The sequence below is a fragment of the Photorhabdus akhurstii genome (assembly GCF_018448925.1).
Classification (GTDB): Bacteria; Pseudomonadota; Gammaproteobacteria; order Enterobacterales; family Enterobacteriaceae; genus Photorhabdus; species Photorhabdus akhurstii.
The window spans coordinates 1-57,671 of record NZ_RCWE01000025.1 but is presented as its reverse complement, the minus strand read 5'-3'; the positions used below and the strand labels follow the sequence as shown (position 1 = coordinate 57,671).

Annotated in this window: 45 protein-coding genes and 3 pseudogenes (1 of these 48 running past the window's edge); 14 read left to right on the top strand and 34 right to left on the bottom strand. The window is 39.7% G+C overall.

Annotated features, from left to right (window positions below; all coding sequences use genetic code 11):
* From surE to EAE93_RS19525, 6 genes are all read left to right on the top strand, one after another.
* Nucleotides 1-522 carry the 3' portion of a 5'/3'-nucleotidase SurE gene (gene surE, locus EAE93_RS19550; RefSeq protein ID WP_214040376.1) on the top strand. 243 nt of this gene lie to the left of the window's left edge, so only the last 522 of its 765 coding nucleotides appear in the window; the start codon falls outside the window, past its left edge; its stop codon occupies nt 520-522.
* Entirely contained in the window at nt 516-1,142 is a 627-nt protein-coding gene (locus tag EAE93_RS19545) for a protein-L-isoaspartate(D-aspartate) O-methyltransferase (RefSeq protein WP_036778033.1), read from the top strand. Before surE ends, EAE93_RS19545 begins: the two co-directional genes overlap by 7 nt.
* Nucleotides 1,143-1,311: 169 nt before the next feature.
* A complete protein-coding gene (gene nlpD / locus EAE93_RS19540; RefSeq protein WP_181147853.1) occupies nt 1,312-2,289 on the top strand; it encodes a murein hydrolase activator NlpD in 978 nt (325 codons plus the stop codon).
* Between the two features lie 51 nt (nt 2,290-2,340).
* A complete protein-coding gene (gene rpoS / locus EAE93_RS19535; protein WP_036808449.1) occupies nt 2,341-3,339 on the top strand; it encodes an RNA polymerase sigma factor RpoS in 999 nt (332 codons plus the stop codon).
* 470 nt (nt 3,340-3,809) lie between these two features.
* A complete protein-coding gene (locus tag EAE93_RS19530; protein WP_036778064.1) occupies nt 3,810-4,088 on the top strand; it encodes a type II toxin-antitoxin system RelE/ParE family toxin in 279 nt (92 codons plus the stop codon).
* Nucleotides 4,088-4,375: a HigA family addiction module antitoxin gene (locus EAE93_RS19525; protein ID WP_214040375.1), complete on the top strand. Its 288-nt coding sequence runs from the start codon at nt 4,088-4,090 to the stop codon at nt 4,373-4,375. The genes EAE93_RS19530 and EAE93_RS19525 overlap by 1 nt, the downstream gene beginning before the upstream one ends.
* A gap of 96 nt (nt 4,376-4,471) precedes the next feature.
* Here EAE93_RS19525 and miaE read toward each other — a convergent pair whose 3' ends face one another.
* The 11 genes from miaE to EAE93_RS19470 all read right to left on the bottom strand — a co-directional run bounded on the left by miaE (nt 4,472) and on the right by EAE93_RS19470 (nt 22,264).
* Complete coding sequence (miaE, locus tag EAE93_RS19520) at nt 4,472-5,233, bottom strand: tRNA isopentenyl-2-thiomethyl-A-37 hydroxylase MiaE (protein WP_105398949.1); 762 nt, start codon at nt 5,231-5,233, stop codon at nt 4,472-4,474.
* Between the two features lie 4 nt (nt 5,234-5,237).
* The gene (gene mutS, locus EAE93_RS19515) at nt 5,238-7,793 is read right to left on the bottom strand and encodes a DNA mismatch repair protein MutS (RefSeq protein ID WP_214040374.1); all 2,556 of its coding nucleotides are present in this window, start codon (nt 7,791-7,793) and stop codon (nt 5,238-5,240) included.
* A 535-nt stretch (nt 7,794-8,328) separates the two neighbouring features.
* Complete coding sequence (locus tag EAE93_RS19510; RefSeq protein WP_036808434.1) at nt 8,329-8,784, bottom strand: type II toxin-antitoxin system PemK/MazF family toxin; 456 nt, start codon at nt 8,782-8,784, stop codon at nt 8,329-8,331.
* A gap of 739 nt (nt 8,785-9,523) precedes the next feature.
* Nucleotides 9,524-10,654 carry a PLL family lectin gene (locus EAE93_RS19505; protein ID WP_110086396.1) on the bottom strand — a complete coding sequence of 377 codons (1,131 nt, stop codon included), beginning with the start codon at nt 10,652-10,654 and terminating at the stop codon, nt 9,524-9,526.
* Nucleotides 10,655-11,302: 648 nt separating this feature from the next.
* The gene (locus EAE93_RS19500; RefSeq protein WP_214040373.1) at nt 11,303-12,418 is read right to left on the bottom strand and encodes a PLL family lectin; all 1,116 of its coding nucleotides are present in this window, start codon (nt 12,416-12,418) and stop codon (nt 11,303-11,305) included.
* A gap of 678 nt (nt 12,419-13,096) precedes the next feature.
* Entirely contained in the window at nt 13,097-14,203 is a 1,107-nt protein-coding gene (locus EAE93_RS19495) for a PLL family lectin (protein WP_214040372.1), read from the bottom strand.
* Nucleotides 14,204-14,868: 665 nt separating this feature from the next.
* Nucleotides 14,869-15,993 (bottom strand): PLL family lectin, encoded by a 1,125-nt coding sequence (locus tag EAE93_RS19490; protein WP_214040371.1) that lies wholly within the window; start codon nt 15,991-15,993, stop codon nt 14,869-14,871.
* 486 nt (nt 15,994-16,479) lie between these two features.
* Nucleotides 16,480-17,595: a PLL family lectin gene (locus EAE93_RS19485; RefSeq protein ID WP_214040370.1), complete on the bottom strand. Its 1,116-nt coding sequence runs from the start codon at nt 17,593-17,595 to the stop codon at nt 16,480-16,482.
* Between the two features lie 477 nt (nt 17,596-18,072).
* On the bottom strand, nt 18,073-20,676 hold the full coding sequence (locus EAE93_RS19480; protein WP_214040369.1) for a TonB-dependent receptor: 2,604 nt from the start codon (nt 20,674-20,676) through the stop codon (nt 18,073-18,075).
* Nucleotides 20,677-20,762: 86 nt separating this feature from the next.
* Nucleotides 20,763-21,776, bottom strand: coding sequence for a FecR domain-containing protein (locus EAE93_RS19475; protein WP_214040368.1), 1,014 nt, complete (start codon nt 21,774-21,776; stop codon nt 20,763-20,765).
* The gene (locus EAE93_RS19470; protein ID WP_036778003.1) at nt 21,755-22,264 is read right to left on the bottom strand and encodes a sigma-70 family RNA polymerase sigma factor; all 510 of its coding nucleotides are present in this window, start codon (nt 22,262-22,264) and stop codon (nt 21,755-21,757) included. The genes EAE93_RS19475 and EAE93_RS19470 overlap by 22 nt, the downstream gene beginning before the upstream one ends.
* Before the next feature lie 482 nt (nt 22,265-22,746).
* Between EAE93_RS19470 and EAE93_RS19465 the strand changes: the two genes are divergently transcribed.
* Nucleotides 22,747-23,778: a hypothetical protein gene (locus EAE93_RS19465; protein ID WP_040154315.1), complete on the top strand. Its 1,032-nt coding sequence runs from the start codon at nt 22,747-22,749 to the stop codon at nt 23,776-23,778.
* 396 nt (nt 23,779-24,174) lie between these two features.
* On the opposite strand, the gene EAE93_RS19460 is transcribed toward EAE93_RS19465, so the two are convergent.
* Nucleotides 24,175-25,392, bottom strand: coding sequence for an AAA family ATPase (locus tag EAE93_RS19460; RefSeq protein ID WP_415186302.1), 1,218 nt, complete (start codon nt 25,390-25,392; stop codon nt 24,175-24,177).
* A 127-nt stretch (nt 25,393-25,519) separates the two neighbouring features.
* Nucleotides 25,520-26,506, bottom strand: a complete 987-nt coding sequence (locus EAE93_RS19455; protein WP_235319394.1) for a reverse transcriptase domain-containing protein — start codon at nt 26,504-26,506, stop codon at nt 25,520-25,522.
* A 1,491-nt stretch (nt 26,507-27,997) separates the two neighbouring features.
* Between EAE93_RS19455 and cas3 the strand changes: the two genes are divergently transcribed.
* The 7 genes from cas3 (at nt 27,998) to EAE93_RS19420 (ending at nt 36,449) form a co-directional block, all read left to right on the top strand.
* Nucleotides 27,998-30,715, top strand: coding sequence for a CRISPR-associated helicase Cas3' (gene cas3, locus EAE93_RS19450; RefSeq protein WP_214040367.1), 2,718 nt, complete (start codon nt 27,998-28,000; stop codon nt 30,713-30,715).
* A gap of 14 nt (nt 30,716-30,729) precedes the next feature.
* Nucleotides 30,730-32,334, top strand: a complete 1,605-nt coding sequence (gene casA / locus EAE93_RS19445; RefSeq protein ID WP_214040366.1) for a type I-E CRISPR-associated protein Cse1/CasA — start codon at nt 30,730-30,732, stop codon at nt 32,332-32,334.
* The gene (casB, locus tag EAE93_RS19440) at nt 32,334-32,915 is read left to right on the top strand and encodes a type I-E CRISPR-associated protein Cse2/CasB (protein WP_036777992.1); all 582 of its coding nucleotides are present in this window, start codon (nt 32,334-32,336) and stop codon (nt 32,913-32,915) included. Before casA ends, casB begins: the two co-directional genes overlap by 1 nt.
* 20 nt (nt 32,916-32,935) lie before the next feature.
* A complete protein-coding gene (cas7e, locus tag EAE93_RS19435; protein WP_036808406.1) occupies nt 32,936-33,970 on the top strand; it encodes a type I-E CRISPR-associated protein Cas7/Cse4/CasC in 1,035 nt (344 codons plus the stop codon).
* A 10-nt stretch (nt 33,971-33,980) separates the two neighbouring features.
* Entirely contained in the window at nt 33,981-34,727 is a 747-nt protein-coding gene (gene cas5e / locus EAE93_RS19430) for a type I-E CRISPR-associated protein Cas5/CasD (RefSeq protein WP_036808403.1), read from the top strand.
* Complete coding sequence (gene cas6e, locus EAE93_RS19425; RefSeq protein ID WP_036808400.1) at nt 34,714-35,388, top strand: type I-E CRISPR-associated protein Cas6/Cse3/CasE; 675 nt, start codon at nt 34,714-34,716, stop codon at nt 35,386-35,388. Before cas5e ends, cas6e begins: the two co-directional genes overlap by 14 nt.
* Before the next feature lie 923 nt (nt 35,389-36,311).
* Nucleotides 36,312-36,449 (top strand): hypothetical protein, encoded by a 138-nt coding sequence (locus EAE93_RS19420; protein ID WP_181147851.1) that lies wholly within the window; start codon nt 36,312-36,314, stop codon nt 36,447-36,449.
* 163 nt (nt 36,450-36,612) lie between these two features.
* Here EAE93_RS19420 and EAE93_RS19415 read toward each other — a convergent pair whose 3' ends face one another.
* The 21 genes and pseudogenes from EAE93_RS19415 to EAE93_RS19315 all read right to left on the bottom strand — a co-directional run.
* Nucleotides 36,613-37,872, bottom strand: coding sequence for a pyridoxal-dependent decarboxylase, exosortase A system-associated (locus tag EAE93_RS19415; RefSeq protein WP_214040365.1), 1,260 nt, complete (start codon nt 37,870-37,872; stop codon nt 36,613-36,615).
* Between the two features lie 170 nt (nt 37,873-38,042).
* Nucleotides 38,043-38,981: a ketoacyl-ACP synthase III family protein gene (locus EAE93_RS19410; protein ID WP_214040364.1), complete on the bottom strand. Its 939-nt coding sequence runs from the start codon at nt 38,979-38,981 to the stop codon at nt 38,043-38,045.
* A 5-nt stretch (nt 38,982-38,986) separates the two neighbouring features.
* Nucleotides 38,987-39,901 (bottom strand): transglutaminase-like domain-containing protein, encoded by a 915-nt coding sequence (locus tag EAE93_RS19405; protein ID WP_214040363.1) that lies wholly within the window; start codon nt 39,899-39,901, stop codon nt 38,987-38,989.
* Complete coding sequence (locus EAE93_RS19400; protein ID WP_214040362.1) at nt 39,894-40,826, bottom strand: alpha/beta hydrolase family protein; 933 nt, start codon at nt 40,824-40,826, stop codon at nt 39,894-39,896. Before EAE93_RS19400 ends, EAE93_RS19405 begins: the two co-directional genes overlap by 8 nt.
* Before the next feature lie 354 nt (nt 40,827-41,180).
* On the bottom strand, nt 41,181-42,746 hold the full coding sequence (locus EAE93_RS19395) for an AMP-binding protein (protein ID WP_214040361.1): 1,566 nt from the start codon (nt 42,744-42,746) through the stop codon (nt 41,181-41,183).
* Nucleotides 42,743-43,690: a ketoacyl-ACP synthase III family protein gene (locus EAE93_RS19390; RefSeq protein ID WP_036777972.1), complete on the bottom strand. Its 948-nt coding sequence runs from the start codon at nt 43,688-43,690 to the stop codon at nt 42,743-42,745. The genes EAE93_RS19395 and EAE93_RS19390 overlap by 4 nt, the downstream gene beginning before the upstream one ends.
* Nucleotides 43,687-46,728, bottom strand: a complete 3,042-nt coding sequence (locus tag EAE93_RS19385; RefSeq protein ID WP_214040360.1) for an efflux RND transporter permease subunit — start codon at nt 46,726-46,728, stop codon at nt 43,687-43,689. The genes EAE93_RS19390 and EAE93_RS19385 overlap by 4 nt, the downstream gene beginning before the upstream one ends.
* Nucleotides 46,725-47,798: an efflux RND transporter periplasmic adaptor subunit gene (locus tag EAE93_RS19380; RefSeq protein ID WP_214040359.1), complete on the bottom strand. Its 1,074-nt coding sequence runs from the start codon at nt 47,796-47,798 to the stop codon at nt 46,725-46,727. Before EAE93_RS19380 ends, EAE93_RS19385 begins: the two co-directional genes overlap by 4 nt.
* Complete coding sequence (locus tag EAE93_RS19375; RefSeq protein ID WP_214040358.1) at nt 47,795-49,372, bottom strand: class I adenylate-forming enzyme family protein; 1,578 nt, start codon at nt 49,370-49,372, stop codon at nt 47,795-47,797. The genes EAE93_RS19380 and EAE93_RS19375 overlap by 4 nt, the downstream gene beginning before the upstream one ends.
* 25 nt (nt 49,373-49,397) lie before the next feature.
* On the bottom strand, nt 49,398-49,967 hold the full coding sequence (locus EAE93_RS19370; protein WP_332009454.1) for an MATE family efflux transporter: 570 nt from the start codon (nt 49,965-49,967) through the stop codon (nt 49,398-49,400).
* Nucleotides 49,968-50,063: 96 nt separating this feature from the next.
* Nucleotides 50,064-50,492 carry an IS200/IS605 family transposase gene (gene tnpA, locus EAE93_RS19365; RefSeq protein WP_214040357.1) on the bottom strand — a complete coding sequence of 143 codons (429 nt, stop codon included), beginning with the start codon at nt 50,490-50,492 and terminating at the stop codon, nt 50,064-50,066.
* A gap of 60 nt (nt 50,493-50,552) precedes the next feature.
* Nucleotides 50,553-51,356, bottom strand: coding sequence for a hypothetical protein (locus tag EAE93_RS19360; RefSeq protein WP_214040356.1), 804 nt, complete (start codon nt 51,354-51,356; stop codon nt 50,553-50,555).
* A 34-nt stretch (nt 51,357-51,390) separates the two neighbouring features.
* Entirely contained in the window at nt 51,391-52,470 is a 1,080-nt protein-coding gene (locus EAE93_RS19355; protein ID WP_214040355.1) for an acyl-CoA dehydrogenase family protein, read from the bottom strand.
* Nucleotides 52,463-53,137 carry a hypothetical protein gene (locus EAE93_RS19350; RefSeq protein ID WP_214040354.1) on the bottom strand — a complete coding sequence of 225 codons (675 nt, stop codon included), beginning with the start codon at nt 53,135-53,137 and terminating at the stop codon, nt 52,463-52,465. The genes EAE93_RS19355 and EAE93_RS19350 overlap by 8 nt, the downstream gene beginning before the upstream one ends.
* Nucleotides 53,138-53,147: 10 nt before the next feature.
* On the bottom strand, nt 53,148-53,993 hold the full coding sequence (locus EAE93_RS19345) for a hypothetical protein (RefSeq protein ID WP_250151106.1): 846 nt from the start codon (nt 53,991-53,993) through the stop codon (nt 53,148-53,150).
* Nucleotides 53,994-54,027: 34 nt separating this feature from the next.
* Nucleotides 54,028-54,291, bottom strand: coding sequence for an acyl carrier protein (locus EAE93_RS19340; protein WP_214040352.1), 264 nt, complete (start codon nt 54,289-54,291; stop codon nt 54,028-54,030).
* A gap of 535 nt (nt 54,292-54,826) precedes the next feature.
* Entirely contained in the window at nt 54,827-55,795 is a 969-nt protein-coding gene (locus tag EAE93_RS19335; protein WP_214040351.1) for an IS30 family transposase, read from the bottom strand.
* Between the two features lie 417 nt (nt 55,796-56,212).
* Nucleotides 56,213-56,330: pseudogene (locus EAE93_RS25655) on the bottom strand (type VI secretion protein); the annotation flags it as partial.
* Nucleotides 56,327-56,490 (bottom strand): annotated as a pseudogene (locus EAE93_RS24765) (IS4/Tn5 family transposase DNA-binding protein); the annotation flags it as partial. The pseudogenes EAE93_RS25655 and EAE93_RS24765, both read right to left, overlap by 4 nt.
* Before the next feature lie 128 nt (nt 56,491-56,618).
* On the bottom strand, nt 56,619-57,410 hold the full coding sequence (locus tag EAE93_RS19320; protein ID WP_040154325.1) for a DUF4123 domain-containing protein: 792 nt from the start codon (nt 57,408-57,410) through the stop codon (nt 56,619-56,621).
* A pseudogene (locus EAE93_RS19315) lies at nt 57,407-57,671 on the bottom strand (type VI secretion system tip protein VgrG); the annotation flags it as partial. The gene EAE93_RS19320 and the pseudogene EAE93_RS19315, both read right to left, overlap by 4 nt.

Here is a 57,671-nt window from a genome sequence, read left to right as displayed (position 1 = left end):
CTTCCTCGTCCTGAGATTGTTGTTTCTGGTATTAATCGCGGTCCTAACCTTGGAGATGATGTGATTTATTCGGGAACGGTTGCGGCTGCAATGGAAGGACGCCATCTAGGGTTGCCGGCATTGGCTATTTCACTGAATGGTGAATTGCATTACCAAACAGCGGCAGAAATCACCTGTCGTTTGCTACAAATGTTACAAACAACGCCTTTGAGAGCGGGTAATATTCTGAATGTGAATGTACCTGATCTGCCACTTGAGCAAATTAAAGGTTTTCGGGTAACTCGTTGTGGTAGCCGCCATGCCGCGGAAGAAGTTTATTCTATGCAAGATCCGAAAGGCAACATGCTTTACTGGTTGGGGCCGCCGGGAGATAAACATGATGCTGGCCCTGAAACAGATTTTGCGGCGGTGGAACAAGGATATGTCTCTATTACGCCATTACAGGTAGATCTGACTGCGTATAAAGCGCAGGCGTTAGTAAGAGATTGGTTAGCTAAAGCTGAGGTTGATGGAGAATGCTGAGTCGGGCAATGAAAAATTTGCTGACACAATTACGCCAGCAGGGAATAAAAGATGAACGTTTACTGGCCGCTATTTCCGCCGTGCCGAGAGAGCGTTTTGTCGATGAAGCACTGGCACATAAAGCGTATGAAAATACAGCTTTGCCTATTGGTCATGGGCAAACGATTTCTCAGCCTTATATTGTCGCCCGTATGACTGAACTGCTTCAATTAACACCTGATGCTAAGGTTTTGGAAATTGGTACCGGCTCTGGTTATCAGACGGCAATATTAGCGCATTTGGTCAAACATGTTTTCTCGGTAGAACGAATCAAGGGTTTACAGTGGCAGGCTAAACGGCGGTTGAAACAACTTGATTTGCATAATGTTTCAACCCGTCATGGGGATGGTTGGCAAGGATGGCCGTCGCGTGGGCTATTTGATGCTATTATTGTGACCGCAGCGCCTCCGTATATCCCACAAGAATTGATGCTTCAGCTTACGGATGGGGGAGTTATGGTTTTACCGGTAGGTGAGCGTACACAAATTCTTAAATCCGTGAAACGTCATGGCAATGGTTTTCATAGTGAAGTGATCGAAGCTGTACGCTTTGTGCCCCTTGTGCAAGGGGAACTGGCTTAAGTTCATAGTCTGTTGCAACTATTTCTCAATTAATGGTTATATTTGCTTTAATAAGCGAAATTACTTTCGTTTTGGGATTTTTGCGGTTATGTATAACCTTTAGAAATTATTAATTTTTACGCTTATCTTTGCCGTTATGGGGGAAGGAAATATGAATTCGGGAAGCCCAATGAAAAAAATACAGCGGATTGTAACGTGTTTCTTGATGGGAGTCTGGTTAGTCGGTTGTACAAATACGCCAACCCGTCCTGCGCCTATCACCAGTATTGATCAAAAACAAAGCAGAGGGAGTCATCATCCGGTAATATATTCTGGCAATTCTGCTATATCTACGCCGATGCCATCTTCACCTTCATCAATGGGGGGGGCTGATAGTAATTCGCAGGAGAGAATTGTTTATAACCGTGATTATGACAGTATTCCTAAGGGCAGCTATAACGGCAGCACTTATACAGTCAAACATGGTGATACTCTGTTTTATATCGCTTGGATCACCGGTAATGATTTTCGTGATCTTGCGAGCAAAAATAATATTTCAGAACCTTACAGTCTGACGGTGGGGCAGACTTTGAGGACCAGTAATAGCGGGATGTTAACCGCTCATAACCATAATCAAATGCAAACGGCCCTGGTTGATTCTCAATCAACTAATGCGTATCCTGCAAATTCCGGGATACAAAAGAGTGTAAAAATGTTGCCAAGGGCAACTACGTCAACAGTAAACAATACGTATTTAGAATCACCGACGACAACCGCGAGCAGTGGAAACAGTGTTGTTAGCAGTTGGATGTGGCCGGCTGAAGGTAAAATGATTGAAAGTTTCTCTGATACCCAAGGGGGTAACAAAGGGATTGATATCGCAGGCAGCAGGGGCCAGTCAGTATTTGCAACAGCGGGTGGTCGAGTTGTCTACGCCGGAAACGCCTTACGTGGATATGGAAATCTGATAATTATAAAACATAACGATGACTACCTGAGTGCCTATGCTCATAACGATACGATGCTGGTTCGTGAGCAACAAGACATCAAGGCGGGGCAAAAAATTGCCACTATGGGTAGCACGGGTACCAGTTCTGTAAGATTACACTTTGAAATTCGTTACAAGGGAAAATCCGTAAACCCGCTGCGTTATCTTCCGCAGCGATAAACTGGGCAGAATGCTGAATTCTGCCTGCATTATCATGGGTAGGGGCAGCTTATGAGCCAAAATACGCTGAAAGTTAACGAGTTGTATGATGATGCGGATTTAGATGAAAGTGGTATTGAAGCTGACGACTTCGATGAGAAATTATTGAAGAACGATGAGGATGATCTAACTGATTTTGAGAATGATTTAGATGTATTGCAGGGCATGAACCAGCGGGTTCTTGATGCAACACAACTTTATCTTGGCGAGATTGGTTTTTCTCCTTTGCTGACGGCGGAAGAAGAGGTTTTTTTCGCAAGGCGGGCATTACGTGGTGATGTTTTGGCCCGCCAGAGAATGATCGAAAGTAACTTGCGATTGGTTGTTAAAATTTCTCGTCGTTACAGTAACAGAGGCTTAGCTCTTCTTGATTTGATTGAAGAAGGTAATCTTGGCCTTATCCGTGCTGTTGAAAAATTTGACCCGGAGCGCGGGTTCAGGTTTTCTACCTATGCAACATGGTGGATTCGGCAAACCATTGAGCGGGCGATTATGAATCAAACCCGTACTATTAGGTTGCCAATCCATATTGTTAAAGAACTCAACGTCTACTTGCGTACAGCAAGAGAACTTGCCCATAAATTGGATCATGAACCTAGCCCAGAAGAGATAGCGGAGCAACTGGATAAACCGGTTGATGATGTAAGCCGAATGTTGCGATTGAATGAACGTATCATTTCGGTTGATACCCCTATTAGCAGTGATTCTGATAAAGCGTTATTGGATGTTTTATCGGATGAGAATGAAAGCGGGCCGGAGGGAACAACACAGGAAGACGATATGAAAAAGAGTATCGTCAAATGGCTGTTTGAGTTGAATTCGAAGCAACGTGAAGTATTAGCGCGTCGTTTTGGTCTTTTGGGATATGAGGCTGAAACGCTGGAAGATGTGGGCAAAGAGATTGGTTTGACAAGGGAAAGAGTGCGTCAGATCCAGGTCGAAGGTTTGCGACGTCTGAAAGATATTATGCAAACTCAAGGTTTGAATATTGAAGCGTTATTCCGTACTTAATTGTTGAGTAGTTTAACTACTTGGGTTCTGAAGAGCTGTTGTTCCTGTTTTTGCATTGTTGATGCTTGGTATTATCAGGTTCTTCAGTACCCGGTAGGATTTCCCTAATTTTGTCTTAGATGATGATAGTAAATTTTAATCAAAGATTTCTGATATTTAAATTACGGTGGTCGACTAATTTAGGGCACTTCATTATCCTCTTCCAAATAGTTTGCCTTTTCAAGGGGACAAGTTCATAGTTATCGCTGGATAGTTCTACTCTTATTTTCGTTTGAATATAATTGATATTAATACACCACATTATATCCGGCCTCTCGGGATTAAATTCATTTCGTCTGTTTATTGCCAGCATAATTCCATCTAAGCCACGGATGGCTTTTAAAGTCTCACTGTGACTTGTAAAGGTGTTGCGTATAGTGCGGCGGCTGAGTATGATAATTGTACCGAGCAGCACTGTTCAGCGGACGGATATGATTAAGAGTTTTAAACATAAAGGGTTGAAAAAGTTTTTTGAAACAGGTTCTACAGCCGGTATTAATGCTATGCAAGCTCCAAAAATTGCTACTCGTCTTGAGGTGTTGAATAGAGCTGTAAAAATTGAAGATGTAGATATCCCAGGCTTTTTTTTACACCCACTTACAGGAAACCGGAATGGTGTGTGGTCTATTACTGTGACAGGGAATTGGCGAATCACCTTTGAGTTGTATGATGGTGATGTCTACATTGTGAACTATGAGGATTACCACTAATGGCTATGATGTATAACCCCCCGCATCCCGGAATATTAGTTAAAGAGGCTATGGAGGCTCTGAATTTGAGCGCCAGAGGCTTGGCTAAGGCACTGGGTGTAGCACCATCAACTGTGCAACGCTTGGTTGTTGGCAAGTCTGATGTTTCGCCAGAAATGGCACTGAAATTGTCTGTCGTTATTGGCAGTTCACCTCAAGTTTGGATGGGAATGCAGGTGGACTATGATTTATGGCAGGCAAAACAGCATATCGATGTGTCTCATCTTCATCGATTGCAAATAGCTTGATTGACATATTTCAATGTCCCTGATTCTGAATCATCTCAATTGTTTTGTCGTTGGTCTGAAAGGTGAGTATTAGCTCACCTTTTTTTAATCAGTATCTCAAATTACAGGGATGCCACTGTGGAATTTAAAATCGCTATCTGGATTTTGAATCAATTCAGCTTCAACACGGCCAAAATAGTTTACCCGTTCGGTAATATCTTCATTAGCAACAGATTGCGCTAGTGAAAGATAGTCCTGGTAGTGACGTGCTTCAGAGCGCAGCAGCGAGATATAAAATTTACTCAGATCTTCATCCAAATGAGGGGCTAGTTTGGCGAAACGTTCACAAGAACGCGCCTCAATATAAGCGCCGATAATTAGCTTATCCACCAATGTATAAGGTTCATGGTTGGTGATATGGCTAAGCATGCCTTTAGCATAACGGCTGGCAGTGATGCTTTCATAGCTGATATCGCGTGCGTCCATGATCTCCAGCACTTGATAGAAGTGATGTAGCTCTTCTTTAATCAGCAATACCATTTTATCAATCAGATCCTGGCTATAGGGTGAATTAGCTTTAGCAGTGATCTGTTTGGTCGCTTGGTTTGGACCTCTTAATGAATTGAGATCGCCAACTTTCTTGTAAGCAAAATCTTCATAAGGTTTAAACCATGCCAGAAGTGTATCCTCACTTCGCTGATCTACGGCATACTTGCGGATCAAAAACATAGCGCTCTGTGCTGCTTTCAGCTCGCATAACAGATGATCCCGTAGAAGCACAGGTAAATTTTCAGGCTGTTTTGCTTTATCTACCCACAAATCCGGGGTTTCACATTGCAAAAAATGGTATATCGGTTGTAAAAGGCTTTTGTCAAACACGTTCTTACACCATATCTTTTAGTCGATAAATCCATTCTAATGCTTGACGCGGAGTCAGTGAATCTGGATTAAGATTTTCTAATGCTTCAACCGCCGGTGACGTCTCTTCTGTTAATAGCGCGAGTTGCGGTGTATCGACATGACTTGCCGTTGCATGGTTGGATAGCGATTCCAGCTCTTTAAGTTTCTGACGCGCTCGTTTAATCACTTCGCGTGGAACGCCAGCGAGAGAAGCAACTGCCAACCCGTAACTCTTACTGGCTGCGCCTTCTTGTACGCTGTGCATAAATGCGATGGTATCGCCATGCTCTACCGCATCCAGATGAATATTAACCACGCCTTCAAGTTTTTCCGGCAACGTGGTCAGCTCAAAATAGTGAGTGGCGAACAACGTCATCGCTTTAATGCGGTTTGCCAGATTTTCTGCGCACGCCCATGCCAGAGAAAGGCCATCGTAGGTTGATGTCCCTCTGCCAATCTCATCCATCAATACCAAACTTTGTTCTGTCGCATTGTGCAAGATATTGGCGGTTTCGGTCATTTCCACCATAAAGGTTGAACGACCGGATGCCAGATCATCGGAAGCGCCTACACGGGTGAATATGCGATCAACTGGGCCAATAACCGCTTTTTCCGCTGGTACAAAGCTACCGATATAGGCCAGAAGTGTAATAAGCGCCGCCTGACGCATATAGGTACTTTTACCGCCCATGTTTGGACCGGTAATAATCAGCAGACGCCGCTGTGAAGATAAAGAAAGAGGGTTTGAGATAAATGGCTCACTCAGAACCTGCTCAACAACCGGATGACGACCACCGGTGATTTGAATTCCCGGTTTATCGCTCAATGTTGGGCAAACATAATTCAGGGTTTCAGCGCGTTCTGCCAGATTTGCCAATACATCAAGTTCAGCCAGTGCTTCGGCACTGGTTTGTAATTCGGCCAAATGAGGCAGCAGCAGATCGAATAATTCTTCATAAAGCGCTTTCTCTATTGCCAGAGATTTCCCTTTAGAGGTCAGAACTTTATCTTCATACTCTTTTAGCTCAGGGATGATATAACGCTCAGCATTTTTCAGTGTCTGGCGGCGGACATAATGAATTGGCACCAGATGGCTCTGTCCTCGGCTGACTTGAATATAGTAGCCATGAACACCATTAAAGCCGACTTTCAGAGTATCAATACCCAGTTTTTCCCGTTCACGGATTTCCAGTTGTTCCAGATAGTTACTGGCGCCATCAGCCAGTGTGCGCCACTCATCCAGTTCACTGTTATAACCCGGTGCGATTACGCCACCATCCCGAACCAATACCGGCGGGGTTTCTACAATTGCTCTTTCAAGTAATTCCTGTAATTCATCAAACCTGCCGATATTTTTCTGCAATTGTTTGATATAGGAGGAATCTGAGGAGTCCATAATTTGGTGGATATCCGGTAATTGCTGGAATGCATGGCGCATTCTTGCCAGATCCCTTGGTCGAGCGGAGCGTAGAGCCAAGCGTGCTAACACACGTTCGAGATCGCCTATCTGTAGCAAAAATGGCTGCAACTCCAGCCCAATTTCTTGCAAGGTAGCAATGGCTTGTTGACGATTTTCTAATATCTGGCGGTCCCTGACAGGGGCATGCAACCAGCGTTTCAACATTCGGCTACCCATTGGGGTAACACACAGATCAAGAACAGAAGCGAGCGTATTATCTGTACTGCCAGACAAGTTTTGTGTCAGTTCCAAATTACGGCGGGTTGCCGCATCCATAATAACCGTATCTTGCTGACGTTCCATCGTAATGCCACGGATATGTGGCAGCGCCGTGCGTTGAGTATCTTTGACGTATTGCAACAGGCAACCAGCGGCACGCAGAGCAAGTGCTGCTTTTTCCACACCAAAACCGATGAGATCACGGGTACCAAATTGCAGGTTCAATTGCTGTTTTGCGGTATCCAGTTCAAATTCCCATAAAGGGCGACGGCGCAGGCCATGAAAATTTTCAATCAGCGCCATATGCTCAAAACTTTCAGGATAGAGCAATTCAACAGGGCGGCTACGTTGCAATTCAGCGGCTATTGTTTCCCGTTCTGCCATTTCAGATATTTGGAAGCGGCCAGATGTTACATCCAGTGTGGCATAACCAAACCCTTGATTATCGTGCCAAATAGCCGCCAGCAGGTTATCCTGCCGTTCCTGTAATAGTGCTTCATCTGTCACGGTTCCGGGGGTAACGATGCGGACGACTTTACGTTCAACCGGGCCTTTGCTGGTGGCAGGATCGCCAATTTGTTCACATATAGCGACCGATTCACCTAATTGAACCAGCTTAGCTAAATAGTTTTCCACTGCATGATGTGGCACGCCTGCCATAGGGATAGGATTGCCGGCTGATTGACCTCGTTTGGTCAGGGAAATATCCAGCAATTTTGCCGCTTTTTTGGCATCGTCATAAAACAGCTCATAGAAATCTCCCATTCTATAAAACAGCAGAATATCAGGGTGCTGTGCTTTAAGACGGAGATATTGCTGCATCATGGGCGTGTGAGTGTCGAAGGTTTCTGTATTAATCATGCGGTGGTCTTAGTTAAGTTTGTGAATCAATTCTTTCGTTATGGTATCGCACCAAGCTTTAAACTTACACAAGTAAAATCTGGAAGCAATTCGCAAATTTAGTTGTAATTTTGGTCTGGTTAATTTGGCTGTGTGTAGAAGATAAAGCTGCGTTGCCGAAGTGGTTGAAAGAATTTCCCAATGTTGACTGGTTTTTGCTTTCTAATACTAACAACCGTAATTGCATTGTTGATAAAAAACTTCCTCAGTGATGATAGTAAGATTGTTGAACTCGGTATTGATGTCGCCGTCAGTATGACCAATCTAAAATCTGAGCAAGTGTCTTATTAGTTTTGTCATCAGCTTTGCCGGCAGACTAAGCCTTTATGTGCTAAGAACTTTTTTATGGAAATTTTTTGTTGAAATTATGGAATGCTAAAATGGCAGAAGCCTAGCAATTTAGCTAGGCTTCGCAGGTCCCTCAAAGGGGATAAATATTTGGGGCCTCTATGGGCAACAGCTGTATTGTGGGCGATCTTACTGGAGAAATCAAGTGTTATGATTTTGATAACAATTGACTTGCATTTATGGATTTAATTATTGCCAATTGGATTTTAGTGATAATTTCTTTGGGTAAAATCTGATTTAAATAACCTCTATTAGTTCTTGGCCTTTGTAGCCGTTTTCGACTGACTTGTTGTACAAGATCCGCTTTTGCCCAGCGTGTTATTTGTTCAAAATATTTCATATTTTCAATAACGTTTTTATCAATTACAACGTGCATTCCACGTTGTAATTTATTTTGATCACATTTGCTTGATAGAGGAACAACTATACAGGCATTGCCATCTATTTTACCGTTTATAATAACGATAAGCCGATTTTTTACCATTTCAGGTGGTATATGACCATCATAGGAATTAGTTATTATTTTGCCTTCTTTATTTTTTGGGTAATTCCCATAATCACATTCCAATATTTCTCCCACTTTGGGACTAAAATTTATAGGCACTTGTTATTCCTCTATATAAGGTGATAGATTCTACTATGACTTAATGATTTTTACTAAGGACTTATTTCAATAGGATTATATAATGGAAATCGGCCATTCTCATCGATGTAAAATAAAAACGGTTGATTACTGAAAATTGTGATGTATATCATATTTTAAATATGGATGAAATTTGCTGTATTCATTAGTCGTACTACTACAGCCGTAAAAGCCCAAAGTCCGTGTTTTTTCTGATGTTCATGACGCAAAAAAATCGCATGGTTTGAAAATTTCCTGTGAGCGTTTCTTCTGTTGAAAAAAGGAAATATGGCTGTAGTATTCTAGAGAAAGCACTAACTGAGTGGCTGGATTAGTTTATAATTCGTGATATACATTCACTTTAAGTATCACTATATATTTATTTTTAAACCATTGTCATTGGATGATGATAATTGAGTGGGACAGTAATAATAGATGAGTTAATCAATTATAAATGTGTGGTTAAAATATAGTTTTTACATACAGAAGTTAAAAAATAAGAAATTATAAATGAATTGTTTTCCAAGTATATTCAACCAAAAGTATATCTTTGTCATAAACAATAATACATGAGTTTGAACCCGTATTGAGCTTACGTGTCGAATATTAGGTTAACTCCAGCAAATTAAGTACCACTGGCCCGATGCAGCGCAGTGAATATTTTTTTAATGCACGGGCCAGAAGATTACGCTTGTCTTATGCGAAGCTGGTTCCTTCCAAATTATTTGATCACAGAAGCGTCTATCAAGGTGATACCGCCGATGATAGCCCAAGTGGTCCACGGTGATGTAGTTGATGAAGTAGTTTGCCAGAGGTGCCAGAGTGCCTTATCAAGGCCAAGCACAAAGACTTCAATCCGGCCGTCTGAATTCTTCGCTACTGTTGGGGCACTGGCGATAATGCCTGTAAATGAGCTCCAGTTAGACCACGGGCCGTTATGATAAACCTGCCAGGTGCGCCAGAGCGTGTTATCAGCGCCACGTGCGAAGACCTCAAGCCGACCAGAGAGATTCTTTACCACCGCCGGGGCGCTAGTGATCACGCCATCCAAACATTGCCAGTTTGACCACGAAACGGAATCAGAGCTGATCTGCGAGATATGCCGGAGTGTGCTATCGGCACTGCGTGCAAAGACTTCAAGCCGACCATCGCAGTTGTCGATGACCACTGGGTCGCTAGTGATCACGCCATTCAACGATTTCCAGCTTGACCACTGATCGGTGTGGGCAGCGGTTTGCCAAATGTGCCAGAGAGCGTTATCGGAGCCGCGTGCAAAGACTTCAAGCCGGCCATCGGCGTTGACACGTGCAGTTGGGTTACTGGTGAGCGTGCCACCCAGAGATTTCCAGCTTGACCACGAATTGGTATGGGCAGAGGTTTGCCAGATGTGCCAGAGAGCGTTATCGGTGCCGCGTGCAAAGACCTCAAGTCGGCCATCCGAGTTGATACATACCTCCGGGTTACTGGTGATCCCACCATACAGCGGCTGCCAGCTTGACCAAGTATTGATATCGGCAGCGGTTTGCCAGTTGTGCCAGAGCGCATTATCCGTGCCACGCACGAATACTTCCAATCGACCGTCCGCATTACGACAGACGGCGGGTTTGCTAGTCACGACTCCGTTAACTTTGTTCCAGCCGGCCCAGGAGGAGTTTGGCAGCGGTGTTGTTTGCCAATTGTGCCACACTGCGTTGTCAGTGCTTACACCGAAAACCTCAAGTCGATTATCGGCATTGTTTGCTACTGAGACAATTCCAGATAATGCTATCGCAGAGTTCTCGATTGCTATCTCACTGGCAACATATGTTTCGGTATTATCTGGCGTTGGCATTTTAATAGGTTCCTTTTTCATATATATTCTCTTTAAAAATAGTTTTTCGGATTTAAATAAATAATCATTTAATGAGAAGGATGTTCGACTTTATATATTGATATATTCACTAGCCTCCTATGTCGTTTTATTAATAAAATAAACTATGGATTTTTTTGTTAACTATTGATCTATAAAGTATTATATAAATATGGCCTCGAATTATGTGATTATATGTTTATTCACATGGGATCATATCAGTGAAATAATTTTTAAATAAATTATTTTTATTTTAAAGTCCTCGTGGATTCTATTTTAACTATATTTTTTTCATGGTTTTTAAGTTTTGTTTAAAATATTTTATGTAATAATTATTAAAGCACACAATTCATAATCTGGCCATTGAGAAACGCAGATCCTGATTTAATCATGTACCTAAAAGAGGTTATTCTGTTTAAAGTTGTTTTCCAGACATATTCGACTAAGAGCCTGTTTCAGATAGACAAAAATATGTCCTGGTTATCAACAATAATATGTGAGTTCGAATATGTGTCAGGTTGGTGTATCGAATATTGGATTTTTACCGGCAAATTAGGCACCACTGGCCCGATGAAGCGCAGTGAATATTTTCCTTAGCGTATCGGGCCAGAAGGTGACGTTCGTTCTGTGCAAAGCTGGATTCATTCCAGATTATTTGATTGCTGAAGCGTCGATTAAGTTGCCATTGAGGGATACCCAAGCGGACCACGATGGTGTGGCTTGCCAGATGTTCCAGAGAGCGTTATCGGTGCCACGCGCAAAAACTTCAAGCCGACCATCGGCGTCTTCCACCGCTGTTGGCGCACTGGTGATCGTGCCATTCAGCGTGGCCCAGTTGGACCACGGACCAGAATGGGATACCGTTTGCCAGATGTGGTAGAGAGCGTTATTGGTACCGCGTGCAAAAACTTCCAGCCGGCCATCGGCATTTTTCGCCACCGCAGGGGCGCTAGTGATCACGCCATTCAACGAGGCCCAATTGGACCACGGACCGGCATGGGGAGCGGTTTGCCAAATGTGGTAGAGAGCGTTATTAGTGCCGCGTGCAAAGACTTCAAGCCGACCATCAGCGGTACCGATGACGACCGGATCGCTAGTGATCTCACCGCCGAGTGAATCCCAGTTCGACCACTGGTTGGAATGGGGAGCGGTTTGCCAGATGTGGTAGAGGGCGTTATTGGTACCACGCGCAAAGACTTCCAGCCGACCGTCTGAGTTGATATGAACTGCGGGGTTGCTGGTGATAACGCCATTCAAAGATTGCCAATTTGACCACGGACCGGAATGAGCGACAGTTTGTGAGATGTGGTAGAGAGCGTTATTGGTGCCACGCGCAAAGACTTCGAGTCGGCCATCGGTATTGGCATATACCGCCGGATTACTAGTAATTGTACCTCCTAAAGATTGCCAGTTTGACCAACCGGCATTAGCGGCGGTTTGCCAGATATGCCAGAGCGCATTATCTGTGCCACGTGCGAATACTTCCAATCGACCGTCTGTATTGATATAAACGACAGGTTTGCTGGTTACATTTCCGTTAAGTGAGATCCAGCCGGACCAGGAAGAGCCTGAATGTGGCGCTGTTTGCCTATTGTGCCACACGGCATTGTCAGTCCCCACACCGAAAACCTCAAGTCGGCCGTCGGTGGTGTTGACTACCGAGACAATTGCAGACAACGCGATTGACGCATTTTCGATTGCGACCTCATTTGCAACAAGTAACTCGACATGATCTGGCTTTGGTATATTAATAGGTTCTTCTTGCATATATATCCTCGTTAGAAATAATTTTTCAGATTCACTAAATAGTCATTTAATAAGCAAGATGTTTAATTCTATGAATTAATATTCTCACTTTTACTCTTATATTCTTTGAAAAAATGATTAATGTTTTATGTGATGCTGGTTGATGGTCCGTGAATTATTAAGTGGATGAGATGCTACATTATAAAACCTCGTGTGTTTATATATATTTTTACATACGGTTATTCAAAAATAATAAATTATGAATGAACTATTTTTCTGTTTTAAAGTTTCATCTTTATTATATTTGAAAATATATTTTTATCATGATTGTTTTAATTGCATTAAAAACATTTGATAATCTTTACGGAAGCAAACAGTTTGCCTACTAGCATTAAAAAACGCAGATTCTAATTCATGAATGTTCTATAAAATGGAGGCATTGTTTGAAATTGTCTTTTGGGTATATTCGACCAAGAGTCTACATTGGATAGACGAAATTATATTTTTGTCATAAATAACAGGCTCAAGCTTGAATAAGTGTCGGGCTTGCATGTTGAGAGTTGAGCTAACTCCAGCAAATAAGATATTATTGGCCCGATACAGCATAGTGAATATTTTCTCTAATGCATCAGGCCAAAAGGTTATGTATATCTTGTGCGGAGCTGAGCTTGACAGATTATTTCATTGCTTAAGCGTTGCTCAAGGTGTCCCGAGGGATGCCCAGCCAGACCATGAACCGGATGCTACCTTCTGCCAGATGTGCCAGAGCGCGTTATCAGTACTGCGGGCAAAGACTTCAAGGCGACCATCGGCGTTGGCATATATGGCAGGGTTACTGGTAATTGTGCTCCCTAAAGATTGCCAGCCTGACCAACCGGAATTGGGAGCGACCTGCCAGATATGCCAGAGCGCGTTATCGGCACTGCGGGCAAAGACTTCAAGGCGACCATCGGCGTTGGCATATACGGCAGGGTTACTGGTAATTGTGCTCCCTAAAGATTGCCAGCCTGACCAACCGGAATTGGGAGCGACCTGCCAGATGTGCCAGAGCGCGTTATCGGTACCGCGGGCAAAGACTTCAAGGCGACCATCGGCGTTAGCATATACGGCAGGGTTACTGGTAATTGTGTTCCCTAAAGATTGCCAGCCTGACCAACCGGAGTTGGGAGCGGTTTGCCAGATGTGCCAGAGCGCGTTATCGGCACCGCGGGCAAAGACTTCAAGGCGACCATCGGCGTTAGCATATATGGCAGGGTTACTGGTAATTGTGTGCCCTAAAGATTGCCAGTTTGACCAACCGGAATTGGGAGCGGCCTGCCAGATGTGCCAGAGCGTGTTATCGGTACCGCGGGCAAAGACTTCAAGACGACCATCGGCGTTAGCATGTACGGCAGGGTCACTGGTAATTGTGTTCCCTAAAGATTGCCAGTCGGACCAACCGGAATTGGGAGCGGTTTGCCAGATGTGCCAGAGCGTGTTATCGGCACCGCGGGCAAAGACTTCAAGGCGACCATCGTCGTTAGCATATACGGCAGGGTTACTGGTAATTGTGTGCCCTAAAGATTGCCAGTCGGACCAACCGGAATTGGGAGCGACCTGCCAGATGTGCCAGAGCGCGTTATCAGCACCGCGCACGAATACTTCCAATCGACCGTCCAAATTACGAGAAACAGCGGGTTTGTTAGTCACTGAGACAATGCTGGACATCGCGATAGATGAGTTTTCGGTTTTTAGCTGTATTAGTTCATTTGCAACAGAAAACTCGGTATTATCTGGCTTTGGTATATTAATAGATTCTTCTTGCATATATATCCTCGTTAGAGATAATTTTTCAGATTCACTAAGTAGTTATTTAATAAACAAGATATTTAATTCTGTGAATTAACATTCTCACTTTTACTCTTTATTCTTTGAAGAAGCAGTTAATGCTTTGTTTGATGCTGATTGATGATCCGTGAAATATTAAGTGAATCAGATGCTACATTATAAAACCTTTTCTGTTTATATATATTTTTGCATACGGTTATTCAAAAATAATAAATTATGAATGAACTGTTTTGCTGTTTTAAGGTTTCATCTTTATTATATTTGAAAATATATTTTTATCATGATTGTTTTAATTGCATTAAAAACATTTGATAATCTTTACGGAAGAGAATAGTTTGCCGACTGGCATTAAAAAACACAGGTTCTAGTGCATGAATGTTCTATAAAACGGGGGGGTGTTTGACATTGCCTTTTTGGGCCTAATTCGACCAAGAGACTACATTGGATAGACAAAACTATATCTTCATCATCAACAATATGCGCGAGTTTGAGAGAATGCTTGGTTTGCGTGTTGAGAATTGGGTTGATTCCAGTAAATTTGGATTGATTCCAGTAAATAAGGTATTGCTGGCCCGATGCGGCATAGTGAATGTTTTCCTTAATGCATCAGGCCAGGCAGTTATGCGTGTCTTGTGCGAAGCAGATTATTTAATTGCTGAAGCGTCGATCAAGGTGCCGCCGAGGGATACCCAATCGGACCACAATGATGATGTAATTTGCTGAATATGCCAGAGTGCGTTATCCGCACCGCGTGCAAAAACTTCAAGCCGGCCGTCAGAATTCTTCGCCACCGTAGGAGCGCTGGTAATCACGCCGGACAATGAGGTCCAATCAGACCATGAACCCGATGCTGCCGTCTGCCAGATATGCCAGAGAGCGTTATCAGGGCCACGTACAAAGACCTCAAGCCGACCATCGGCGTTGATATGTACCGCAGGGTCGCTGGTGATGACGCCAGACAGTGACTGCCAGTTTGTCCAACCTGCATTAGGAGCAACTTGCCAAATGTGCCAGAGAGCGTTATCGGAACCGCGTGCAAAGACCTCAAGCCGACCATCAGAGTTGCTGATTACCACTGGATTGCTCGTTATCACACCACTCAGTGATTGCCAATTTGTCCAGGGATAGGCATGAGAAGTCGTTTGCCTGATGTACCAGAGAGAGTAATCGTTGCTACGCGCAAAGACCTCAAACTGACCACTGGCGTTGACATATACCGTTGGGTCACTGGTAAGTACGCCATTTAGTGACTGCCAATTAGACCACGGACCGGCATGGGGTGCGGTTTGCCAGATATGCCAGAGTGTGTTATCGGAACTGCGAGCAAAGACCTCAAGCCGTCCATCGGAGTTGACATATACCACTGGATTGCTGGTGATCTGGCCACCTAAAGATTGCCAGCCTGACCAACTGGTGCCGGGGATGGGGGCGGTCTGCCAGTTATGCCATAAAGCATTATCTGTGCCACGTACGAATACTTCCAATCTACCGTCTGAGTTAATGTGAACGGCGGGTTTGCTGGTCGCTCCTTCATTTAGTGAGTGCCAGCCAGACCAGAAAGATATGGTATTTGGCGCCGTTTGCCAGTTGTGCCACACAGCATTGTTGATGCTCACGCCAAAAACCTCTAGCCGACCATCGGCGTTGTTTGCCGCTGAAATAACTCCGGGTAACGCAGTCCAAGAGATTTCATTGGATACTTCTATTTCGTTTGCAACAGATGACCCGGTATTATCTGGAATTGATGTATTAATAGATTCTTTTTTCATATATATATCCTCTTTAGGCATGGTTTTTTAGACTCACTAAATAGTCATTTAGTAAACAGTATATTTAATTTCACATTAATACTTTCGATTGCATTCTGTATATTTTTATTTATGAAATGAATAAGTAATATTTTATTTGACGTTAAATTATAATTCTTGAGTTTTCATAAAATGTGATCTTATATTATGGAGGTCTATGTGTTGATATGTATTTTTAAATTCGAATATCTAAAAAACATTAATTATATATAAACTATTTTCTTATTTTAAAGTTCTCTTTTTTTTCTATCTTAAATCTGTTTCTTTGTGGTTGTTTTTATTCAAAATATCTGATGGTTATTATTAAGGTATATAATTAATCATCTGGCTATTGGATTAACTCTAGCAAATAAGATAATACTGGCCTGATGCAGCGCAGTGAATATTTTCTCAATGCATCGGGCCAGAAAATTACGCGTGTATTGTGCGAACCTAACTCTTTTCGGATTATTTTATCGCTGAGGCGTCGATTAATGTTCCTCCCAGTGAGGCCCAAGCGGACCATGATGATGGACTCGTCCTCTTGATGTTCCAGAGTGCGTTATCGGTGGCGCGTACAAAGACTTCAATATAGCCATTAGAGTTTTCCACGACATCTGGGCCGCTGGTAAGTCCGCCGCCTAATGAGGCCCAGTTGGACCATGAGCCGGAATGGGTATCATTTTGCCAGATGTGCCAGAGTGCGTTATCGGTGGCGCGTGCAAAGACGACAAGCCGATTGTCGAAGTATTTTATTACCGCTGGTGCGCTGGTGATAGTGCCGCCCAATGAGGCCCAATTAGACCACTGACTAGAATTGGGGGCCGTTTGCCAGATGTGCCAGAGTGCATTATCGATGGCGCGTACAAAGACTTCGAGTCGACCGTCAATGGTGCGGATGACCACTGGATCACTCGTGATGGTGCCGCCTAATGACTGCCAGTTTGACCAATAACCGGTATGGGGAGCAGTTTGCCAAATGTGCCAGAGTGCGTTATCGGCACCGCGGGCAAAGACTTCAAGCCGACCATCGGAATTGATATGGACTGCTGGGTTACTGGTGATCACGTGGCCTAGAGAATACCAGCTTGACCAGGAATTGGAGTGGGGAGCGGTTTGCCAGATGTGCCAGAGTGTGTTATCGGAACCGCGGGCAAAGACCTCAAGCCGACCATCGGCGTTGATATATACCGCAGGGTTACTGGTGATTGTTCCACCTAAAGATTGCCAGCCTGACCAACCGGCATTAGGAGCGGTTTGCCAGTTATGCCATAACGCGTTATCTGAGCCACGTACAAATACTTCTAATCGACCGTCTGAGTTGAGGTAAGCGGCGGGTTTGCTGGTCGCTTTTAAGCCAAGTGAGGTCCAACCGGTCCAGGAGGAGCCTGTATGTGTTGTTTGCCCGTTGCGCCATACTACGTTGTCACCACCCACACAGAAAACTTCGATCCGACCATCAGAGGTATTCGCCACTGAGACAATGCCAGACGCCGCGATGGTAGGGTTTTCGATTTCAACCTCATTTGCATCAGATGATTCGGTATTATCTGGATTTGATGTTTTAATCGGTTCTTTTTTCATGTGTATATCCTTGTTAAAAATAATTTTTTATATTCATAAAATAGTCATTTAATAATCAATGTTTTGATTTTTCTTAAAAAATAATAGCTAATGTTTTATTTGGAATTAATTTATGACAATTAAGTTATCGATAAGATATGATTGTATATTATAGATCTCTATAGGCTGATGTATATTTTTACATACGATCATTTAAAAACAATTAATTACATGTAAACTATTTAATTATTTAAAGTTTCATCTAAGTTATATTTTAAATATATTTTTAAAATTGTTTTAACTTCATTAAAAATATCAGATAACATGTTGTGTTTATACAATGATTCAAACCAGTGGCGAGCTTTAATTTTGAAAGTTGTATTAATTCCAGAGAAATAAGAGAGAATAATTTATATTGATATATTGCTCTAACCTTAATTACATTCTTTTGCCAGAAAGTGGCATATCATGGATATGCCACCAGTTTAACGAATGAATTTAAAAATAAGTTGTGATACCGGCACGAAACGTTCTTCCCGGTGAAGGGATATAGCCGAGGCTAAGAGGCTGGATATAATATTTATCGAACACATTATCCACACCAAACTCAAATTCGACATGCTTATTTATACGGGCAGTTAGAGAGATATCGGCTACAGTTGCAGGTCGCCAGATAATGGGCGCCAACAGAGGAGCAGAACCGCGTCCTGGTTTTCCTGCTGGCACAGATCGTTGACCATAATGGGAAATTCTGGCGTTGGCAGATACCTTGTCATTTAAGAATCGCTGTGTCAGATCGAGTGATACCGCATATTTAGGCGGAATGTGATTAGTTGCATAATCCGAAGGGAGACTACGTGCAGCACACCCGTCATTTTCCGTGCAGAATTTGACTTTTGTATAGTAATTCATCGATAAACGGGCATCAAAGTGATCACTATGGTAAACACTTGCCAATTCTAATCCGGCAAATTTTGCTTCTTTAATATTACTGATGTACATACTCCAGTAATCATCCATCCATGCTCGGCTAATATAGTCTTTTACCCGGTTATCAAAGTAGGACATTTTGATATCGAAGCTATCATTTTGAGCAATGATATTCGGGAAGCGTGAGGTCAGCCCGACTTCGATATTTTTTGAAATTTCAGGTTTTATATGATCGTCAACACTCATCATGTAGCCGCGAATACCTTCAACCATTGATGGAAAACGTGGGGCATAGGCATATTTGGCGTGCAGTGCTGTTTCATGATTAAGTTCAAGCTTAGTACCTACCCAATAGCCGTGAGCATGGTCTCGCTTATTGTTGACTTTCCCAGAGGTGAGCTGTGGTAACCAAGAGCTACCCGGACGAGCTGGACTGTAATCTTCGATCTGATAGGACTTAAAATCCCACCCGCCCATTAGGGTCAGACGGTCGGCAAGCATATAATTCCCGCTCAGGAAAAAACGGCCTTCTTTACGCTCTCCTTCCCGATTAACGGCATGTTCCCATTTACCTGCGCTGGGGCCTGTGCGTTCACGAATAAAGCTGGCGCCGTAGTTCAACTCAATATCTTGCATTGAGAGTTCAAATAATGAGGTGTTACTCAAATTCACCCCTACTGTGCGCATGAATTTTTTATCACCGAGGGTATTATTTGTGGTTCGAGGGCGATCATTAACCCGTGTTTGCCATATTCCGATATCCAAATTAATCCAGGGATTTGACTCAGGTTCCCATTTATAGTTGAGGCTGTGCCTGTTCATGTTGAGCCGTGTCAGTGGCCCCTGTTCCAAGATCATAAATGTTTGGCTCAGGTTTGCCATATCCGCGACATAGGATTCTCCGTAGAGATTTTGGTAATGGCTAATGATAGCGGAAATTTCATGACCATCGCCAAAACGAACTTTTCCTTTACCCAGTAATGACTGGCTATCTTCAGAAGTGTTAGGGACGGCATCCCCCATTGCATACAGCGAATAACCGGCCATCTGTTCACTGAATTGTGGAATGCGACAATCTTGTGGATCACTCTCACACAAATAACCTGGCATTCCACGTTCCTTAGCGCCCGGTCCGTGTTTGCCTGAGTGGTAATTGCCCCGCTTGCGCTGAGAAGCGCCAAACAGCAATTCATAGGAAGGTTCGGCCATCGCGAAAACAATACTCCCGGTGCGATTCTTAGCGTCGAAAAGAGAGTTTTTTGAGGGGGAAGGCCAGTCATTGCGTTGATAATCGTCAGGATTGGAATGGTTGCTCAACAGACTTCCTTTCAGGCGCAGTCCTACCTTTTGTCCGTCAAGGAGGATATCACTGGCTTCAATGGTTTTTATCTCCACCGTTCCCCCAATAGCTCCCATGCCGCCTTTTCCTGTCGGGCCTTTATTGATATCTACCCGGCCAATGAAATCGGGGTCAATAAAAGAACGGTTGGAGACACCTTGATAACCACGGTATAGCGCGGTTTGGTTAGATGCGCCGTCAACGGTAGTTAAGACTCGGCCTTGTCCTTGCAAGCCCCGGATATTCACATCCAGGCTGCCTGAACTGCGTGCTTCGCCGGATAATATCCCCGGTGTGGTTTTAAAAATATCGACAGGGTGGATCACACCGAATTTTTCAATATCTTTACCTTTGATAGTGGTACTGTCGAACCGCAATGGTTCATTACCTGAGTATCCGCGATTGCCTGCTACTGTAAGGGGATTTAGTACGACTACACCTTTGGTGGTCATCTTCTTTGTCATTTTTACCAGCGTATAACTGCCATCGGTATGTTGGGACAGTTGTAAATGACTGCCTGTGAGCAGTTGAACTAAACCCTGATGAGCAGTAAAACTGCCGTTTAATGACGGTGCTGTTAACCCGTTGGTTAAATTCGGATCGAAAGAGAGCGCGGTACCGGTTTGCGCCGCAAAGTGGGACAACGAATTGCCTAATGAACCTGGTGGAATATGAACGGAATAGAGAGTATCTGCTGGTGTGGTGGCGTAAAGGGAAGGTGTCGATAGCAGTATTAATGGCAATAACAGTGCGACTAAAGACCTTTTCTGCCAACGTGGTTGTGAATCTCGGCAGTTAGCATGATATGGCATAGTAATTTCTTGATATGGCATAGTAAGTTCTCCATAACTTTTTAAACTTCTTTTATTTCTATGCCGTATGAGATTGAAAAAAGTGTCAGTAAAAATGATTATTTTTATTAACTGGATGAATAGAGGGTAATCCAATAGCGGGTCAGGCTGTGCATTGAGAGCGGATAGGTTTGTAATAGCATATGCAGCGCCAGATCCGTATCCCGTATGGGAAAAGCACCAGAAACCCGCAAATTCGCCACTTTATCATCACAACGGATGACACCGGAACGATAGCGATTCAGTTCAGTAACCACCGTTGCCAGCGGCAAGTTATCAGCTACCATCATGCCCTGTAACCAGCTTAAAGACGCCGTTGAACGGGGATGTTGTGGGGCAACGGCGAATTGAGTGAAATGGGTTGCCTCTCCAGCATGCAGTATGTGCGGCAAACCGTTATCTGGCGTAATGCGAACCGCTCCTTCTATTATTTCCACCTGAGTATGTGAGGCTTGTTGGCGAACGCTGAATTTTGTGCCCAATGCCACAATAACGCCTTGTTGAGTTTGTACCTGAAATGGGCGAGCCGGATAGCGGCTATCTTTATGAGTTTCAATATAGATTTCCCCTAGCTTTAAACCAATAAGCCGTTGGGTATCGTCATAATGAACATCTGTTGAGCTTTGTGTATTTAAAGTCACTTGACTGTTATCCGGTAATAACCAGCGCTGAATTTGCCCGGTTGCAGTGTGATAATCGCCAGTGAGAAGCTGAAATTGATCAGATTGCCAGAAGAGTGATGATGCGCCAGCCGGTATTAACAACATGAGTGTAAGCTTTCTGATGGCTTCCCGACGGGAGAAGGTCTGTTTGTTGTTTAACAACGGTGAGGCGATATGTGGTGGTAGATGGTGTAACCGTGCTAACAGACATTGCGCCCGTTCCCAGGCTTGAGCATGTTCTGGACTTTGTGCACACCAGACAGCACAGGCATTTCGATCAGCTTCGCTGGCGTGGCTATCATGCAAAATGGTCAGCCATTCTGCGGCTTCGGCAAGTATCGTTTCAGAAGGTGTACTTGATGAAGAAGATTTATCAGTGAAAGTCAAACCAATCCCTCTTATGCCATTGCTATCAGGCATTGATAAAAGCCTTGTTTCATATAACGTTTTACTGTGGACAGCGAAATATTCATCTGATTTGCAATATCTTCATACTTCATTCCTTCTATCTGGGAAAGTAAAAAGACAGTTTGCACTGGCGTGGGGAGTTGATTCAGCATGATATCAATTTCCTGAAGTGTTTCGAGGATGATAAGTTTTTGCTCTGGTGCGGGAATAAGCGGTTCAGGCAGACTGACGAGTAAATCCAGATAAGATTGTTCAAGTGAGCGGCGGCGGTACCAGTTAACCATCAACCCTTTGGCAATGGTGACGATGTAGGCACGGGGTTCATTAAGTTGCTGTGGTAAAGGTGCACGAAGTAATTTAACAAAAGTATCTTGGGTCAGGTCTGCGGCAGTTTCATCACAGTTAAGACGATGCTTAAGCCAACGAAATAGCCAATCATGATTGTGGATGTACATGCACTGGATCTGTTGAGTGTCTGAAACATTAACGGTCATTTTCATGTCAAGCTATCAATGTAAATGCAAATCATTATCATTCTGGTATGTTACAGGTAATTGCTTTCCGTTACCAATGAATAATGGGTGCGAAGCGGCTGATCAAATACATTTTTATTTACTATAAAGCAAGTTAATGAATTAATTTGTAGTTTTGTTCGTTATTGACAGGGGGAAATTATAAGAGCCTTAAACAGGGATCGAGAATTTAAATAATTTCTGGTTGAATTTAATATTAAAAATATTTTCACCAAGGGAAAGTTTTAATAATTTTATGTTTAGGGTAAATTAATATGGTGTCGTGTTTATTGATGTGTGCCTAATATATCATGTAACTATCTTTTAATATTGATGTAATGTAGGTGGTTGGAATAATAAATCTGACGTTCAAAAATAGCAAAATCCAGATATATGACTATAATAGAGGGTTGTATATATAAGAATTACAGTGGTTAATATATGAAAAGCTTAAATGAACGAGGGATAAGATGGAAGGTACTTTAATTATTTGTGTTGATTCGATTCTGAGATTTCGCTCAGATTACGATATGGCAATAGCTGTACCGATGTTATCAGTTCAGGAACAGCTAGGGAAAAATGATCCGTTCTTTTTCCTGAAATATTTCAGAAATAAAGTCATCATAGAAAAAGGAGTGACAATATCAAATATATTTCTCGCGATAGAACCGTGGCAGGCTATGTTGAGCGCTTGGTTGGAAATTGATATTGCCGCTTATATTGCAGAGATTAGAAAACCCTCACAAGAAGAGCCGATATTTGATTGGATTAGTATTCAGAGAATCACATCGGTTCATCGGGTATATCAGCGAAAAGATATGAAAGATAATGAAAAACTGTCTGAATATTTTAATCGTGAACATACGCCGACAAAATATTTTAATATTGAATCAGTTTGTATGGCATCGGGTTATAGAAAAGGAGATAAAGAGCATTACAGTATCAGTGAATATATCCATGAGATTAAAAATATTCCAGTCATTGCCAGTGACAGGCAAATATTAATTGGTTATGATGATAATAATACGGATATTTTGAATGATAAATGTTTTGGTATATATGATAATAGAAATATCAAATATATACAGGGAACAACCTCGTTCGCGTTTCATGAATTAATGGAAGCTATTTTTAATGATGGCTTGTTTTATAATTCACCGCAGACAGCTTGCCATAGTTTAGAGATGATAAAAGAGATGTTAGAAATTATAGATCGCGGAAATATGAATGACGAAAAGGATAATAAAGAGCATATTAATCAACAAGAAAGTAATAGTAGAAATATTAATGGAGGTAATGATGATAGGGAATTAAATGTTGAATTTTATGATGGTGCTTTTGATCCACTGATAGAGCATATAGAAACAGAACGGGAATATTGGAATTATATAAAATTATTATGTCATTCGTATGGTCATTTGCCAGTAAGAATTGGCACGATTAATGAGGCCAAAGTTCCTGAATATCGCTTTTATGATAATATTATGGATGATGAAAGTTAGCTTTTAAGGATTAGTTGTATATTATACAAAGGTATTTAATCATTATAGATAGCATATAATCTTTTTCTGTCGAAATATTTGCAGTATCTGTTCAGTTTCGTATTCGTTTGTAAGTAATGTCTGACTAGTTCAATATAGTGATGCTGTGAATATTCTTCTTTTGTGCTAAAAGGTTGTAGCTTGGAGAAAAAAGGCAGATCTCATCATAAAAAAGTTAAATTTATGAATATAGATTTAGCTAGATTCGCACTTTTTACTCCAGATTTTTTAATGATAACGCGGCGACCTCATATATCTGGTTAGATGGCACGGATACCGCTGCGCATAAATAGAAAATTGATGAGTATCTATTTTAATGTTCATTGATGATATTGATATCTTTATAAATAATTTGTATTATTTGGCTTTTAAAAAATTTATGATTGTTTTTTTAAAATTCTCACTCTCAAGTGGCATTTTTTTATCTAAATAGTTAAATACGGTAGCCTTTGACCAGCCGTTATTATAGGTTTTTACAAGAGTTTTATACACTTTTTTTTCTAATTCTTTAGTTGCGGTTACTGTTACTCTTGGAATTGTTAGATCAGTTTGATAAGCAGAATAGATATCTTTTTCAATGCTTTGAAATGGAATGCAATACACATTAGAATTCTTATAAACGTGTTTTAAATGGGCTTGATCGCCATCTAAAACACAAATTACATTTTCAGGTTTTGTTAGAAATTCTTCTTTTTCATTCCTTTTCATAAGATTAACAACGTTGGTAGCTCCTCCAATATATATTATTTTATATTTATAAAAATAAGAATTGTTATTTTTGTCTATAATGTATTCTAAGTAATCTTGCAAAGTTTCATCTTCAGTTAGAATATATTTATCCCAGCCTTTAAAGGCAAAAAGGGAGCTTTTAATGAAGTTATAAGATCTCTTTGATATCATGGTTTTATTACCTTCTTTGTACATGTAATAAAGCTCATCATCATTAAGTGTTTTCATTAATGCTAAGGAGTGGGTTGTAAAAATAATATTTAAATTATATTTATCGCAAAACTCTCTAAGTAAATTTACTAATTCTACTTGTGCTGAAGAATCTAAAGAAATATCAATTTCATCAATAATGATGCATTTTCTTTTGCATTCAATCATCCTATAAAGGTTGATGATGAAAAATTCGCCAGAACTAAAATAATCTTCCCGTATATAATATCCATTTTCGTTAAGTCTAAAATAGTAATTATTTTTTTTAACTTTAAAGGATTTTAGGTTTTTATAGACATCAGTTTTATAAACTGAGTTTAACATGTTTATAAGTTCACTGGGAATCTCATAAGTTTGAAAAGCTATGCACTTTCTTAGATCTGTGTCGATTTTACTTAATGTTGGAAAACTATTGAATCTATCGCCATAGGGAATAGGTAATTCAACAAATATGTTAGATTTTACTTCTTCAGGAACAATTGATTTTGTATCAATAACTTTTAGATTACTATTATAAATATAAGTTATGACATCATTGTTTATCAAATATTCTATTCTGCTTTCTTGATTAAATATATAACGTGATGATGTTTTTATGAATATATCGGCTGATTGTAAATTTTTAATTGATTTTATAAATGTGGTTTTCCCAATACCATTTTTTCCTACAATACATGTAATTTTATTTTTTTGTTAAATCTAATGAAAAATTCATTTCATTAATGTGTTGTACTTTTGAAATATTAATTGTAATGTTCATATCTTAGAATACATTCTTATGGAAAAACATATCGATTATAACATTGCCGTATTTTTTTCTAAGCTTGTTTAAATAATTTTTATCAATAGTATTTATATGATTAAGATTTCCTGAAATCATCTCAATTCCTTTATCTACATCTTTACCAACAGCATCTTTGAATTTATCTTTGTCAGTAATGTAAAAGTAAATTAAGTGCTCAATTTTTTTCTTTATTTTTATATCAACGGTAACCTTCCCGGAAGGTAGCACAACCATACCAAGAAGTTTTACTTTACTTCCTTTATTAACGATCTTTGTTTTGTATTTATTTAAAGAAAAATTACCATTATTCTCTTTGCTGAGGAAGCTGGATATTGTTGCGTAAATACTATGAATTATTTCTTTATCATCTGATGATATTATTATGTCATCAGAATATCTGGTGTAAATTAAGTTTCTTTCTGAACAATAATCTTGGATGTTGTTATCAAATTTGTATAGACACGCATTGCTGAATGCTGGTGAGGTTGAGAAACCAATTGGTAATATATCATCGACAATTATAAATTCTAATATTTTATCATAATATTCTTGTATATCAAGAATAGGGATCGCTGACGTGTTATTTTCTAACACTTCTCTTGCGAAATTTTTAGTGATGCTTGAGAAGAAATTATTAATATCTGTGTTGAAAAACCATTTTTTATCAGAGTGCTTTTTTACTGCTTCGTAAGTACTACTTCCTTTTCTATATGAATAAACTACCTCTTTATTAATGTTTAAATGAAAAAGAATAAAATCATTAATAAATTTGTGATAGCTTTTAAGTTTAGTCGAAGGTTGATAAATTATACGTCCATTGTATTCTAACTTTTTATATTCACCTTTAATATTAAAGGATAAAAAATCATCTAATTTAGTTTTTTCATGAAATGCGATGCTGAAAATTGTTTCCAGTTTAAGTAGTTTTTTACTCTTAGGAATAATGGGATTATCAGGAGTATTCACAAAAAGCTCATTCTCTTTGAAATTTACTACCTGTACATACCCTCTTCAGGTTTATGAAGAAGGGCAGTACAAGAGTAACATTACATAAAGGCTCGTAGAGGCTAACATTACTGACTGGAGATACTCCTAGTCGCTAGCATGGGCTAAATATAAGTCAATTCGAATAAAAAGGCAACTTTTTTAAATTTGAGGTCTGGAAAAAGGGATTATGTTCAAACTAATAAAGCTGGAGTTAGGAGTAATTGTTAATTTTGTGATTAATGTCTATAGGGACACTAGTATAAAAACTGGGGTAGTGTTATTAATATTTCTTAATAATTGTAGAGCAATACTTTTTTTCATTTCTATAAATATGGCTTGAGTGCTTGCATTTATGCTTAGGTAAATATCTTTAAATATATCCAACAAGTATATATTAGTCTAAGAGAGATTAACGATGTAGGTACAAGAAATAGATCTATCTATTTGAAATGGTGGCGTAATTTTAAATCGCGCCATATTGGTGGCACAAAAGTGGCGCGATTAATATGAATTGCGCCATAATCGCGCCTATTTTTACTAGAATCTATTGTTTATTGTTCGCTATGAGTTCAATAACTGATATTTATGAGACCTTGTGTTGCATTACAACCTATGTCTATTTCGGATTTTCTGGTAGAGCATCCCATCTCTCCGTTCTTGGAAGGACTGTTCAACGTTGGTTGGGGTGACTTTTGAAGATAAGAAAGTACAGATATTGGATAGGGGTCGAAGTCGCCGCTATGTTATCGTTACGGAGGGAACATCATATCCAGTAGCGGATAGATCGAGTAATTTCCCAGGCTGTATCAGATCCATTTAAGCAATCCTTTTTAGCATGACACATTAAAGGCATTAGTTATTGAAGAGCTACGGCGATTGCATGAAGGTGTGTTGGCAAGATATGGCCTCCGACCTTCGCAATTTGAAAAATGGAAAGGAAAACACCGATAGTCTTTGTATTCACGCTATTGAATAGCTGAATGACCATAAAAAATTTCCGGGTTAATTACTCGGTTATCTTAGATAAACTATTAATTAGCTCTTTCGTTACGTTACCACATTAGGATTTAAATTTATGCGGTTAGGACTAAAAAGCGATTTACGAAATAATAGTAATTGACATCGCTAAACACCCGTCAGTATTTTCATCTTACCTTGGCCTGACATCATATACGCAGGGTTATCAGTGTAAATGAACCTTTGGTAAAACAGGTACAGACCTTACATGTAATTATCTTTATTTATCAAATGGATAAATGTAGGTTGGCTACCCGGATAAACAGCTCCTTGCACTACGATGTCGCTTCAATTCTGGCTTATGCTCAGAGGTAGGCCAAAAATTCGTCTGTTTAGGTAATGAGTTTTTATACAGAATTATCCTAAAAAAACAGAAACTAGTATTTTTCTGATCTAAATTTTCGCATTATGTTCTAAAAATAGGTAAAACAGATGTTTAAGTAAGGATTTTAGATGGAAATGCCGATTTATTTTCAATACTGGGGTAAGGCGAAGCGAGTTTTAGAGGTTGATAGTGCGGATTATCATCTGCTTCCTTACCATTGCTTGGATGTTGCTGCGGTGGGAATGCAGTTACTCTCTTTAGAAAGATCGTTAACTAGAGATCTTGCTAATTTTTTAGCGTTATCTACGCAGCAGCTACAAAGCATGCTCTCTTTTATATTGGCTTTGCACGATATTGGTAAATTCGCATCTGCTTTTCAAAAATTACTTCCCGGTCTGGCAGTGGGTCTGCATCGACCAGATTGCCCTAAAGAGTCTGGTGGCCGTTATTTTTGCCATGATCGTATGGGGTTATATTTCTGGGAAAATATCAAAACGGAATTACTTAATAGACTGGTTAATATTGAAGGTGTCGAGCGAAGAGAACAGCGAGAGATGTTTGATACCCTAATGGTATTGATGGATTGTGTATTAGGGCATCACGGTCGGCCAATTGATAAAACAAACTATAAAGCGATTAAACGTTTTACTGAACCTCATAACCTTAATGCTGCCACACTTTTTGCACATCATTTGGTTGAATTATTTCAACCTGAGTTTCCCATTGAAAAATTACAATCCAAAGAGTGGCGACGGCGACTGGAACAAGTGAGTTGGCAGTTTGCGGGTATTGCAATATTGGCGGATTGGATTGGTTCTGATAATCATTATTTTACGTATCAATCTGAGCCTATGCCATTAGCTGATTATTGGAAACATGCTCAAGCAATGGCAAAAAAGGCGGTTATGGCGGCCAATTTAGGTAAGGAGCCGGTAGTTAAGCCGTTTATTTCCATCCAGGAATGTTATGGTTTTGCTGCAACACCATTGCAACAGTGGGCCGAATCAATATCTGTAGATCATTCTCCTCAACTGTTTATTTTGGAAGATGTTACCGGGGCAGGGAAAACAGAAGCGGCGCTTGCGCTTACACATCGTTTGATGCAGGCAAAAGCCGCTGATGGTTTTTATTTTGGTTTGCCTACAATGGCATCTTCTAATGCAATATTTAGCCGAATTGCTAAACATTATCAGCAAATGCTGTCGATAGAGGATGACAGTAAACCAAATATCGTTTTAGCTCACGGTATGCGGGAGATGAATAATCAATTTCGTGAACCCGTTTTGGCATTAGGTCATCCAGATAGAAACTATGGTAAAACAGATATTTCCTCTTCAGCGCAGTGTAATCAATGGTTAGCGGACCCACGTAAGCAGGCGCTGTTAGCGCCTGTTGGCATCGGAGCGATTGATCAGGCTTTATTGGCTATATTACCAAGGCGTTATCAATCACTGAGATTATTTGGGCTTAATCGTAAAGTACTTATCGTTGATGAAGTTCATGCCGCTGATGAATTTATGTTTAATTTGCTGGAAAATTTATTAGCGTTGCATCTTTATCAGGGCGGTTCAGCCATTTTATTGACAGCAACATTGACCTTTAAACAGCGCCAACGTTTAACAGATATTTGGCTGAATGCCGGTGGACTAAGTTCTCAATTATTACAAAAAACAAATTTTCCTTTAGCAACAAAAATAAGTTTAAATGCCGTATCGCCCGTTATTGAACAACCGTTATCAAGCCGAAAAGATGTCAGCCGGGAAGTGAAAGTTGATTTCTTAAATAGCTTTAGTAGTTGTGTTGAAAAAGTATTAGCCGCCATTGTACAAGGGCAATGTGTCGTTTGGATCAGAAATACCGTTGATGATGCTATTGAAGCTTATCAGACACTGAGAAGTTTGCTTACTGAACCTGAGCGCTGTCTATTATTCCATAGCCAGTTTATCTTGCAGCATCGGAAAGAGATTGAAAATCATGTCTTGACTATTTTTGGTAAAAATAGTCAGGGTGAAATGCGGCGGGGCAAAGCATTAATCGCCACACAAATATTTCAGGAGAGTTTAGATACTGATGCCGATGTTATGATTTCAGATATTTGCCCTATTGATGATCTTATTCAGCGAGCCGGGCGTTTGCATCGTCACACCCGCGATAGCGATGGTATCTATCGATGGGGTATTAAAGATTCACGCCCTGCGCCAATATTATTTGTTCACGCGCCTGAATGGCGGGAGCAACCTGGATCGGATTGGCTAAGTTATAATTTTCATAACACGCAATGTGTTTATCGCTCGCCTGCCCGTCTGTGGTTAAGTATGCGCGTGTTGAGAAAATTGGGGGCTATACGTATGCCTGCGGAAACTCGCCAATTAATTGAAGCGGTTTATGGTCATGCCTATGAGCAAGCGCCGGAAGTGTTAAAACACCAAGGGAATGAATTTATTGATGAGGAGCGAAGTCAGACAGCTAAAGCTAAATCTTTTTGGTTACAGTGGCAATTATATGGTTATTGTGATCGCAGTGCTGATCGTTGGTATGAAGATGATTCCGATATTAATGCTCGCTACAGTGATATTGAAACTGTTGAGGTGTTATTACTGAAAAAAAACGATTCAGGACAACTGGTGCCTTGGGTAAATTCCGGCGAATTTTCAGTGTTGCTGAGTACGATTAAATTATCCAGAAATAAGTATGCAAATAAATTAGCGCCAATTCCAACAGAGTTAATACCCGCTCTCAATGCCTTGCAACAGAGATATTACCAAATTAGATATTTGCGGCCTTGGTTGCCAGAGCGAGATCCAAATTTTACTTATTCTTCAACAATAGGCTTTTGTGAAAGATAAAAGCAGGAGGTGTTATGAACTTAGTTCAGGACCCGTGGTTGCCCTTTCGATTACGTGATGGTAGTGAAAAAGTACTGCCCATTAATGCGATATGTGATCATGATGTTATGGACTTTGCTTTACCACGAGCTGATTTTCAAGGAGCGGCTTGCCAATTTGCTATTGGTTTATTACAAACCGTTTTTGCGCCGGAAGATAAATATCAATGGCATGCTTTATATGAAACACCACCTGATAAAAAGGTATTACAACACGCTTTTAATAAAGTGACACATGCCTTCAATGTTACCGGTATAGGGCCACTTTTTATGCAGGATTTTGATCCGCTGCAAACAGCAAAATCAACGACTGTAGCTGGATTATTAATTGAAGCGCCGGGAGCGAATGGTTTAAAACTTAATACGGATCATTTTGTTAAACGTGGCGTCGGAGATGTTATGTCTCTTGAAATGGCGGCTTTGGCGCTGTTTACCTTACAAATTAATGCGCCGTCGGGAGGAGTGGGGCATCGAGTAGGATTACGAGGCGGAGGGCCATTAACCACGTTAATGACGCCGCAACAAACGGATACAACATTATGGCAAAAACTGTGGTTAAACGTCATTAGTCGGAGTGAATGGCATTATGCAGAACCTGATTTAACCAGTGCTCAGGTTTTTCCCTGGCTAGCGCCAACAAAAGTGAGTGTTAATGAAGGGACAGAAATTTATGCTAAGGATGTGCATCCCTTACATATGTATTGGGCGATGCCGAGACGGATACGTCTGGTGGTGGAGAAGGGTGAAAATATTTGCAAAATTTCAGGTCAATATTCTGCATTCACCGTCTCTGAATATCGGACACAAAACTATGGCGGTAATTATTCCGGTAATTGGACCCATCCGTTAACGCCCTATAAATGGGATCTTAAAGAACCAACCCAACATTTATCGATTAAAGGCCAACCTGGAGGAGTGACGTATAAAATTTGGGATGCTTTAGTCTTTACCAGTCATGAGAGAGGGCAGCGTTGTGCGCCGGTCGTCAGCCATTTTTATTCTTTATGTTGTCATTTTGCTGAACTGCGAAGAGTCATGCCTCGTCTGTGGGTCTTTGGCTACGATATGGATAATATGAAAGCACGTTGTTGGTATTCTGTCACTGTGCCGTTGTTTTTTGTCTTACCTGAACAACAGGAAAAGATTCTATATCAAGTCAAAGAGCTGCAAAAATTGGCGACCAATATGATTTGGCTATGTCGGAATCAAATAAAAGCGGCTTGGTTTGAAAAGCCCGCGGATGTGAGAGGAGACATTTCCTTTATTGACCTGAATTTTTGGCAACAAAGTGAATCGCTGTTTTTTTCTGTGGTGTATCAACTTATCAATAATAGACGTTCGGATTCACCTTTTTTGACACCAGAGCAGGCTAAACATTGGCTTAATACCTTGCGTCATCTCTGTAGAAATTTATTCGATGAATATGTTGTTTTATCTGAATTGGGTAATGAACGTTCAATGGTAAAACGTATGAGAGCGCGTCAACAGTTAATTATCGGGCTATATGGACAGAGAGCTTTAAAAGAGATCAACACATTTATTACTAATCACCATATTCACTCTGGTAAAGAGGAAATGTAATGGACAGCAAGACCGAAATCATATTATTGCGTTGGTGGCAAAGTATGTTTATGTCACCGAAGCAGTTAAAAGAGAAAGGTATTATTCCAGCGCCTTCTACTTATAAAGCCCAGTTAAAGCGCTGTGAAAACGTTGAGATGGCCATGTTGACTGAAGGTTTTCGGGATTTGTGGTTCAGTTTGCCGGATGAAATTAGCTTATCAGAGAGTCCGGCAAAATTAGAATATTGGGCCACAATGGCGGCGGCATTAGTTTATGTTAAAAGCAACAGTGGTATTACATTGGCGGTAGCGGCGGGTAAGAAAGGAGGAGGAAATAAACCGGTTGTCAGTGAATTAAGATTCTCACAATTACAAAATGCTAAAACACCGAATGAATTGCTACGTCGATTACGTCAAATTTTACAGAAAGTCAAAGGCAATATTTCTGTTTTGGCTCTAGCACGGGATATTGAGGAGTGGTTCGCTGAATATGGACAATTACAGCCATGTAAGGCGGATAAGCGTATTAAGGTGAAGTGGGTTATGGATTATTACCGTGCAGCTAGTGGTAAATCGGTTGATTTATCGGATTTTCATTAATTGAGTTTAGGATGATTATTATGAGTCAGTTTATCCAATTACACTTATTAACTTCCTATGCGCCATCTAATCTGAATCGTGATGATTTAGGCCGGCCTAAAACAGCGAGAATGGGCGGTTTTGAACGTTTACGCGTGAGTTCTCAAAGCTTAAAACGCCACTGGCGTACTTCTGAATTATTTGAACAGGTGCTATCAGAGAATATTGGTATTCGCACTAAGCGATTTGGCATTAAGGTATTTGACGCTTTGGTCAGTGCTGGCGTGAAAGAAAGATCCGCTAAGGCATTGGCTGCAACGATTGCCGGTGTTTTTGGAAAAACGAAAAAAGATGCTTTAGAAATTGAACAATTGGCACATATCAGCCCGGCAGAGCAACGATCTGTCATGTCGTTGATTGAGGTGTTGGCGAAAGAAAATCGGGCGCCGACAGCCGAAGAACTTCATTTATTAAAAACTAAGCAAACTGCGGTGGATATTGCTTTGTTTGGTCGGATGTTAGCTTCAAGTCCGGCATTTAACGTCGAGGCATCTTGTCAGGTCGCTCATGCTATTAGTGTGCATAGTGTGGTGATTGAAGATGATTATTTTACGGCGGTGGATGATTTAAATGATGGTAAGGAAGATACCGGGTCAGCCCATATCGGCGAATTGGGTTTTGCCGCCGCGCTGTTTTACAGTTATATCTGCATTAATAAAACGCAATTAATAAAAAATTTGGATGGCGATGAAACCCTGGCTAATAAAGCGATTAAAGCATTAACAGAAGCCGCTGTGAAAGTGTCGCCTACGGGTAAACAAAATAGTTTTGCTTCTCGTGCTTATGCCAGTTTTGCTCTCGCTGAGAAAGGCGAGCAACAACCTCGTTCTTTATCCGTTGCATTTTTAAAACCTATTAATGACAGCGACCAGGGGCCATCGGCAATTAATGCCTTAGAAAGCCAGATGCACAATATTGATCAAGTTTACGGTACTTGTGCTGATGCCCGCTATAAATTCAACACATTCACAGGGGAAGGATCTTTAACCGAGCTGCTTGAATTTGTTGTGTGGTAATGGGGGCAGAATGAAAGCATATTTAGTCTTCCGATTATATGGCCCGATGGCAAGTTGGGGCCAACCTGCGGTTGGGGGGGAGAGGCCAACGGAATTGTATCCGGGTCGCTCCGCGATTTTGGGGTTATTAGGAGCAGCATTAGGTATTCGACGAGATGATGAGTCTGAATTAGCAAAATTACAAAAAAGTGTGTTAATTGCAATTAAGCAGACCGTTCCTGGCTCTTTAATGCGTGATTATCATACGACGCAGGTGCCGACTCACAATAGTAATGTGGTTCATCAGAACCGTAAAAGCGAATTAAGATCAGATAGACTGAATACCATTCTGTCTAATCGCGATTATCGTTGTGATGGTATTTGGATTGTTGCGATTACATTAACTGAACACACTGGTTTTACGCTTGAACAATTACGGGATGCTTTACTTAAACCCGTATTTATCTTGCATCTTGGACGTAAATCTTGCCCGCTTGCTTTACCTCTCTGCCCTAAACTCATTACGTCATCAGCATTAAAAACAGCGTTGGATATCCCTTTTCCACCGCTGATTCATTCTGATAGAGAGGATAGGTTATGGCTAGGGGCAAATGGGATTGTGACTTATTTTTGGGAGGGGAATAAAGATGAAATGAGCTCTTCAAATATCTTAATCAGCCATCCTTGGGATGAGCCGATTAACCGGGCGCGTTGGCAATTCCGGCAACGTACTATGTATCAACTTTCTATCGAGGAGAGTGTTGATGTATTTGTCTAAAATTGTGCTTCGGCAATCGAGTCAAACAGCAAATATATTAGCAAAAATGGGTGCGAATGGCGTTTATACTTCTCATCAATTGTTATGGAAATTGTTTTCAACAGACGAAAAACGTCAATTTCTATTTCGGGAAGAGAGTGGAATAATGGGACTCCCCGTATTCTATGTTTTATCTAAAACATCACCTCAAACTCAGTCACCATTGTTTGAGGTGGAAACGAAAGCGTTTTATCCTCAATTGCAGTCGGGGCAACGTTTAGCTTTCAAATTACGCGTTAATCCAACAATCTGTATTACCGACTCTTTTGGAAAACGTCGGCGTCATGATGTCTTGATGCATGCTAAGTTTATGGCAAGGCAGAAAGGTGAGACAAGGCAGGGGAAAATAAAAGCCATGATGGATGATGCCGCCCGTAATTGGTTGTTGAATAGCCGTCGTATGCAGCAATGGGGTATTCAGTTTGACGATTTACTGGATGTTGAAGGTTATACCCAGCATCGAAGTGTAAAAAAGCATGGGCAGAAAATACAATTTTCCAGTGTTGATTTCCAAGGACTTCTGACGGTGACTAACGGTGAGCTATATTTGGAACAGTATGCAAAAGGCTTTGGTCGCGCTAAAGCGATGGGATGCGGATTGATGTTAATCAGATCAGTGTAATGGAAATTTATTTTTGTCGGAGCGCGTAATGCAATATTCTTTGTTGTATCGGGATATTGATGTTAAAGGTGACGCATTCGCGGTTATTAAGTGTTTGTGTTACATTTCAAAAGCATGGTAAAAAGTGATATTGCTAATTAATATCATTCTGTAGAGTAGGGGGTAGTCGCTACTCTTGGAAATATGGATAAAATAATTACCGTGTTCCTCACGTCTGTGGGGATGAACCTGAATTTTGGTATACATTTGAACCAGGCAGAATATGTTCCCTGTGTTTAATGGGATAAGCAGTTATAATCAATGATAGGATATCGTGTAGTGGATGTTCCTGACCGTTACCGGGGTGAACCAAACTCGATATATCTCGTCAAAGAGAGAATATAAGTGTTCCCTGCATTTGTAGGGATAAACCGCGGCATGAGTGGTGCTTTACTATTTTCGCTAAATGTTCCCTGTACTAACGGGGATGGACCTAGCAGCGCCCCAAATAACTATAGATCTAAAAATGTGTTCCCTGTATTGTCTAACGGGGATTAACCGTGTGAAAATGACGCTGATAACTGGCTTTCCTGATGCTCCCTGCCTCTATGGGGGGATAAACCGGACAGTAACAGTGATACGGTCGGTAGTAAGCGGTGTTCCTTGTATCTACGGGGGTGAACCGACTTGATACTGTTATTTTTGAGGTTTGGAAGCGTGTTCCCTGTGATTGACGGGGATAAACCGAACAGCTAGCGTATTTAGCTGGCAGAGATAGATTTGTTCCCCGTTTCTACGGGGATAAACCGCTAAATACAGAACTATCGCCATTTGTTACAATTTGATCCCCGTAATCTACGGGGATCAACCGTCATCTGGAAAGGTAATTGACATAGATGGTCAGAGTTCCCTGAACTTATGGGGATAAACCGGATTCAGGTTTTATGATGATAGTTGAAGTAAAAATGCTCCCCGTTTTTACGGGGAAAGGGCAATGTACTGCCACCTTGACCACAATTTTCAGGCCAATGATAAATCTGTGGTTCGGGCATATCGATGGCAGTATTCGCTCGGTGATTTGACAGTGCTTTTCTCGGTGTTAAGGTCAACGGCTTATTGAATTTTTGCACGTAAGAGAATGGCTCAGTATATCCAATATATAATTTGGGGGTTTCCCCCCAAAAAATCACATAATAAATCTAAAAACAACGTTTGTAAAATAACCAACAAAATGTATTGGTACTATTAAACTAATACTTCTACTGCATTTGTTTGGCTTAGAAAACTATTTGGACTTGCGCTTAAACCATAAGCACCAGATTGAAAAATTACCACTAAATCCCCCGGAATTGCTACTGACATATCTCCTTGATGAACAAGAATATCTAGTGGAGTACAGAGTGGACCAACTATATTCACTATTTCACGCTTCTTTCCTTTAATTTTGTTACCAATGATTGCCGGATAGTTTCTTCTTATTAGTTGCCCCAGATTTCCTGATGCAGATAGGTGGTGATTCATTCCACCATCTGTAACTAAAAAAACAATATCTTGGGAGATCTTGCGCTCAACAATTTTAGTCACATAAATTCCAGATGAAGCGACTAAATAACGACCTAACTCCAAAATAATTTCCGCTTCAGGTAGGAATTTTTCTGCACGTTCTACCAGTTTGTGCATTGCATTACCCACTTCGGTGATATTTAGTTCTGTATCTCCCTGAAAGTAAGGGACTCCAAAACCACCTCCTAGATTAAAACGACGTACTGGAGATGGAGCAAAACGTGATAATTCAATTACTAAATCAAGAGCTTTATTTTGAGCTTCAATCAAATGGTCTGCACGTAAATTCTGTGAGCCAGGATAAATTTGAAATCCTTCAAAAACCAGGGAGTCTGGACAATCACGTATAAATATCAGTGCATCAGGTACATAAATTACATCCATACCAAATTGACGTGGTCCACCTCCCATTTTCATGCCAGAGGAGTTAAGATTATAATCAGGGTTTATACGTAAAGAAACGCGTGAACATAAACCAAGTTTTTCAGATAATATTTGAATTCGCCGTAACTCATTTAATGATTCGACATTTAACAATACCTGTGCGGAAATTGCTCTTTTTAATTCTGCATCTGTTTTACCTGGCCCTGCAAAACTAATATCTTCAGGAGAAGTTCCTGTATTTAGCGCCAATGCCATTTCATTCGCAGATGCAACATCAAACCCTTCAATTTTTTGGGATAAGTGGTGGATAAGTGGTACAAAAGGGTTTGCTTTAATTGCATAATGAATACTGATTTTTTCAGGTAAATATTTACGTAATAGACGTACTTGCTGGTCAATATGTTTTCTAGAATAGGCAAAAAAAGGAGTCTGTCCTATTTGAGTTTCTAGTCGGGTTAATGGTATTCCTCCTATTTCCAAACAATCTTCTTTAATGACAAATGTTTCCGCGATTTTCATCGATAAACTTTTCTGAGCTATTCCATTTTCTACATTCATAATTTATCTCACATTATAAAAAGACAGCGTTAGTATATAAAAACCGCCAGCGGAATTATAAAATTCTCATGAATAGAGTTAATTCATATAAATAAAAACACACTTATTAGATGGATGTATCCATATGTGGTTAATTATAGCCTACAGCTTTTACATCTAGAGCTGGTTAATTAAGAATAAAGCAATACAGAGGCACCGAATAGACCACCTACTCCGGCAGAAATAAGTAAAATTTTATCCCCTGAATGTAATGCTCCACTATTTTTTAGCGCATGTAAATTAATGATCATATCGGCACCAAAACAATGTGCTATTTCACTAATATTTTTAAGAAATATCTTCTCTATAGGAATATTCATAAACTTTGCTGCTTGACGCCATATCAAAATATTCACATTATGTGGAATAATATACGATATTTCATCTATCGTAATATCAGCCTGTTGTAATACATCTTGAATTACAGATTGTAATCTGAGTTGATAATTCGCTGTGAAATCTCGATAAGCATCAGAATTAGTTGGTAACCAAATACCTTGAGAATATCTTGGATAAGTATGTATAGAATATGCAAGGATGCTTGGACCTTGACCGTTCAGAGAGAGTAAAGCAGCGGCGGCGGCATCACCGATTACCGCTACATTAGGAACTACTCTAAGTTCAAAACTGTCAGCAATTTCCCCAACTACTATCAGAGCTTTACTATTAGGAAGCGCATTCTGTAAATAATGTTTTGCTAAAGATAGTGCGGAAAATATGGATACACAATTATTGCTGCTAGTTCCTATAGCGACAGCATTAGGTAGTTGTAGACGCCGAACAAGTGATGAAGCCATATTTTGACCCCACACACTACTTATAGTCCCCGTATGAGCATAAACCAGCAGTACAACTTCTTGCTTAATGTGGGGAACTTGTTGAAACAATTCCTTGCAGGGTTTTAGCAGCATTTCTTCTTCGCTGCCTTCTTCTACCGGACAATGAGTTAATTCATACATACGGCTAAATACCCGCGCTTCATTTTGGGTTAAACCTAAGCGTTGGTATTCCCTTTCAACTTTAAGCCTCTTTTGAGGTACATAGCTAGTAAGTGTCTCTAATGTCATCATATGAATTATTTACTCCATTTGGCATATAAATCGACACAATAAGCACCGGATACCGGGCTAAAACTATGAACTTTTCCTTGATAACTCAATCCATTGTAATTATTAAAAGACGTAATCAATTCATTACACTCATCTGGTAAGCAAGGGTCCAACAATGCCATACGATCCAAAAAGTCTAGTTGTTGCACATCCGTCACTCTCACTCCAGGCTCTTCTTCCAACAATATTCCCCAACTATCCCATATCAATGGTTCGTATCCAGCCAGTGAAGCTAAGTCTAAAAAGAATAAATTACGTACTATCCACTGCCCATATCCGTCATCAAATCGATATCCACTGAAAATACGTTCATTCATTGTTCCCTGTCGGATATGTCTCCATATCTCTGCTCCACTAAAGAATAAATGCTGAGGAAAATCTGATGGATTAACACTTAGTAATGGCTTAGGAAAAACATTTAATCGACTTTCGGCATATAACCATCTAGTACCGTTCCAATATTCTACTAAAGTATGATCATGCATCGGACATTCATCGCTATACTGATAATGAGCAAATCCATAACGGACTCTTGCTGGAATATTTTTATGTCGCATAAAGGAACATAATAAAACAGAAAAGTCCCTACAAGTAGATAATAGACGTTTTTCTGGGGGCCGAGGATTTAAAAAACCTGAGTCATCAAGTAACAAAAGTTTTTTTAGCATCAGTGAAACACAGCGGCTATCTATTTCTGTATTACGCATAGAAATGATATCTGGATTAAGTTTATCTTTTTCTGTCTGATAGTGAATCAATAAATTCTGCACAATAGAAATTAACTCCTCCACATCATTAGGTAAATCATCAAGCTGAGATGAATATGATGCCGATAATGTTACCTCAGTATGCTGCCGGTAGTGATGAATAGGATCAAACATGAATAGGCTCCCTTGGCAAAGATATAATTTCCTCTGTGTTAAATGGTGTTATAAAAGCTGAAACATAGTTCATTATTTTATAATGCAACTCTTTTCTTGGTACGTAATCACCACCGCTAACGACTGAATTTAATGCTTTTAATAAAGGAGAAAATTCATAAATAAAAGCGTAGTGACCAGCTCCAAATAGGATATGATGTTCAGCATAAGGCAAGTGCATTGCGTAATCAGCCGGTGACCCCATCAACTTCATAGTATCTCTTTCACCGGATAAAATTAAAGTAGGTAAAAGCATTTCATTTAGGGTACTAGCAAGAAACAAATTTGACAAAGCTGGAGCCAGTAAGATTACAGCACCAATACCCTTAACTAAACATTGCTCAACCTCAAAATACGATAGTTCATTTAGTACTGGTGAAAACTCTGGCTCCAGTTCAAAACAGGGCTGACAACCGCACATCACTAATGCATCATACGCTCCAGCGGAATGGCCCATCACTAATGGATGCGAAAAATTTATTCTCTCACTTAAAGTTTCTAAGAGTAGTGCATCATATGCGTATACTAAACGTCGAGGTCTAGTTGTCAAATTCATCCAACGATACCTAGCATCCTGAATATCTTGATGATCCACTGCTAACACAGCAAAACCTTGTGTTGATAAAAACTCGGCAAGGTATGATTGATCAAAACGTGAACCACCTGAGCCATGAGAAATTATTATTAATGGCCAGTTTGTACCCATAGGGATCGCATTTTCTTCCGATTTTGCATGTAATATATTTCGGTATCGCTTTATGATACCACTCTCAGCATATGCAGGATACCAAAGAGTAGCGGAAATAGCCCCTAATGAAGATGGCCAATTGTAATGTATTACTCCACTACCAATGATGTGCAGTATATCATTGATTCCGTTTGGCATTTAAATAAACCTCCAATTTATTACCATTGCTTAGTAAAGTGACCAAATTCCATTCAATAAAATAATTTTCCATTAATGTTTTTTTTACCAATTTTATACAATTACTTTCTTATTAAATCATAGACTTCATTCATTTTATTTATATTTTCTACGCTATAGAGGAAATTTAATTCCATTAAGAAATATTTTTACTTTTTTCTATACCTTTTCAGAGTGAAGATGCAGGTTTCTAATCTCATAATTATATTATTTAAAATAAATAACTTACATATCAAACCTGCATCTTAAAGTATATAATTAATGGATACTGATTTTTTTATTAAATTTTTATTCCATAAGTTAAGTACCAGACCGTTAAGAAGATACTCTACCTTCAGCAAGCTTTGCCTTTAATTGCTTATAGTCTGTTTTTCCATTACGATTTTTAGGAATAGCCCCTATCACTAATCTTGTTGGCCACATACTTCGGGGCATAAACTGCTGACATATTTTACGCAGCTCTGGATTGGATTTTTCATGCCAGGAAATAAAAAACACTAATCCTTCAACACAGTTCCCTGAGATGACAGGCCAGCCAATAACCGCAATATCGTCAACTCCTACTGCTTTACTCAGCATTGACTCAATTTCCAAACGCTCCAAACGCTGACCATTGACTTTCAGTTGATCATCACAGCGTCCTAAAAAATGAAATATCCCATCATTGTCACGTTTAACCCAGTCTCCAGTACGATACCAATAACAATTACCATCATATTCGAAGTTATCAGCCTGCATAGCGTTACTTGATAAGTAACCACTAACCACCTGCTCACCGCCAATCCATAATTCACCTTCTTCTACATCTCCTTCGTTTTGACGCTGACGCCCAATCTTTAACTTTGTACCAGGATAAGGAGTCCCGATTGGAACAACCAATTCATTAGTTATTGCCGACTCAGGGCTCCAGCGATAACCACAAACTGCAACTGTCGCTTCTGTTGGCCCATAAATGTTATCAATATGTGATGCAGGTGCAGCTATATGCCAGCTTTTAGCCATGTTCTGTAACAAAGGTTCTCCACAAAATAACGATTGGCGTAAATTAGGAAAAGAACCAGGTTCCAATTGTCGTAAGCGCTGAAAGTATAGAATAACAGAAGGCACCGATGCCCAAAATGTCAGATGTTTATCTCGAACAAACCCTCCAAGCATTAAACTGTTTTTGGCATCAAAAACATGAGTCGATGCTCCAATAGTCCAAGGAACAAATAGATCATGGATGGAAACATCAAAGCTCAGAGGACAAATTTGAGAAAAACGATCAGCGCAAGTTGGTTGATACAGCGCTATGGTATTGGATACATAGCGTGTAACATTAGTATGTGCAACCTCAACTCCTTTAGGATTACCTGTACTACCTGATGTAAACATCAAATATGCATCAGGATTATCCGTTTTCATTTGTGCGGTAGGCATCCTGGCTAAATCAGCATGTGAGAGAAAATAGTGTTTTGGATAATCATTACACCAATTCGGGCGCTGTTTACTATCTGACAAAATTATTACTAACGGTTTGTCTATATGTTTCAACAAATCGTGCAATAAGTTTTGTTCCTCAGCGCAAGTCACTAATAAATCAAAGTCGGTAATTTTAGATAATAAACTCAGCCCCTCAGGAGTCTCGTTTTCGTTTAATGGTAAATAAGTCTTACCGTAACATAATGAGGCTACAACACCTGCTAAGATTCCTATATTTCTTCTTCCAAGCAAAGCACAATATTTTCCCTGTGAAAGAGAGAAACCCCGGGCCAGAAGGGATGCTAACTCATGTAGCTCACGGTAGCTGTATACATCATTCTCAATAGATAACGCTTCGTAATCTGCATATTTCAGTGCGCAATCATACAGCCATTCACCTAAGTGTTGAAAAACTTTCATGATTCAATATCCCCTTCAATCAACTGAAAAATAGCAGCACCAAAAACTGCTCCTAACCCTACAGTAGCAACCATTACATAATCTCCTAATCGCAGTGTATCTTTAGCAAAATTCCAATTGATAAAGATATCCGCCCCAAAACAGTGACCCAATTCAGGTAATTTATCCAAATAAACTTTGTTCAGAGGTAATGCAATTTTTTGGGTTACATCACGCCATGAAATCAAGTTAACATTGTGGGGGAAAACCCAACGGATATGTTCCCAAGACAAATTAGATTGTTTTAAACAACGTTCCATTACATTAGCCAAGCGTTCAGCATAGCTGGTTTCAAATTGCGCTTGTTCTTCGGTAGTTTGCCAGGAGCCTTTAGAATGTTGTCCATAGTAATCAAGCTCTAAGGCTTTCATTTTGGCCCCGTCACCTCCTAGACTAATTATGCAAGCTGTAGCGGCGTCGCCACACAACGTAGTATTGGGAATTTGTTGTAGAATACCGCTAAAAGTTAGGTCAGCGGTCAGCAATAATGCATAACCTTGACTATTATTTCCAATTAGATGATTTTGAATTACCTGTAATCCATTAAGATTAGAAGCACAGTTATTCGAATGAATGGAAAAGCAAGTCGCATTACGCAGTCCCAATCGTCGGTTCAACCTCGACAACAAATTATTTGGATAAGTCCAGGTTTCTGAAGCAGTATGCGCATGAATAAGTAAAGTAATAGATTCTATTGTTATACCATTACGTGTCAGCGTATCTTGAGCTGCACGATACATCATCTCTTCCAGAGATATCTTACTGATAGCTATGTGATTTAATCCATAAAAACGCTGATATATCTTGATTGCATCTTCAGATAATTGGGGTTCAATAGGAACTTGTTCCAAGCCAATTTTCTGTTCTGGCAAATAAACACCAATGTCATTGATTATTAGACTCACGATGTAGCTCCAGTCGTTTTTTTATGTACAAAGATATAAAGCGAAGGCAGCAGGAAAAGGGTGAGGCATGAACCTACTAACATTCCCATGATAATCACTAGACCCAGTTCAAAACGGGATTCTGCTGCTGGCCCGCTGGCAAATAAAAGAGGTAAGGCTCCCAATATCATAGTCAGTGTAGTTAGAACAATTGCGCGTAAGCGAGACGCAGAAGCTCGCACTGTTGCGTAGTAAATACTAATACTACCTTTTTTGTGCAAGTTATCAGTGGCTTGCACCATTAAAATTCCTTGCTTACTGATCAACCCAACTAAAGTCAGCATGCCAACTTGTGTAAACATATCAAGTGGCACATCAAACCAAGATAACGCTAGTAATGCGCCTAGTACTGAAAAAGGAATGCTACCCAGTAAAACAATGAGTGGCCCCAGATAATTAGTAAGTTGTAATGCTAATAGACAATAAATACCTACTAATGCTATAGCAAAAGTTACTAGTAAACGTTGTCCTTCTTCTTTGCTTTGTCGTGTTTCTCCTGATAGGTCGTATGACACTCCCTGTGGCTTGAGGTTGTGGAGTAGCTGACGAGCAAACTCTGTTGCTTCTGATTGTCCTATTCCCGGAGCTAACACACCTTGCAGTGTCACAGCAGCTTGTTTTTGGAACGTATTGAGAGATTCGGGACCTACTTCAGGATTTTGAGTCACCAGACTTCCTAGTCTAATAAGATTGCCATCTATACTTCGTACCTGTAGATCTAACAGTGATTGTATTGCAGCCCGTTCAGTTTTTTTCAAGGCCATAATGACGCTATAGGTCCGTCCTTCATAAATAAAAGGTTGTAGCTTAGTATTGGCGTATGCCAAATTCATACTATAACCAACATCTGAAGCGGAAACCCCCACTTTCGCCAGTTGTTCACGATCTAGCCGTATGTGAATCTGCGGAGTATCATATTTCAAATCTTTTTTCAAAAATAGAAACATACCACTAGCACGCATTTCCCGTAGCATTAGATCACTAAGCGCATCTAGATTAGCGTAATCTTTATCTTCATGTTTGAGCACAAATTGGAAAGGCAATCCTCCGACACCTGGCAAGGAAGAAGGCAAGATTACTACCGACTGTAATGCCGGGATTTTAGCTACAATATTCTGTAATTCTGGTTGTAATTGTATTGTTGAACGTTGACGTTCGGACCAATTAATTAATCGAACAAAAGAAAGTAGTTGGTTGTCTTTTGGTACGCCTATGACATAGTTAAAATTAGCTATTTCCGGCAAGGTACTATAAATATTCTCTAATATCGGTGTATGTTGCTCAATATAGTCTGTTCCTATGACGCTGGGGCCTTCTGCAATTACCATTAAGCTACCCTGATCTTCTTTGGGAGCTAGAGCATGAGGTAATATAATGAACAGAATGGTTACACCAGCTAACGTAGTTCCCCATAGCCATAGTGGGAAATTTCCAGTTTTCATTATTCGAATTAAAACACGTTCATAACTACGACGGAAGCGAGTAAATATCTTTTCCACTCGTATCACCATCAATGAATGTTGATGATTTGTCGATAGCATACGTGCGCACATGACAGGAGTTAGGCTGAGTGCTAATATCCCAGAGATGATTACAGCTCCGGCAAGAGTCACTGCAAATTCAGAAAACAGCTTTCCTACAATTCCACCAATAAATGCTAACGGTAAATATACTATTGCTAGAGTTAAAGTCATGGTTACTAGAGATGTAGCAATTTCATTCCCTCCTTTTAACGCAGCCTGATAAGGAGTATCTCCCATTCGCATTCTATGTAGAGCAATGTCTAACACAATTATAGCATCATCGACTACCAGCCCTGTGGCTAGAACCATTGCTAGCAAGGTCAGTGTATTAATTGAAAAACCACACAAATGAATAATTAAGCACACACCAATCAAAGAGAGTGGAATGGCAATAACTGGGATCACAACAGCTCGTAATGTTCCTGCTCCCAAAAATATTACTAGGGTAACAGCACAGCAAGTAAGTAAAATAGTGATGAAAACTTCATGCACCGCACCGCCAATATATTCACTACTGTCGATAAGCACGTTAGACTGTAAATCATAGGGAAAACTGGATTTCAATTCTCCTATGGTTTTATATATATCATCAGCAGCCAATAAGGGATTACTACCTTGTTGCCAGTTGATCAATACTATTGTGGCAGGTTTACCGTTAAAAATAGATTTAATTTCCGGCTGACTGCCTCCTAATTCAATGTCAGCTACATCCTTTAGACGAACCGGAGATATATTTGTTGCAGTCATGATAGATAAATTAGCAAAATCACCTATTGTTGAAAGCCCTGTTTCTGGTACAAGTTGAAAACGTAATTTACTATCATGTAAAGCACCTCCATTCGCTTGAGCATTCTCCAATTTTAAACTTTTGCTGATATCTATTGTGGTTACACCGTGGCGTTCCATACGCTCTGGATCTAACCAAATTCTCATTGCATATTCACTACCCAATATTTCTACATTCCCCACCCCTTTTAAAGATTCTAAGCGTGGTTTAACAACTCGGTGCAAAAAATCCGATACCTGTGCAGCTTGCATTGTTTCACTAGTAAATGATAATGCGAAATCAGGAATTCGTTCCGTTTCTTGGCGGGAGATTTGCGGTGGCTCCATATCATCGGGGAAATGAGATATGGTATTGACTCGTTCCATGATATTAGTTAATACTTTTTGAGTATCGCTACCAATTGCCAAATGCAATACTACCTTGCTACTCCCAGTTTCTGAAGTGCTGGTGACGTAGTTAATATCATCAATTCCAGATATTGCCGATAATACTTCTGACGTAATACGTCCATCTATTAGATCTGCCGAGGCACCAGGATAAAAAGTACTGACACTAATTGCATCTGCATCTACACTTGGATAAAGGCCTACTGGTAGATACCCTATAGAAAACAAGCCAGCAATAAACAACAAACCACTGAATGTTGTTACTATGATTGGACGACGTAAAAAAAGACCGATAATTTTCATTGGTGGATTTCCTGACGAATAGGAGCGTCTGGGTATAGACGCATTTGCCCGGCGGTCACCACTAATTCACCTTTTTCTAGCCCTTTCCTTACTTGAACAATACCCTTATTATCGTCCCCAGTAATAATAGAGCGAATCTGGGCTCGATTGTCTTTTACTACAAATACTGATTGTCCATAGGCACTATAACGCACAGCAACTTTGGGTATCACTAGCGTCATCTGAGGAGAACTCGCAGGATAAGTCACCCGAACGCTAGAGCCATGACGAAAATTACCTTTTTCCAATTTAGCCCGTAATGTTAGAGTTCTGTTGATAGGGTTTACTTCAGTATTGACCAATGTAATGTTAGCTATACCAGTAAAACCAGCGACAGTATCATTTATATTAATCTGGACACCAGGTGACAGAGTTCCAATATCAGTTTCAGGGACACTAAATTCAACATATAAATCATTTGGATCATAAAATGAAAATAACGTTTGGCCTTCTTGAATCAACTGTCCTGGTGTCAAATCATGTAAACTAACAACTCCAGCAAATGGGGCTGTAACCATCATTTTACGCAATGTATTTTTAAATTTTTCTACTTCACTGACAGCATGAGCTAAGTTAACGTGTTCAGCTTGTTGAGCAGCTTGTGAAATTGCCTTATTCACCAGCAAATCGGCACGCTTGGTATTTTTTTTGGCCATATCTAAATGAGCTTCTTTTTCCTTAAGCTGAAAACGCTCAACGTGGTCGTCAAAATGATACAATACCCCATTGATTGGCACCTGCTTTCCGGCAGGTGCAATTTGCAAAATGGTCCCAGATATTTCAGCTCGAACAGGGAGATAGCGTATTGACTTAACTGTAGCAATAACACTCTTTCTATCTTGCCAATTCGTTGAAGTGACCTGTGCTGTTTCAACCAAAACGGGTTGTGGCCCTTTTTGTGCAACAGGTGTTTTGATATCTTTTTTCTCAGTATGATTAAAACTCTGAACAGCAAACAAATTGATAGAAATTCCTGCAAAAATAACTGCCACAATAGCACAAGATACCAATATCACATGATGATGTTTCATGCGAACTGCTCCTGAACTATAGATTGATATCTTTGACGCAGTTGATGTTTATCAAACTTTCCATTTGCATTTTTGGGTAATTGAGACAGTTGTATAAAAACATTAGGTATTTGGTATGATTCTAGTAAGTTAGAACAAAATTTTTTCAAATCAGATTCTAATAGTTTTTCTTGTGTCTGAGCTGCCACAAAAGCAATAATACTATCTTCAGGACTTTTTTCATCAGAATGTACAATAACCGCGGCTTCTATAATAGAATCATGACCAAATAAAACTTTTTCAATTTCACTGAAAATCACCTTGCGACCACGGACTTTTGCAACTTCGTCCATACGACCAGCGAAATAGAAATATCCCTCTTCATCTAACCAACCGTAGTCACCAGAATATAGACAACGATCCCCATAGATAGGATGTATGCCAATTCTTTTTTCTGTTGCTTCAGAGTTACGCCAGTATCCTTGCATTACGGTTTCTCCGCGAATTAATAACTGTCCAATTTCGCCTACTGCACAGGGTTGATTATTATCATTTACTACCATAATTTGAGTATTTGGGATAGCAATCCCCACGCTATCTGGTTTGCGGTCTAGATCATCTGGAGGAAGATATGTACAACGTTTACATTCTGTTAGTCCATACATAGAAAATATTTTGGCTGTAGGGAATAGTCTTTTAATCATTGACACATGCTGCTTACGCAAAGCCATACCTGTATTGGATACAAGACGTATGGAACTCAAATCAAAAGAACCTTTACTAGCATAAATATCAAGTAAACTATACAGTGATGATAGCCCAGGCATAATTGTGCAACGGTACTGTTGAATATGCCTTAATACTACTGGTGGCGGCGTATTATTTGACTCAAGTACCACTGTTCCCCCAACAAAAAATGCTAAAATTATCTGATATAATCCGTAATCAAAGGCAATTGGCAATACTGCCATTATAGTATCATTGTGGCGGTACTCTAAATAATTTACTAGAGACCGTGTAGCCGCCATCATATTTTGGTGACTTAACATAACTCCTTTTGGTTCACCAGTAGAACCTGAAGTATAAATAATAGAAGCTAAATCGACACTAATTGCCTGAAGTGGGATATTAGCTTCAGAAATCGGATCGGAAATAAAATCATCAAGATTAATTAAGTTATTTTCAGCACATATATGCTCAACTTTATCAACAATCAAATTAATATTTGAGAAATAAAAATGATCATATTTTAGTAATGTCGCCGCAATCTTTGAAGAAGTGAATAAAAAACTCGCTCCACTGTTGTCTAAAATAAATTTAATTTTTTCTTCTGGTGTATCAAATGCGATGATAGATGGGCAGGCCCCTATTTTTTGCGCAGCAAAAAATATAGCAATAGAGTTTATATGATTTCCTAAACAAATTACTACCTTGTCTCCTTGCTGTAATCCATCCAGCCTCATACCTGCTGCAATAGCGCATATTCGTCTCCATATATCTTTATAAGTATAATTCTGATTGTTGAAAATTAAAGCTGTTTTTTGGGGATATGCCATTTCAGCGTCTCTAATAATCTCAACCAAATTATAATTCATGTAATCATCCTGACAATTAAATTAATTAAGAGTGTATATCACCGTAAGAGTATTTAATATTGCAATCACTTTTTTTATTAAAAATGCTAAAAGTGTAAAGCACGGAAATCCAATTAAAAATAGCAATGGTAAGATACAACCGCGTAGCATCTTCTTGCTTTAATCCTAGTAGTGCAGCTATTCCAATCTCCAGAGAATACAAAGTAATATTGATAAGTAGTACACGTAATCCTTGACCAATTTGCTCTAAAGCTGTCGTTAATCCCAATACTATGCCTAAGCTAAAATAAGATGGAGATAAACAATTTAAATATCGTAAAGCAGCCTCAGTAATTAATTCATCTAAAGTAAAAATCTTAACTAACCAAACTTTCAAAAAGAATACAGCAGCACTAATAAATATATATATAACACCAGTGAGACTAAGACCAATCAAAAATACTTGGTTAGATCTGACAAAATTCTGTTTAGATAAAGAATTATTATAGTGAATTGCCATAGCTGTTCCTAAGGCAATAGCAGGCAAAATAACAAATGACTGTATACGAAAAGCTATGCTAAACCCTGCTATTTCATGAACATTATAAAAAGACACCAGATAATTAAAGAAAACTCAACAACCACCGACTAAAGTCGGTGGGTTAGTGATTAACGGGCTGAAAGTCCGGATACGCATCGGCTGAACGATGCGTCAATTGTCCATCCTGAAGTTATCATCCGGGTTTGGTTCAAAATGATGCTCCAGATAAGCCTTTATCATCTCTTCCGTTAACTGACCCGCCGTCGCACAAAAATAGCCTCTGCCCCAAAAATGCTGACCCCAGTAGCGTTTCTTTAGATGCGAAAACTCTTCAAACAACTTACTCGCTGTCCTTCCCTTCAGTCTCCTCATGATTTCTGAGGGAGATAATGTCGGGGGACTACTCACCAGTATGTGAACATGATCTTTGCTCACGACCCCTTTTAATATCCTGATTTCAAATGCTTCACATGTCTGACGAACTAACTCGCGCACCCGTATTGCTACTTCACCTATCAGCACTTTGTGCCTGTATTTCGTTACCCACACAAAATGGTATTCAATCTGAAATACTGTGTGACTACCGTATCTGTAATCCATGTTGCACCTCCCATGCAACACAGTATCTCAGCTAAAGCTGACCGACTAAAGTCGGTGGTTTTAACCTTTCATATGGAAGAATAAAAAAATAAAAACAAGGGAGAAACTACCCATTACGGGTAAAGCCATAGTAAATATATCTTTTATTACTTGAAAAACTTGAACACGTATTCCTAAACAAGATATAACCACGCCTTGACGATAGAGTAAAATACTTCCTACTAAAATAAGAAAGCTGCTACCAAAAATTGCTCCCCAAATCAGGCTTTGTAAGCCCTGATGAAAATATATCTCAGTTAAGTAAGTTGCACCTATATTAAGTATTGTACTTGATATTCCTAGCAAACTTCCACAACGATTAAATCCAAGACCAAATAAAGTGGATAAAATTAATGTGGCAAAACCAATCATTATCCCAATGAAAAGCATAGGAATGATAAAATTCATTACTTCATCTTGCTGTGAAGATTCAATATGAAACAAATAAAAAATGCCACTTCGAAAATACCATACATTGAATATGAGTATTGCCATCAATGCTAACATAGCTAAAAACAACAATAACAATCGTTGTCCTAGTAGAGAAAAATTAGTATTTCCTAAATGTGAACTATACCGCAATGCAGGTACACGCAATCCTTCATGGATGGACATCATCATATAATTCAGTGGTAAGAATAATCCAATTACATATAACATATTAGGTGAATTATGACTAATGATGCTAATGTTGATTAACACAGCAACTGCAGAAACTGCCATAGTGCCCCAAAGTGTAATGCCGGTATTCCAAAGATCACTGAGTAATTTCAACCACTGATATTGCTGAAAATGTCTCGGCTGAAATATGGATTGCATTGTCATATCAATTACCAATTTATTTATTATGTTTAATAAATTATATAGATCCAGCTAAAATATTTAGACGTTGCATATCCAGACTTCCTTCCATCCATTCATATCCTTGAATATCAGTAATTGTCTTCTGTAACCAGATATCTGTTAGAAAGAGCTCTGTTCCCACAAGCTTTGGCATGATACGAACAACTTTTTCCACAAACTCGGTAGAACAAGCTTTGGCTAGTGAAACAGCAGCACCATCCAATATATCATTATCTATTCTTGAGGCGGCACGGTAATTCAGATTTCTTATGGCTTCAATTTCAATTTGCAAGGAGGAGTGGAGCTCTCTAGCTTTTACATTTCTTATATGCGATATGGCAAAATCAAGTAGTGCTTGAGCACTACCTAACGCCATAGCACATACACAAGGCCTCATACGATAAAAAGTTTTTATCACTGCGTGCATCCCTCTCTCTAATGGTCTACGGTGCAAACCCAAAATATGCTCTTCAGAGATAGGAACTTTGTCAAAATATAAGTGACTTAAGCCAGCACCTTGCAATCCAGCAACAGGTAGCAACTGACGAAAAACTTTAGGATGAGAAAGGGTTTCAGGTGTCAACAAAATTACACTGATACTGTATGGTCCTATTCCAGTTCTGACAACCATTGTTCCGATCGTAGCATTGTGTCCATTACCTACTAGCCATTTTTCAGCATTAAGTTCAAAATCGTCATTCAATAATGCAGATGGATTTCCTGCATCAGAGCCTTTGCTAGGCTCTGTGACTGCCATGCAGGTACGAGCTCTATGTTGAGCAACATATTCAAAAAAATAGTCTTGTTGTTCAGTTGAGCCTAATTCTCGTACAATGATACCGGAAAGAGATGGGCCTGGACATGACAGCAGGACATTTGGGTCTCCGTAAGTAAGCACCTCATACATTTTTGTCCTTTCCAGACAGCTACTACTGCGATCCATATAAAGTTGGTCGAAAAGCGGTGCGTCAAGATGTGATAATACAGTATCGTTATCATCTAGCACCTTAAAAGACAAAGAACGAAATAGTTGAGCTAAATCTAACCATTTTTTTCCATAATGCGTACAGGCAATGGAATAGTCAAAATTAATCATGGAATTCCCTCAGATAAACTTGATTCAGAACAGAAAAAATGTGCTGCATTTCGACCAATCCTTGCTGTAGAAGGGCCCTTCCTCCCGTTGTTTTAATCAGGATATTAACCATTTCTTCAATTTCTTCAGCCGCATGTTCAGCAAACTGTGAAGGTATTTCTTCTTTTATATCTCCTACACACTGAAATAATAATAATTGACGCTGTATAACTTGCGCTAAACGGAGACGAATAGAGGAAATTGATAATAGAGAAACACTGCCAACCTTACGCTGGGCTGTATGATCAAGTAAAATTGATGTCCATTGTTCAATGCAAATAAGCTGCATTCGTATCATTTCACATTGATAGTTGACATATTTTTTCGCGATCTCTTGTGAAGCAATATCACCGTCTTTTGCTTCCAATTTGCATAATAATAATCTCTGGCGCTTCATACTATTACAGACAGGAAGGATAGTGACAGTATTTATTTCTTTCCAACTATATTGTTTTTCGTCTAAAAAGCGCAATTCTGAATTTTTCCATTGTTCTTCTGAAACTACAGCAAACCCGTTTCTCACAACAATTTGGTTTGATGTAGAGAAAATTGTTTGGGCTAATTGTTCCATTAACCAGTGAAAACGTTGTTCTTTCTTTGATTCGAATGGATAGCTGATATTAAACATGATTAGATTCCTAAATTTTTTGTAAGACAGACCATGCTATTCTTAAACTTTCCATATCATGCTCTACTAATAATATGTTCCTTCTGTTTAGTGGTGTTAGTGTCTTATCCGCTAGAAGTAACAATGTATTCATGCCTGTAACTTCAGGTTTTAAGAAAGCAAATTTGATTGAGCTTTTCCTATCTTTCGCTTCCATTTGAAAACGTATTTTTTTAAAGAAATAACCTGTACGTTCTGTTAATAATACAGTATCTTCTTCATCTAACCGCAATTGATGCAGTATATTTTTTACCATGCCAAAGGCATCCAAACCATCAGCTGATTCCCATTCACTTACCTGCCCTGTTTTTAATAATATCCATTTGTTCTCATGGCTTTTTTCCGTTGTGAGTAAGGCTGCAATAGCACAAGATCGCTCTGGTATTGGAAATCCGTTAGAAATATTACGAGGAATAGTATTTTGCTCCATTCCTAATAGTAGTATTTTACTTGCACTACCACTAGATAAATAATTACCAGCAATACCTAAAGCTGTAGTTGATACTAAACTTCCATTGTCACAAATGTCGAATGAGTATCCTTTAAGGTTATAATGGTCCATAAAGTATGGACCAAAAGCTGAATGATCTGGATCAAACTCAGGTGTCCAATAGGCAAATATAGATAAATCAACATCACTTAAAAGAATAGAATCTTCCATTTTCTTAAGAGCGGAATCGCCTAATTCAGTATAAGAGTATTGATCACCTTCTAATAAGGTTGAATCAGTTAATTCATCTTGAGAAATACGATGTAAGTCTTTCTGGTATATGGAGTAACGGTTTCTTGGAATTTTTCTGAGAGATCTCTTATTCATTATTTCGCAGAAAACCTGATTTATGTAAATCATGTCATGATACACCATTTAGGCGTTCTAAAACATAATCACAGACAGAACCAATACTTTGTACATGACTGGCTTCTAATGTATTTGCATCAATCATAAAATTTGGAACATTATCCTCTAATGACATTAAAAATGTCAGTGTAGTCATCGAATCTAACCCAAGATCATCACGTAATGATGTTGATTCACTCATGTCACTAAGAGAACCGACATTTAATTCTTTAGTCAAAATTTTTTTAATAATAAAGAAAATCTCTGATTTATTCATCATATTTCACCAATTTGTAGTTAATGTTAAAATTATATCCTATGGGATTTTTAAATAGGAAAATACCATGGTTCATGAAGAAGCATATAATGCCTATCATTAAAAATATTTTATTATATATTCCAATGAAGTTCATAAACTCCTGTCCTCTTTCTTATAGAAAAAAGAATACCTAACAAAGGAGTAATCAACTAATAATCATATGCATTGATAATACTAACTTTGATTAATAACGTCAATAAAATTTAATAATCCCACTATGGAGGGATTAAATTAAGTGATTAACAAATAAATAAGATTAAAAATCTAAAATATAATAAAAACCAGTTTTATTAACTAATTATTTAGTTAATGTAAAATAAAAAGACAAGAATATAAAAAATATTTAATTTATTTAGAGTATAATTAACATCACGCCAAAAAAAAACATAACGCCATGATTTATAAATGGATTTATATAATCAATGAAAAGTAAAATAATCAATAATGGGTACATAAATATAATGCTTGGATTCACATAATAAGTGCAACATCGTTAATCCGGAAGTAAACATGTTCGTATTCCTTTAAATAATTCATTCGGTGTTTTCCCTCCCCGTGTTTTTCGGGGGCGATTATTCAATCGGTTTACTACAAAATTTATTTCCTGATCAGAGACTTTATTAAAATCAGTTCCCTTTGGAAAGTATTGTCTGATGAGTCCATTGATATTCTCATTTATCCCTCTTTCCCAAGGCGAGTAAGGGTGAGCAAAATAAATTTGGGTTTCTAATTTTTTACTCATGATTTCATGCTCTGCGAACTCCAAACCGTTATCGAATGTGATGGTCTTAACCCTTTGTTTTAACGGGTATAATACTTTCACTACCGCTTTTGCGACTTCGAATGCCCGCTTGCTATCAAGTTTAACAATTATGGTATACAACGTTTTGCGGTCAACCAGGGTTAATAAGACACTTTTTTTATCTTTCCCTATTATCGTATCACCTTCCCAGTCGCCAATACGTTCTTTTTTATCAACGAATTCCGGGCGCTCATCAATACTGGCCCGATTTTTAATTTTGCCTCTTTTTTCATAGCGGCCATAGCGTTTACGATAGGGTTTTCTGGCAATTCGCAGATGTTGCCATAAATCACCCCCCTCTATTTTATCTTGATAAATCAGCCTATAAATCGTCTCATGATGCAAAAATATCCCTTTATGCCGCTTCAAATAATCAACCACCTGTTCAGGACTTAAATCTTGCCAAATTAACCGTTTTATCCATTTTTTGACTTCCGGCGTTATTTTTACGGCTTTTTTAGCAAAATGACGACGAGCCAATCCCTTCAAATGAGCCTGTTCAGGGCAATAGGTTTGAACTTCTTGATTTCTCTTCAATTCTCTGCTGATGGTCGACGGACTTCGCTTAAGTGACCCAGCAATGAAAAGCTGTGAAAAACCCGCTGTTTTTAAACTGGAAATCTGATATCTTTCTGTCTCGGTCAGTTGTGTATAGGCCATAGCGCATTCTCCTGTGGCGGGAAAGATGCCTACTATAGCAACTGACCGCCTTTCTGAAAAATTGCGCTTATTAGTCGAATCCGCCATGTAAAATTATTAATTAACAATAAAATAAATCACATCATCATATAAATGAGGTACATCGGTGATGAATGAAAAACAAACAAAAAGAAAAATTTCGAAATTAAAACAAAATAAATAATAACGGTATAAAAAGTAAAGATAGGAATCAGTAATTATTATGAGGCTTTAATTTAAATTGTGTAATTGCCTGTTCTTGGTATATTTCTTACAACAACGCAGACAGGTAAATTATGGACGAAAAGAAGCTTAAAGCCCTCGTCGCCGAATTGGCTAAGGGGTTCAAAACTGAAGCTGATCTTAATCAGTTTTCCCGCATGCTCATTAAGCTGACCGTTGAAACAGCGCTTCAATTTTTTTGTCAATATCACATCTCTTCGGTATAACAACGGGGTAATTTACTGGCTGATAATAGGATAGCTTTCTGCTCTTTAGTCAGTTTTTTGAAGTTGCTTCAATATCGGTAGGGGATTTCAAAGATTGCACGAGAGACAGTCCTATATGGTTAGTCAGCGAATTGGCAATCCGAACCAGACGTTTCGAACGGCGCGTATCGCTTAATTCAGCATGTTAAAAGAGCTCTTTTGTCCATGCTCGGTGTTGGCTGAAAACATCTTAAGTTATCTCAATCACTGTTTTTTGTTGAGATCAGCAAGACAAGCAAAAGTTCGAAAAAATCCCTCGAATAGACTAAGGGATTTGTGTAGGAAAAACAGCTTTAGGGCGGGGAGGATATCAACTCTCAGCTTTCAATAAACCTTTGGGAAGGGGCGTCGTCAGTCAGTGTTTGTAAAAAATCTACGTAGGTAAGTTTGCTAATATTATCTCCGTTTGCCAAACGGTATTTTAACCAATTGATAATTTGCTCCACTAACTGTCCCTCTGGCTTATCCAGCTTATCAGCCAATTCTCCGTGGTTTTCCCAGCAATTATAACTGATCGCAGATGCCATCCCTTGCAGGGCGTAATCGGAATGGTGCCAGGCATGCGATAAATGATCGCCCAGAATAAAGGGCGATTCACTGCCGCCTTGACCACAATTTTCAGGCCGATAATAAATCTGTGGTTCGGGTATATCGATCATCAACTCACTCACCGGTGTCAAAAATGCCGACCAATCGCTGACGATCATTGCCGGTAATAACAGACCGAGGATACGTGGGTCCATACTGCGAAAAATCACTTGCCTCTCCCGCAATATCACCTGCTGGCGTGAACGCCAATGATTAAGCTGCTGTATCCATGACTCGTCGCTGCGATAAGCCCATCCCCAACTGTTATCGCTCAGAGTTTGGCTATCAAGCAGATGACCGATTACTGACAGGCAACCTGACTTGGGCTGAACCAGCCAGGGACTTTGCGCCAGCATGTGATCCATCGGTGTATTGCTGTAGAGCGGAAAAGCCTGCTCTACCCAGTCGTTGCGATAAAAGAGCGCCACCGGGTTAGGTTCCGCCAGTGAATTGAGCATAAAGAAAACCGATGGTTTATTAGGGGTACTCAGCCACTGTTGCCAATTTATTGACTTGTTCATTTATCCTCCAAATTATCAATAATCCAATTTGTTTCCTGTTGAGCCAGCACGGCACAAAGCGGTTTGGCAGGGAGTTTAACCTCCGGCAGAGGCGCAACTCCTTCCGGCAGTTGCAGAGACAATCCACGGCCCGCACCGGCTGAACCTTGCCCGACCAGCAAATTGGGGGAAGTCAGAATACCGCCGGGAGTTAACCGGATAAAATGGCCGCCGACTTTTAAGGTAATCTCTGACGTCGCCTCCAACACCATCTTACCGCCG

Excerpts from the sequence above, each read along its gene's own strand:
- EAE93_RS19505 (WP_110086396.1), bottom strand. The coding sequence starts at position 10,654 with ATGAAAAAGGAACCTATTAAAATGCCAACGCCAGATAATACCGAAACA.
- cas3 (WP_214040367.1), top strand. The coding sequence starts at position 27,998 with ATGGAAATGCCGATTTATTTTCAATACTGGGGTAAGGCGAAGCGAGTT.
- EAE93_RS19485 (WP_214040370.1), bottom strand. The coding sequence starts at position 17,595 with ATGAAAAAAGAACCGATTAAAACATCAAATCCAGATAATACCGAATCA.
- EAE93_RS19545 (WP_036778033.1), top strand. The coding sequence starts at position 516 with ATGCTGAGTCGGGCAATGAAAAATTTGCTGACACAATTACGCCAGCAG.
- EAE93_RS19375 (WP_214040358.1), bottom strand. The coding sequence starts at position 49,372 with ATGAATTATAATTTGGTTGAGATTATTAGAGACGCTGAAATGGCATAT.
- EAE93_RS19480 (WP_214040369.1), bottom strand. The coding sequence starts at position 20,676 with ATGCCATATCAAGAAATTACTATGCCATATCATGCTAACTGCCGAGAT.
- EAE93_RS19335 (WP_214040351.1), bottom strand. The coding sequence starts at position 55,795 with ATGGCCTATACACAACTGACCGAGACAGAAAGATATCAGATTTCCAGT.
- EAE93_RS19500 (WP_214040373.1), bottom strand. The coding sequence starts at position 12,418 with ATGCAAGAAGAACCTATTAATATACCAAAGCCAGATCATGTCGAGTTA.
- EAE93_RS19395 (WP_214040361.1), bottom strand. The coding sequence starts at position 42,746 with ATGAAAGTTTTTCAACACTTAGGTGAATGGCTGTATGATTGCGCACTG.
- EAE93_RS19415 (WP_214040365.1), bottom strand. The coding sequence starts at position 37,872 with ATGAATGTAGAAAATGGAATAGCTCAGAAAAGTTTATCGATGAAAATC.
- casA (WP_214040366.1), top strand. The coding sequence starts at position 30,730 with ATGAACTTAGTTCAGGACCCGTGGTTGCCCTTTCGATTACGTGATGGT.
- casB (WP_036777992.1), top strand. The coding sequence starts at position 32,334 with ATGGACAGCAAGACCGAAATCATATTATTGCGTTGGTGGCAAAGTATG.
- mutS (WP_214040374.1), bottom strand. The coding sequence starts at position 7,793 with ATGATTAATACAGAAACCTTCGACACTCACACGCCCATGATGCAGCAA.
- EAE93_RS19345 (WP_250151106.1), bottom strand. The coding sequence starts at position 53,993 with ATGAATAAGAGATCTCTCAGAAAAATTCCAAGAAACCGTTACTCCATA.
- EAE93_RS19355 (WP_214040355.1), bottom strand. The coding sequence starts at position 52,470 with ATGATTAATTTTGACTATTCCATTGCCTGTACGCATTATGGAAAAAAA.
- EAE93_RS19350 (WP_214040354.1), bottom strand. The coding sequence starts at position 53,137 with ATGTTTAATATCAGCTATCCATTCGAATCAAAGAAAGAACAACGTTTT.
- EAE93_RS19420 (WP_181147851.1), top strand. The coding sequence starts at position 36,312 with ATGATGATAGTTGAAGTAAAAATGCTCCCCGTTTTTACGGGGAAAGGG.
- EAE93_RS19340 (WP_214040352.1), bottom strand. The coding sequence starts at position 54,291 with ATGAATAAATCAGAGATTTTCTTTATTATTAAAAAAATTTTGACTAAA.
- EAE93_RS19475 (WP_214040368.1), bottom strand. The coding sequence starts at position 21,776 with ATGCCTGATAGCAATGGCATAAGAGGGATTGGTTTGACTTTCACTGAT.
- EAE93_RS19405 (WP_214040363.1), bottom strand. The coding sequence starts at position 39,901 with ATGTTTGATCCTATTCATCACTACCGGCAGCATACTGAGGTAACATTA.
- EAE93_RS19360 (WP_214040356.1), bottom strand. The coding sequence starts at position 51,356 with ATGACAATGCAATCCATATTTCAGCCGAGACATTTTCAGCAATATCAG.
- EAE93_RS19470 (WP_036778003.1), bottom strand. The coding sequence starts at position 22,264 with ATGAAAATGACCGTTAATGTTTCAGACACTCAACAGATCCAGTGCATG.
- EAE93_RS19490 (WP_214040371.1), bottom strand. The coding sequence starts at position 15,993 with ATGAAAAAAGAATCTATTAATACATCAATTCCAGATAATACCGGGTCA.
- EAE93_RS19465 (WP_040154315.1), top strand. The coding sequence starts at position 22,747 with ATGGAAGGTACTTTAATTATTTGTGTTGATTCGATTCTGAGATTTCGC.
- EAE93_RS19410 (WP_214040364.1), bottom strand. The coding sequence starts at position 38,981 with ATGATGACATTAGAGACACTTACTAGCTATGTACCTCAAAAGAGGCTT.
- EAE93_RS19380 (WP_214040359.1), bottom strand. The coding sequence starts at position 47,798 with ATGAAACATCATCATGTGATATTGGTATCTTGTGCTATTGTGGCAGTT.
- cas7e (WP_036808406.1), top strand. The coding sequence starts at position 32,936 with ATGAGTCAGTTTATCCAATTACACTTATTAACTTCCTATGCGCCATCT.
- cas5e (WP_036808403.1), top strand. The coding sequence starts at position 33,981 with ATGAAAGCATATTTAGTCTTCCGATTATATGGCCCGATGGCAAGTTGG.
- EAE93_RS19495 (WP_214040372.1), bottom strand. The coding sequence starts at position 14,203 with ATGCAAGAAGAATCTATTAATATACCAAAGCCAGATAATACCGAGTTT.
- tnpA (WP_214040357.1), bottom strand. The coding sequence starts at position 50,492 with ATGGATTACAGATACGGTAGTCACACAGTATTTCAGATTGAATACCAT.
- rpoS (WP_036808449.1), top strand. The coding sequence starts at position 2,341 with ATGAGCCAAAATACGCTGAAAGTTAACGAGTTGTATGATGATGCGGAT.
- cas6e (WP_036808400.1), top strand. The coding sequence starts at position 34,714 with ATGTATTTGTCTAAAATTGTGCTTCGGCAATCGAGTCAAACAGCAAAT.
- EAE93_RS19525 (WP_214040375.1), top strand. The coding sequence starts at position 4,088 with ATGGCTATGATGTATAACCCCCCGCATCCCGGAATATTAGTTAAAGAG.
- EAE93_RS19530 (WP_036778064.1), top strand. The coding sequence starts at position 3,810 with ATGATTAAGAGTTTTAAACATAAAGGGTTGAAAAAGTTTTTTGAAACA.
- EAE93_RS19400 (WP_214040362.1), bottom strand. The coding sequence starts at position 40,826 with ATGCCAAACGGAATCAATGATATACTGCACATCATTGGTAGTGGAGTA.
- nlpD (WP_181147853.1), top strand. The coding sequence starts at position 1,312 with ATGAAAAAAATACAGCGGATTGTAACGTGTTTCTTGATGGGAGTCTGG.
- EAE93_RS19385 (WP_214040360.1), bottom strand. The coding sequence starts at position 46,728 with ATGAAAATTATCGGTCTTTTTTTACGTCGTCCAATCATAGTAACAACA.
- EAE93_RS19320 (WP_040154325.1), bottom strand. The coding sequence starts at position 57,410 with ATGAACAAGTCAATAAATTGGCAACAGTGGCTGAGTACCCCTAATAAA.